Origin of the sequence: Acetobacterium sp. (assembly GCF_030652775.1) — a bacterium.
GTDB lineage: Bacteria > Bacillota > Clostridia > Eubacteriales > Eubacteriaceae > Acetobacterium.
This window is the reverse complement of the sequence record NZ_JAUSPS010000043.1, coordinates 1-48,633: the sequence shown is the minus strand read 5'-3', so window position 1 is coordinate 48,633 and position 48,633 is coordinate 1. Positions and strand designations below refer to the sequence as shown.

Genomic DNA, 48,633 nt, shown 5'->3' with positions numbered 1-48,633 from the left:
CCAACTCCGACCTTCGAAATAAAAGGTCAAACAAAATGTATTTAATGCGGACAGCGTGTAGGAATATTAGCTTATATCATGGATAAAGCTAGTAGATACGGGTGTTTTGTAAGGGAACGGAATAGGCCGTTCCACACAAATTACTTTTTGAAGCGATTCTGATGAATGGGCTGCTTAAAGAAGGTGAAACTTACCAGACAGATATCGCAGATGATGATCTGTTTTTTTTATGTAACGACTCAAAGCTGTTTCCTCGGGAAACAAAAATAAGGGGGATAACTGACATGAAAATGGTATATGTGTGTTCGCCACTCAAGGCGAATGAAGAAAGAAGCATGGAAGACAATATGAACAGAGCCAAAGAATGGTGCCGGCAGGCCAGTGAATTAAATGTGCTGCCACTGGCACCCCACACCATCTTTACTCAATACCTGGATGATACCATCCCAAGTCAGCGGGATAAGGGGCTTGAAATGGGGATCGAACTGCTTAAGCAATGCAAAGAGATCTGGGTGCATGGCAATACCTTATCTGAAGGCATGATCAGTGAGATTATTTTGGCCAAAGAAATGAATAAACCGATTATTGCAAAAGATATGGATCGGGAAACCTATATAAATTTCATGGCCTACCGCCTATCAGGGGGTATTCAAAGAAGCGTTTTCAAATGAACAGTGGGAACTAGTATGCGTCGGACTTGACGAGGGACTGGATGTATCAAGCTATGCCCGATCCAATGTGTCAGCCGATCAGATGATGGAACGGATTGCCCAGTTAAAACAGGGAATCGAAAATGAACCGGCGATCATTGATATTTCCGAAATAAACCGCTTTGAACCGGAATCGGATTATGAAGAAGGCTGGGCACAGGAAGCATAAGCTTGTTTCCCGAGGAAACAGGAACTAGAAAGGAGAAGGTGATGGGGCGTTTACCGGAGGAAGTTTTTGAAAAGGTCAAAGCGATCAGCATCGTTGATTATGCCATGGCCAATGGTTATGAACTGGTTGAAATTGGAAATCAAGTTAAAATCAGAAATGAAGGCGGGTTATTTATTGATCCCGATTTAAACCGGTGGAATTGTCTTTCCGATGATTCAAAAAAAGCGGGTGGTGGGATCATTCAGTTTGTGATGTATATGCAGGAAAAAAGCATGGGCGAAGCGATCCATGAACTGGCAGCCTTTATTAATCATCATCCCGAACCCAGTGAGGTGGCAAAAACCTATATCAAAAAAGCCAAGGAGTATAAAAAAACCAATGATGGAATCTTTATGCCACCAGAAAAATCCGCCAATTATCGGCGGATTTTTGCGTATCTGGTAAAAACCCGCTGCATCGATCCAGAGGTGGTCAACTACTATGTCAAACAACATAAAATTTATGAAGACAAAAATCATAATTGTGCCTTTTGTGGGTTTGATGAAAATGGAGTAGTTAAGAGCATTTCCCTTCGGGGTACCTATGATGTTCCCGAAAAGGAACCATTTAAAGGGATTGTAGAAAATTCAGACAAGCACTATCCCTTTATTCATGAAGGTAAAGGGAACCAGGTATTGGTATTTGAAGCACCGATTGATATGCTGTCCTTTCAAACCCTCAAACGTCAAATCGGAGATATTACTCAGAATAAGGATGATCACTACATTGCGTTAAATGGAGTAGCGCATATTGGATTGGTGCATTACCTGGAGACTCACCCGGAGATTGAAAATGTGGTCATGTGCATGGATAACGATAAACCCGGACATAAAAACACCCTGGAGCTGATCAATGCAGTCGAAGAAGTCAGCCCAGGCAAATACACCTATGATTTAAAATTACCGACAGAACCGCATAAAGATTGGAATCAATTGTTGCAACATATTTCAAAAGAGCGAGAAAACGCAGCCCTTCAGGACGTAGCAGAAGATGAGTGGGTGCAGGAAGCATGAAGGAAATCTGTTTCCTCGGGAAACAGGATGTAAAAAAAAGATAATTCGTGTTGATCGTGTTTCCTCGGGAAACAAGGAAATCAGAAAATGGAGGGTAGCGAATGTTATATTTGGACACCAGTTAGAATGAGCTTTGAAAATCAAGAAAAGGAGGTGTGAGTGAAAATAAAAAAGATAGTACTAATACGGGAGGAACTTATGAAAATGATAAACGGGAAATTGTCCTCCATTTGGATTACACAATCAAAGCCAATGAAACGAAGGAGGATTGGCTCATGCTGGAGAAGGAAAACAGTGCCTTTAATGATGCTCGGGGAACGGAATCGGCGGTGAAAATGTGAAATTAAAAATTGTTCGTGGAGTGATGGCCGGATTCGTCTTTGTGCTGCTGGCCATCGGAAGCCTGTTTTTGATCCGGATCATTGATGGATTTATGACGGGGCAGGGGATTTTACCCTATAAAGTTCCTTTAAAGGAAGTGTTTGACTATGTAGTTGTGAGTGAAAATACATTTCACATGTATCTTTTGTGTCTGGCCTTTGCCCTGTTTATGGCAGTGGCTTTTTTTATTGGCCAAAGCAAAACCTATAAGAGTGAGCTGATCAGTATTACCCCGGATATTCAAACACCCCAGCCAGCCGGCCAGAATCAGCATGGTTCAGCTCGGTGGTTGGATAAGAACAAAATGGATCGGGCCTTTGATTACGTGGTCATTCGAAAGAATAATCCATTTATCCAAGTTTTATTACGAAGTGGCAGGGAGGAAAGAAAACAGATTAAAAAGGACAATTACTGGGTTGATAAAAATATTACGAAAAATAAAAAACCATTCAAAATGGGCGGCCTAGTTTTGGGAAAAGATCAACAAGGAATTAATAGTGAGAAAATCTACTTCATCGGGGAGGATGTTCACGGTTTAATTATTGGAGCTACCCGCTGCGGTAAAGGGCGAACCGTGATCCTGCAAACCATCGGCCTGTTGGCAATGGCTAAAGAATCGATGATTGTTTCTGATCCCAAAGGTGAAAACTATGATTATACCGCTCATTTTCTAAAAAAATGTGGGATAGATGTGTTTACCCTGGATTTTAAAGACCCGCTAAAAAGTAATCACGTAAACTATCTTCAATCAATTATCGATGCGGTTGAAACCGGAAATATGTCTCAGGCCATTGATTATGTCTGGGATATTACCGGGATGCTGGTCGGGGAAACGAAGGGTGAGAAATTATGGAGTAACGGTGAAGCCAGTATTATTGCCAGCTGCATCATGATTGTGGTCTTTGAAAACATGAGCAATCCGGAGTATCAGAATCTGACCAATGTATTTTATTTCATAGCCGAGATGTGTAAGGCTCCCAAACAGGGGGACGAGATGATGTTGGCTAAATACATGAAGAAACTGAAAGTCGAGAATCCGACTCATCCGGCGTTGGGGCTGGTAGCTATTTCAGACATTGCCCCATCCAAGACCCGGGGCAGCTTTTACACCAGTGCGCTGACCACCTTGAGACTCTTTACCAATCCGCTGATCTATGAAATGACCCGTAAATCGGATTTTCGGCCCAAAGACATTGGCAGTCGACCGACGGCGGTGTTTATGATTTTGCCCGATGGCAAAACTACCTATTACTCCCTGGCAGCTCTGTTTTGTACTCAAGTCTACAGTGCACTGTCGGACTTTGCGGACAAACTGGGCGGACGGTTACCGATCCGGGTGAATTATGAATTAGATGAGTTTGGAAATTTTACCAAGATTCCAGAGTTCGCTACCCAGCTTTCAGTTGGTGGCGGTCGGGGGATCCGCTTTAACCTGTTTGTGCAATCTCTGGCTCAACTGGAAGAAAAATACGGTCGGGAGATTGCCCGGATCATCCGATCCAACTGTGAAACCTGGATTTATCTTCAAGCCGAGGATCTGGAAACTCAAAAGGAAGTTTCCGAACGACTGGGGAAATATACCACGACATCTTATTCCCTGTCATCTTCACAGCAGCATTACACCTCAAATTCAAGTCAATCGGTGAATCTGGTGGGACGGGAGCTACTGACCGCCAATGAAGTCAGTCGGATCAGACGGCCCTACAATCTGGTCACCAGTCGAAATGATCCGGTGATTATGACATCCCCGGACATCAGTAAATGGTCATTTAATGACTTCTATGGATTAGGCAGCAAAGAACATAATAACAAACTCCGGATGATCCGCAGTGATGCCAGAACGACTCACCAGGAGAATGGGATTCAGCTATGGGGGATCTGGAAGCGCTATCAGATTTAATCAAGAGTCGCAATTTCTAATGAAAGGAGGTGATGACGATGTTAACAGGATTTGTATGGGTAACCGGAACAGTTAAGCTTCTGACCGATGCGTCCCTGGCTCTGTATATTATCTTACCGCTTTTGGCTTTGATAGTCATTGGGTGGAATGTAATCAAACGGATGCAGGCAGACGATCACGAAAAGGTGAAATATAAAGAAAATATGAAAACAACCTTTATCTATTTGGTTATTGGGATGACGGTCAATGGTTTTATTACCTTGCTGCTAAGCTATTTTCCAAGCTCGTGAAGTTTGTTTCCCGAGGAAACACGGATATAGAAATGAAAAATAAAAATATAAAATTTAAAGGAGATAACGATGTTAAACAAATTTAGAGAAGCAGTATTGCAAGAAATGGTGTTAGTACATGCGCAAGTCGTGAATGTTGAAACTCAAGAGTTTAAAACAGATTCAGGATCGATTGTTGAAGGTGCGGGTATGTGGATTGTCGGGTTATTGGGTGTGGCACTTTTTCTATATGGATTTCGGGATATCATTTCAACGACAATTCTACCATCCATTACAACAAATATTAAGACGTTGTTTGATAATATTCCAAAACCTTAAATGGCTAGATTCAGAAAGAACGGTTTTTTAGAACCGTTCTTTTCTTTTTTAATCAAAGAGAGAAGGGAGAAACATGTATCCAATATTTAAAAACTTTATCTTTGATGCAATTAACAATAGCGGAGTGATCACCAGCAGCATCAAGAACCTGGCTGAGCAGGTGTTTTATATTGATAAATGGATTGGGGATGCTTCCGGTCTTGATTTATCAACGGGTTTAACTCAGATATTCTATCAATTGGCGTTGCTGTTATTGGTAATAAAATTTTCGAAAAGTGGTTTTGAAACCTATGTAACCTGGACTGGTGGCGATCCGGACAGTGATCCCATGGCGATGCTGCAACGAACCATCAAGGCGATTGTCATGATCGTGGCTTTTCCGATGCTCTATCAGATTTTTGCCCGGGTGTGTACCGGGGTATTGTATGAAATATTAAACAGCATGAATTCAAAATTTCTATATGAAGAAAATTTTGTTAAGAGCCTGATTGAAGCGGGGATGGGGCCATTTGCAGTGCTTTTTTTCTTTATTGGGGCAATGGTGCTCTATTTTCAGATGCTTGCTCGGGGGGTTCAGATGTGGATCATGCAGATTGGGTTTCCGCTGGCCTGTGTGGGACTCATTGAAAGTGATAATGGAGTGTTTGCACCTTTTATGATGACCTTTTTCAAGGCCGGGGTTACAACCATTATTCAGCTTTCACTGTTGTCCCTGTCCTATATTCTGATGGCTACTGGTGATTTTCTAATCGGTTTTAGTGCGTTGGCAGCGGGGATTACCACACCGGCGTTATTGCAACAATTTATGGTTCATGCCGGCAATGCGAATTTATCCGGGAAGGCGTTAACCATTGCTCGGGTCACGGAGGTGGCGGTGCGGTCGGTTAAGTAAGAACAGAAAATTGAGCAGAAAGGAGTCTCATGGGAGCCATTGATTATTTTGCGGATTTAAACAATATCTACGGTCTGCTGCTAACCTTAATTAATGTCGGAGTTATCTTTCGGGTGGTTTACTGTATCACTCACATGATTCATTCACCCGATGAAAAGGGCGTATATGTCCGGCGGATTCGACATATCATTATATTTTGTATCATTGCCAATACGCTGATCCCGTTTCGGGAGGTGATACTGGCGTATATCACTTAAAGCTGTTTCCTGGGGAAACAGGGAAAGGAGGAATTTATGGAGTATCATGAAGAATTGTATATCCCAATGGGGATTAAAGCCAACCGTCAGGTGGTTGAAGGGATGGAAGTCCGGGAAGTTTTTCTGATGGGGGTGATGGTATGTATCACCGTCATTCTATGTGCACTTTACTATGTCACCTTTGCTGATCCCATCGGAACATTTTTCGGCGGATTAGCAACGCTTTTATCGACCTATCTGGTGCTTAAAAAAAACGACAAGGATAATCAGTCCTTTCTGGACATGATTCAGCACATCGTCAGTTATTACCGTGGCCGTAAGCACTATGCCTACATCCATCTTAATGAGTGGGAATAGGAGAAGGGAATGGCAGCGTTAGGATTTAGTGGTGTTTTGAGTAGTTGGTTTTTGATGGGATTGGGATTAAAAAGGCAGTTTGGAAAGGCGTTTCTATCCACAACATTTATTGTGGTAACGCCTTTTTTATTTTTATTGTTGGTGATTGATGATCCGGTGATTATTTTACGCACCGGATTATTTAGTTGTCTGATGTTTTACATCGGATACTTTGATTCAAAAACTAAGACTATTCCCCGGTTTGTCCATCCCCTGATTCTTTTAGTAGGGTGTCTCGGGATGAGTTGGGAATGGTTAATAAAGCAGGCCATCCCGGGAGCACTAACGCTGGGTATCCTGATGGTTGTTTCCGGCTGGATAATTAAAATAATAACTAAACAGGATCAGGCCATTGGATTAGGGGATGTTAAGCTCGTCACCGTTTGTGGATTTTATCTGGGATGGGATGCCGGAGTAACGGGTCTAATGATCGGATTACTTCTAAGTATCCTATGCTCCCGGGCAAAGCATTTGAAGCATAACGAGGTGTTTGCCTTTGCGCCGTTTCTGTGCTCAGGTTTTATGATTGCATTAATGCTGTTAGAAAGGATGGTGTATCAGTGAAAAATGGAGGCAAGATGCTGATTGGTTTTTTTGTGGTCGTGTTTTCGTTGCTGTTGGCCTTTGTGATCGTGCCCATGGGCACGGGAATGATTGGCAACACCACAACGATTGTACGGGTCAAAGAAACCATCCGGGTGGGGGATCAACTCACCGAACGGAATGTTGAGGAAGTGGAGGTTAGCGGATACAATTTACCGGCTAACGTCATAAAAAATAAAAATGAGGTAATTGGCAAGTATTCGACGGCCAAGTTGGAATATGGGGACTATGTGCTTCAGAGTAAGCTGGTTAATGACATGATCACCAGTGGAAATTATATGAGTGCATTAGATGGGGGGAAACAGATCGTTTCGGTGACCATTAAGGACTTTGCCAACGGCATCTCCGGAAAGCTCATGCCCGGGGATGTCGTCATGATCTTAAATAATGCCGACGCAGGCAATAATTGGAGCACTGTCTATTCGGAACTGCAATATGTCAAAGTTCTGGCGGTGACCACCCAGACCGGGGTGGATATGGGGGGAGAAAAGCTGTCGGACGATACCGAACTTCCTGCAACAGTCACGCTACTGGCCAATAAAGCTCAGGCGCAGCTACTCACTGGACTTGAAAAGAATGGAAACATCGTCTTCGCTCTGATGTATCGGGGCGATGAGGATACGGCGAATCAGTTTTTACAAAAACAAGATGAAGTTTTTAAAGCCGGTGGAATTTAATCTGTTTCCTCGGGAAACAGGAAATAAAAGATTGGATTATTTAGCATCTTGTTTCCTCGGGAAACAAAATGATCAGGAAATGGAGGATTTAATGGAGCGAAGTCAGGAACCATCAAGTCGATTAGTGGGAATGAGTTGTGATTATCAAAGCTTGAGCGATTTTTTAAAAGACGAGAAAATAATTTTTATCGATCCGAAAAGCGAGTATAACACATTATTGGAACAGGAGGTGTCTCTATGGAAGTAATCACCGTATGGGGATCCCCGGGCGGGGGAAAAACAACCCTCAGTCTGGAGCTGGCCAAGAAAATCAGTGAGGAAACAAAGGAAAACGTGGTGCTGATCTTTGCTGAAGATCAGGCCAGCCCCTTATCTTATCTGTTTCCAAGTCTCAACAAGGAAGGTGGGTCGTTGGGAAAGATCATCACTATGGCCGGGTTTGACCAGGAAGAATTGCTTAAAACGTTAGTGAACCATCCCAAAAATAAATACCTGGCATTTTTGGGATACCGTAGTGAGGATTCAAAGCTGAGTTATCCGGAGGTGGTGGAAGCTCAGGTGATCGACCTGTTTGTCACCCTGGGTCAGAAGTTTAAATATGCCATTGTCGATGGTCAATCCAATTTTCATAACGATTGGATTACTCAGTATGGTTTGCGCTACGGAAAATGCATAATGGTCGGCGGTGGTGATTTAAAAAGCGTTGCTTTTTTTAACGGAACTATCGCCATGCTCCAGGATTTTTCCGGGTTTCGGGATACGGCCATTCGGGTGTTAAATAACCCCTGGGACTTTGATTCCTGGCTGCTGGTTGGTGATAAATATGGTGGGGTCAGTTATACCTTTCCCTACAGCATGGATATTCAGATGGCGTATCTGGAGGAAACCTCCATTAAATCCCTCAAACAGTCAAAACGGAATCGGGAGTTTGTGAATGGACTCAGCCAGTTAAGCCAGGAGCTGATCCAGGGAGAAGAAATAACGGTACAAAAGACTAAAAAAAGAAAAGTAGAACATCAAATGAAACGATCCCAAAAAGAATACGTCAAAAAAGAAAAAACGCAGAAACGTAAGCTTTTTAAAATTCCGTTTAGAAAAACCAAGGAGGAAACAGAATGAATTGTCAATATAAGCGCAATCAGGAACTGCTTGATCTGATTGGACGTGTACAACAGTATATCAGTCGAACCAATTCCAAGGCTCTAGGTGATGTGAAAAAAAATGAAGCGTTGATTAAAAAAGATCTTCGCAAGTATATTGAAGATCATCACATAGTGGTTGAAGGATACACCAGTATTGAACTGCTGAATCGCATCTTCGCAGAGATGGGTGAATATGGGATCTTGAATTCTTATTTAAAAAATGAGGATATGGAGCTGGAGGAAATCAACATCAATCGATATGACAATGTCGTGCTGCACTATAAAAATGGTGATGTGGTGCGTGCTCCGCAAACATTTTTATCGGCCGAATCAGCCAAAAATATCATGATTCGATTATTGTTTCAGCAATCAGAAAAAACGTTATCCGCTGCGACACCGAAAGTGACAGGATACTTAAAAAACAATATTCGAATCACAGCAACCTGCCCGCCACTCATTGATGAGGAATGCGGCGTTCAGGCATCGATCCGTTTCGTCAATCCCAGTAAATTGAGACGGGATGATCTAATCAGGAAGGAAACCCTGACAGATGAAATGTTTGATTTTATCAATCTATGCGTTTCCAGTGGCTTGAGTGGGGTTGTCGCCGGATCAACCAGCTCCGGAAAAACAACACTTTTAGATGGTCTTCTTGGAGATGTGGAAAAACGCAAACGGATCATCACCATTGAAGAAGAAGTGAGAGAACTGGATTTAATAACCCGGGATGAAAATGGGGTTATTGATAATAACGTGGTTCATTGGAAAACCCACGGGACAATTAATTCGAGAGAGTTGTTAAAAACAGCGCTAACTTGTGATCCGGATATTATTGTCCCCCAGGAAATGAAAGGAGAAGAAGCTTATGCAGCCCAGGAAGCTGCCCGAACCGGCCATGCGGTATTGACAACCACCCATGCTAATTCTTGCCGGGCAGCGTATACCCGAATGCTGACGCTCTGTATGATGGATTCGACGCTGGAAGATAAGGTACTTTACCGACTGGTAAGCGAAGCGTTTACCATTGCTATATTCAGTAAACGTCTGGAAGATTATTCCAGAAAAGTTATGGAGATTACCGAGTGTGTAGTTGATGAACATGGGAATTCAAACTTTCGGACACTGTATGACTATGAGATTGACAGTTCAGAAAAAATATCTGATTCTAAAGTTACTATCAAAGGTCATTTTGTAAAACGCAACAACATGTCGAAAAGTCTGCAACAATGGTTAATTACGAATGGGGTTCCGACGAGTACCCTGGATCGATTCATTGATAAACACTTGCAAAATGGAGAGCGTGATTTATGAACAGCATGAGTTTTTTTCTTTTTACGATACTGATTGTTGGTCTATGTTTATTATTTAACATCTCTCCCTTTGAGTTGACAGCTCAATTGATGGATCGGATTATTCATGATAAAAAAGATATCCAATCGGTGATTAAAAAAACGGTAAAAAAGGATCGTCGTTCGCCTTTTCAGGGTCTGACCACAACAATTCGTGAAGCTCAAATGATATTAAAAGCAACCAATCGGGAGAGCTTGTTTGCGATCCTGGTTATGGCATCAACAATTTTCTTTATTGTTGGTTTCATCATCGGATTGTTTATGGAAAATATTTTATTGTCATCGGTTTTAGGAGTGGGTCTGGCATTATTTCCGTTCTGGTACATCAAGCTGGCGGAAATAACGTATCGTAAGGAATTAAATGATGAACTGGAAAAAACACTCTCAGTGATTTCCACTTCCTATGGCCGCTCTAAAAATATTGTCAAAGCGGTGGAAGAAAATTTGCATCACATCAATCCGCCGGTTTTATCGGTATTTGAAGCCTTTGTTTTTGATGTTAGTTACATCACAGCGGATATCCCTGGAGCTATCAGAGAAATGAGCGAAAAAATTGATAATCTGATTTATAAGGAATGGTGTCGATCAGTGATTGCGTGTCAGGATAATCCTAACCTGATCGATACACTGCCCCAGATAGTCAGTAAATTTACGGACATTAAACAGGCGAATGATGATTTTGGAACTGAAATGTATAATCCACTAAGAATCGTTCTCACCATGGTTTTTTTGAATATTGGGATTCCAATCCTTTTTTATGTGATCAACAAAGACTGGTATCAATCCCTTACTGTTTCGCTAGGTGGGAAGCTGGTTCTGTCACTGGTGATAGTTGTTGTTTTTGTAGCCCTGAATGCGGCCATTAAAGATATTAAACCCATTGAGTATAATCGATAGCTGAAGGAGGGATAAGTAATGAATAATGTAGCCTATTTAATCAGTATTGCGATGCTCTTTGGCTATGGATTATTTCAGTTGGCTGGTGGAATTTTTGATGTGCCAACCCATCGGGAGATTAAAACACTGATGGTGGTGGGTAAAAAAAAGAAGGAGAAGGTGAACGTTCTCGATGCCTTTGTTTTTAAGGTGTCTCATCTGTGCCTTCCCTATGTCCGGATTAATGCCTATAAGCACAAAAAAATGACCAACGCATTAAAATCTTTGGGGTCAATGGACACACCTGAAATGGTCTATGCGCGAGCTTTTGTGGAATCCAGCCTGTATTGTGGAGTGGGTTTGATCCTGATATTTGTCCATCCGATTTTTACCTGTGTTCTGGTTTTCTATGCAGTTCAGCGGTTTGCTAATCAAATTGGGAAGATTGATCAACTGATGCGAAAACGACGTGACAAGATTGAATGGGAATTACCCCGATTTGTCAATACGGTTCAGCAGGAGATTAAGCAGCGCCAGGACGTTCTGGCCATTCTGGTGGACTACCGGAAAAACTCAGACGGTGAATTGGGTAAAGAACTGGAAGTGACGATTGCGGATATGAAAACGTCGGATTATGAAAATGCCATTTCACGGTTGGATGCCCGGGTTGGAAGTTCACTATTATCGGATGTGACTCGGGGTTTAATTACGGTCTTGAGGGGTGATGATAGTGTGGTTTATTTTGAACGATTGGGGATTCAATTTCGATCTTTTGAAAAGAATCGATTGAAAATGGAAATGATCAAACGTCTGGAAAAAATCAAGAAGTATCCGTTTTTTTTATTACTTACATTTTTACTCATGGTGGTTTACGCCATTGGTTATGACATCATGACAACACTGCCAAAAATATTTTAAAGGAGGTTTTGGGTGAAAGTTGATAAAGGTTCAGCCATATTGGAGTTTTCGGTATTCTTCTTGCTGGCGATGTTTGTTTTAACTCTTATTTTAGGTGTTTTGCCAGTCTTTACCCAGTATCAGAAGTTAGACTACATCGCACATGAAGTCCTGCGAGATGCGGAGCTGGTGGGAAATACCGGATCAGCGGTGCTCGATACCTATAAAGACATGCAGACGATCACCGGTCTTGAGCCGAAAGATATCAGTTTTGTCGGGACACATTATATTGGTGGAACGAAAAATGTTCAGATCAATGATCCCATTCAGATTACAGTGAAATCAGATTTTGTCTGGTTCAGTAATTTCATCGGAGATGGGTTTAACATTGAACTGGTGGCCACCGCCAGCGGTCGAAGCGGGGTGTACTATAAATGATGGGATGGGTAAAGCGTTTAAAAAAAACGGATGCCGGGTTGACTATTCCTGTTATTGCGGTGCTGTTGTTAATCCTGCTAATGCTGTTCTGTGCGATGTACGAGTATTTACGGGTTGTGACCATCGTCATGCAGCTGGATCAGGCGGTCGAGTTGTCAGTTCAGGGTGTTGCCAAGGAAAATTGGGAGGAAGTCTATCAGGGGATCCGGGAAGGCTATGCTGGAACGTACACCAAGGCCGAGTTGACGGATGACTGGGAAGAAGTAATGAACAGGGAACAGATCCTTGCTCAGATGAAAAAAATGATCGACTTTAAGGTGGATGGCAATACCTGGGTCAAGGAAGATGATGCTGGTGAAGTGCTGTTCTCCTTAAAGCCAAAGGATACAACGGTTAAGATTACCAACACCCAGCTGGCAGCTGCCGAAGGGGATGCCCTCACCGTGGAAACTACTAATACCATCTCGGTGCCCTGGCGGTTTTTGGGAACGATGTTTAATGCGCCACCGATTGTGGTGGAGCGAGTAACCGTATCCGGATACACACCGAAGTTTTAGAAGATATAGTGAGAAATAAAATTCAGAAACGTTGGGAGGGAAATAAATGTGATAAATAATATAACTGAATTAAAGACGATGGTTCAGATAGAGGTAAATGAGGAACATCCTTGTTTGCTGGCAAAAACGAAACCGCTGGTTGATATTTTAAATGAAATTCAACCCAATGATTACTGGCATACGGATTATTTTCATGCTCCATTTAATGAAAAAGACATGAAACCGATCCTGATTAAAGGTCTGCACTACCTGGAAAGATTTCAAAAACACTACATTCAACGCTGTTACGAGGAAAAAATAATAGCCCCTTACTACACACGGGAGATAATGGGACGCCAGTTTATGATGGCCTGTAAAGCTCTGATGGCCATTGAAACGGGCCACTATAAGGATGCATACCATCGTTTATGGTATTGCGTTTCGGGACACGGTATCTATCATATGGATTCATGCATCAATTTAAACGAGTATTTAATCTATCGTTCTTTAATCAGTTGTTTTATTCAATCACTACTAAAGCAGGAAATGGTGATTAAAAAAGAAAAATCTGATAGAAGGAGAAAAACCTTTGGATAGTATGCCGGTTGGAAACAGGGATTGAAAAAAGAAAACAGCCTGCTTGTTAAATGTTTCCGATGGGAAAGAAATTTGTCGGCAATAAAAATAAATTTAAAAATATTAAAATTAAACCTTGACAGGAAGTTGATTATGGTGTATTCTGATATAATTTTTAGATGATGAAAGAGAGAGGTAAAATGATGAAAACAAATGTAGCAGCTCTAACCACCTGGTTGGCAAAAACAACGTTGAAACAGCGGATTGTTCTTGGTATTGGCGGAGTCCTAATGACTGGCATGATTGGCCTTGGCATTTATACACTTTTACCCAACAATACAGATACCTGGCAGTCCACTGCCGATGAAAAAACGGTGAAGGTTCAGGATATTAATACCGAAAAGACAACAGCCGTAACCACCACCCCGGTGGAAAGCAAGGTCGTCGAAGCCCAAACCGTGACCAATGATAACAGCACTGTGGTAGAAAGCAATGTGACCACGGTTGATACCCCGGCAATCGCATCAGAGCCAGTCTACACCAATGAAGACACCGGTGGACGTTATGAAGCACCCCAGGACACCTATGTTGAACCAGCCTATGAAGCACCAGCTTACACCGAACCGGCAGCTGACAGCGGTGGGGGATGGAATGGAGACTTAGGAGCGACACCAATTGACAGTAGTGGTGGAGAGAATGGCGGAACATTTGTTGGTAACTAATTTAAGATAAGAGCATAAGGACAATTTTCGGATTGTTCTTTTTTTATGCAGAAAATAAGGAGGAATGAATGGACGTGCGTATAAATAGTCGCCTGAAGCCACTCTGGTTGCTGGCGCTGATTGCTTTATTGACAGGTTTTTTATGGGGAATAACTCCCATGGTGGCCCGGGCTGAAGATAATTCCAGTACGGTTCCCGGGAACCCCACCTATACCGAAGATGCTTTCTATTACTCAGATCAATACATGTGGAAGGCATCACTTTTCGTGGCCAAATCGGATACGGTCAATAAGGATTCATCCAACATGAATGATTTTTACCGAATTGGCAATCAGGCCGTTTATCTGACCCCGGTTTCCAATTGGAATGGTTGGGCTGGTGGTTCCCGACCGTCAAACATGTCAGGACTTTTCTTTTCAAAAGAAAACAAGGTCGATACCCTAATGGAACTTCAAAGCAAAGGCGGGGATGTTAATGCTTTGGATCCGATACAGCTTGCTTCAGGTAGTGGTGTGTATATTATGACAGATTCCGATGTTCCTTATGTACCACAACTCAGTGATGGCGATATTTATGACAATGGTGTTATTTATGGGGAATCGGTTGGAAATATTACCAAGGTAGCTCATTATTTTAGTGATCCATATAAAATATTTGGTTTGCTAAATTATTATGCCGGAAAACAAGGAACATCCAGAGAAGAATTAGTTAAAAATCTTGAGTTTACCATTGATGGTGAAACCAGAACAGGTTGGAATCCCGAAGGGATTCTACCAAATGTAATAAATGACAATCCTACTAATCAGGTCGAGTGGTTGATTGTTTATGAGCCGGTGAGTATCGTCTATGTGAAGAATACCGCCCATCCGGGATCCTATTATGGCTATGCGCTATCAGCTACTGATTTTGCAGTTTCTCAGATCAAACACCAGATGGACTGGCGTTACGATGAAACCCGCTGGACAGCCTGGGTCGGACAACAGCCGGATGCCTGGAAAGCGAATGAGAATCGGCAGCATGTGTCCCGGTTGGCTTTCCTGCTGATGGGGAATTCAGTTATTACCAATAGTACCTGGTATGGGTTGGCAGCTGGCTCCGGGGTGGATCAGAATGCTGCCATACCCTTTAATCGCTGGTTTAGCGATCAACAGGTTAAATATGGCGGTTGGGGGATGGCTCGGGCGCTTAAACCAGCCGAATACAATAAGCCCCGGGATAACGATTATCGGCCCAACACGGATGTTATTTTAAGTACCCCGGTCTATTCCAATATCAGCGCCACCCCGGGGAGTGAGCTGACGGTTACCTATAAGATCAACGGCGAAGTGATCGGCACGGATTCCCTGGTGGCGCCAGTAAAAACCGAGTCCTACAGCTATATCAAATGGCATACTCCGGACGTGAGTGCGGTGACCAGCTATGATCTGGAAATGTCGATCTCACCCTATCCGGAGGGCACCATTAACTCCGGTGGAAATGAGTATACCCATCGGACGCTGACAATCCGGCCACTGGAGGAAAGCACCCCACCGGATCCGAAAGTGGATGATACGCTGCCAACCGATCTGCCGGCCAACCTGGTACCGCCAATCAGTGTGCCCGGGGAAGATACGGCTGATGAAACAGTGGCACCGGTGATTAAATCGATCAAGGCCGTAACGGAAGCACCGTATTATAAGAATGAAACGGTCAAAATTGAGGTCGTGACCAATCGGGCCACGAAGAATCTGACCTTTACCAATACAGACAGTGGCGTCGGGAAACAATTTGGTTCCGATTCCCTGGGTGACGGGATGCTGATTAGCCGGTCGGTCAATGAACTGGCCAATGAGATTGTCTGGACGATTGAGTTTGTTCCGGTCAACCTGGGAACTAATCATTATGCGTTTAAATCTTTGAGTGCTGCGGCCGGAGAAAGCGAAGTCTTTTCCTATGATGTTGAGGTAGTCGTTGATCCGGATATCCCGGTTATCTATGATGTGCTCATCAATCCAGTACAGGCTTTATATACCTTATATGAGGAAGTTGTTAAAACACCCCTTACCTACGAGGTCTACTTTAATACAAACGGCGGTAATGAAATATCTACCCAAAGCGCTGAATATAATACGCTGCTGACGGAACCCGGACAGCCGGTAAAGGAAGGTTACTCTTTCAAAGGCTGGTTTAAAGATAGCGGTTATAGCGAACCATGGAATTTTGAATCGGATCGGATTATGGGGGTCACCACACTCTATACTAAATGGGAAATTAACACCTATACCGTCCATTTTGATTCCCAAGGAGGATCCGATGCCTTTAGTCCCATTACCGTGGAATATGGCTCAAATATTGAGGAACCGACACCAAGCCCAACCCGTAGCAATTACACTTTTCTGGGCTGGTTCAAGGAGATCGGATGCAATACGCCATGGAACTTTACCGAAGATACCATCACCGGCGACACTACCCTGTATGGTAAGTGGGATGCCACCGCCTTAACGGTCACATTTGATTCCCAGGGCGGGAGCTTGATTGGTTTAATACATACTGATTATGGCACAATGATTTCCAAGCCGAATGATCCGCATAAACCGGGATTTACCTTTAAAGGCTGGTATCAGGAGGCAGCGTGTAACACCGTTTGGACATTTGTCAGTGATCGGGTGAATTCAGATTTAACCCTGTTTGCTAAGTGGGACGTTAACCTTTATACGGTGACATTTGATTCCCAGGGCGGGAGTGCGGTGCTGGATCAGAAAGCACAGAATGAATCGGTCACTTCAAAACCAGCCGATCCGTTAAGAAGTGGATATTCCTTCGGCGGTTGGTTCAAGGAAGATTCCGGTACCACTCCCTGGGACTTTACGGTTGAAAAAGTCACCCGGGACATGACCTTATTTGCTTTATGGACAACGGATGAAGCAGCTATAGAATTTGTCACGAACAATGGTACCGACGTACCCAAAATGATTGGCGCCACCGATCGGGAGATCCTGGACACCAGTATGCCGATCACCGTTCGGGACGGTTATACTTTTTCGGGATGGTTTGCCCATAGTGATTTTAGTGGAGATGTGATCACAGCGCTGCCCGGGAAGTATCCTATCGGCACCACCATTTATTACGCCAAGTGGACAGCAAACCCGGCTTTTATTGAGTTTGTGACCAACGGTGGCAGCGACGTTGCGACGATGACCGGCGTGACGGATCAGGCGATAACACCGACGACGATGCCGGCAACGAGCCGAGCCGGATACACGTTTTCCGGGTGGTTTGCAGAAGCTGATTTTAGTGGGACAGAAGTGACTGCCTTACCAGGACAATATCCAATTGGTACGACGACCTATTATGCCAAATGGACAGCAAACCCGGCAGCGATAGAGTTTATCGTTAACGGTGGTAGCACAGTAAGTAATATGACCGGTGTAACGGATCAGGAGATTTCAGATACGACGATGCCGACAACGAGTCGAGCCGGCTATACATTTTCTGGTTGGCATCAGGAAGCGGATTTTAGTGGGGCGGAAGTAACGGCCTTACCAGGGCAATATCCGATCGGTACCACCACCTATTATGCCAAATGGACAGCGGATCCGGCTACCATTGAGTTTAATGTCAACGGTGGCAGTGAGGTAACCACGATGACTGGGGTGACAGATCAGGCGATAGCACCGACGACGATGCCGACAACGAACCGAGCCGGTTATACCTTCTCCGGGTGGTTTGCAGAAGCTGATTTTAGTGGGGTAGAAGTAACGGCTTTACCGGGGCAATATCCAATTGGCACCACAACTTATTATGCCAAGTGGACAGCAAATCCGGCAGCGATTGAATTTGTTGTTAATGGTGGCAGCACGGTAAGTACGATGAACGGTGTGACGGATCGGGCGATTACTGATACGACGATGCCAACGACCACAAGAACCGGGTATGTTTTTGAAAACTGGTATGAAAATGGTGATTGCAGCGGTGATCCGGTTACGATTTTACCAAATGCATTTCCGGTTGGCACAAAAACCTACTATGCCAAATGGACACCAATTAAATACGCAGTGAGTTTTGATTCTCAAAGTGGTAGCGCAGTGGATCCACAAATGGTTGATTATGATACCCTGGCGGTATCACCAGCATCACCGACACGAACCGAGTATACATTTTCGGGGTGGTACCAGGAGAATGGCTGCACAACACCGTGGAATTTCTCAACCGATAAGATCACAAATGATGTTACTTTATATGCGGGCTGGATACTGGGGATACCGGACGCCAGTGTTCCATTGGAATATTGGAGCTGGGCGCAGATTAACCGGATTGCAGAGTTGGGGTTGGGCGAATCCTATTTTGATGTTGGTGAGACTAAGACTGTAAGTATTGCAGGAACAACATATATGTTTGCCATATATGATTTCAATCACGATGAAAGAAATGAGAGTGGAAAAACCAATATTACGTTTGGAATGCAGGGTCTAATGGTGGATAAACACTATGTAAATCCAAGTAAAACAAATAACTATGGCTGGGACGGTTCTGATGTTAGGGCATATTTGAATGGAACAACAACAATCAATCAATATAAAAACTATACTTCAAGTTCTGTTATTTCAAAAATGCCTTCAGATCTCAGGTCAATAATTATACCAGTAAAAAAATATACATCAGGAGGGCATCTTGATCAAACTATAAAAACGTCTGTGGATAATATATTCCTATTTAGCAATGAAGAAATTTACGGCACAAATACTAATTCTCTAGCTGGTGAAGGTTATAAATATTCTATCTTTACAAATAATGCGTCGAGAGTTAAAAAATATCCCAACGCTAGTCTCGGCTGGTGGTGGACTAGATCACCAGTTTACGGATGGTCAACTAATTATTTAGCTGTAAATACAAATGGTGGGGTATATGATTGGTTGTTGAGCAATGCAGATATACACAGTGGAATCAACTTCGGCTTCGCTATCGGTAACGCCCCCACGAACACCTACCCCGTCACCTACAACACCAACGGCGGTAGTGCCATTTCATCAACGACAGCAACCCTCAACACACTCCTGACCAAGCCTGCTGTTCCGACAAAATCCGGATTTACGATTGTTGGCTGGTATAAGGACGCAGGGTTAACGCAACCATGGGATTTTGCGAACGATAAGATAACCGGGGCGACGACCCTTTATGCGAAGTGGGTATCACTCTATACGGTGACCTTTAACGCACAAGGCGGTAGTGCTGTAGGATCAAAAACAGCCGCTGCAAATACGACAATAACCTCGCCTGGGAGCCCGGTGCGAACGGGTTATAGCTTTGGTGGTTGGTTTAAGGAGTCGGGTTGTACGAACGCCTGGAACTTTGCTAGCGATGTGGTGACGTCCAATCGAACGCTTTATGCAAAATGGACAATTAACACATACACGGTTTTGTTTAATAGCAATGGAGGAAGTGCTGTAACGGGCACTTTGGCAACCCTCAACACCACGATCACCGCACCAACCGCACCAACCAAAGCGAATGCGATCTTTGATGGGTGGTATAAGGATGCTGGGCTGGTTTCTAACTGGAATTTTGTAACGGATAAAGTGGTAAGCAATATGACGCTTTATGCGAAGTGGAAGACATTGCCGCCAATGGGTAATCCGTTAAGTTCTTATACATGGGATGAAATCGGGATTATTGCGGATGAAGGGTTAGGCGATGTTTACTTTAATGTCGGTGATACAAAGGATATGGCAATAGAAAGGATAGTTGGATCGACTGAAGTAGTCACTGTGCAGATTTATGGATTTGATCACGATGAATTAAGTAGCGGTAGTGGTAAAGCCAATATTACATTTGGCTTAAAAAACGTCATGCGTTGGTCAAATTCTTATAACACATATCTATATCCAAATAATAACGGAGGTTGGAAAGATAGTTCTATTAGAGCAAATTTAAATGGTATTGTAACGACAAATCAAGAAACTGACTTCACGGGTAATCAATCGATATATTCTAAATTACCTTCAGACGTGAGATCAAATATTGATTCGATTAAAAAATACTCTTCAAATGGATCAGGAAGCTTATTTACAACCAACGACAAGTTATTTTTATTCAGCGAAAAAGAAGTTACTGGTGCAAATACTGGTAGTTTAAATGGTGAAGGTGAAAGATACGAGATATTCACGAACGCAAATTCAATGATTAAAGCGAATCCGGAAGTAAGTATTGGAAATTGTTCTTGGTTATTGAGATCGCCAACTGAAAATCTTACTAATCATCTTGGTATTATCACACAATATGGTGGTTATTCGAGTTTATCAAGTGGAAGCGCATATACGACCTTCGGCTTCTGCATGGGAACCGCCAAAGACCTACCACGACAGGGCACCGCACTAAAAGACTGTTCATGGCAACAGGTAGCGAATGTAGCAAATGCTGGAAAAGGCGATGATTATTGGAATGTTGGTGACACTAAAGATATGACCTTAAGTACCGGTGAAGTGGTCACGATGCAAGTGTACGACTTCAACCATGACGATAAATCAGATGGGGGTGGGAAAGCGAATATAACCTTTGGTATGGAGAATTTATTAAATGAAAAACATAGTATGATGAATGCCGTCGGAAATAACGGCGGTTGGAGCGAGTCTGAGATGAGAGGGTGGCTAAATGGTATAGACACAATTTATTCGGTACCTTTATATACTCCTGATCAAGATTACAGTATGATGCAGTCGAATTGTTTTCTCCCCAAAATACCAATTGTTGTAAGAAATAATATAGTGGAGGTACATAAATATACGTCAAATGGGGCCAATGATAAGGATACAATGATAACAACAACGGACAAATTATTTTTGTTTAGTCAAGAAGAGGTGTTTAATTCAAACAGATCGCAACCCGCAAATTCTACTCAGGTGACTTTAAATGGAGAAGGTTATCAGTATAAAATATTTGAATCAGGTTCGAATCACGTGAAACAAATCAATGGAACAAATGCTATATGGCGACTCAGATCACCATATTATGGTGAAACAACAGGGTTTATTGGAATAATTGAGGGTGGCGAAAACACATGGCTTAATGCTCTGGGAGCTTACGGCGTATCTTTTGGTTTTTGTCTTGGAACCGCCCCAAAATACACCGTCACCTTCAACTCACAAGGCGGCACCACAGTATCATCTAAAACAGCCGAAATAAACACAACCACATCCTCCCCGGCAACCCCCACAAAATCCGGTCAAACCTTCGCCGGCTGGTTCAAAGATGCTGCCGGCACGACCGAATGGAATTTCATAACTGATAAGGTAACAGGACCCACAACGCTTTATGCTAAATGGATCACCTTGCCGGCAATCGGAACGTCACTTGAAGCGTGCAGCTGGGATCAGATTGCTTATATTTCAAAAGCGGGGTTGGCAAATACTTATTTTGATGTGGGGAATACAAAAAACATCACCCTTTCTACCAATGAGGTATTGACCATGCAAATCTATGACTTTAATCACGATGATAAGAGTGATGGAAGCGGCAAGGTTGGGATTACGTTTGGAACGAAGAATTTGATGGCGACAAGCAGAGTCATGAATCCAAACGGAACTAATTATGTCGGCTGGAACGGCACGGATTTAAGGGGATGGATGAATGCCATCAACACTATTTACGCCAGCACGGACTATACGAGTGGAACGACTTCGCTTCATTCTCAGTTACCTGCCGATCTTCGGACTGCCATCAAACCCGTTAAGAAATTAACATCAGGTGGCGATAACAATCAAGTGCTCGTGACGTCCAATGACAAGATTTTTACATTCTCTGAAAAAGAATGTTTTGGCACAAATTACTATACTATTGCTGGAGAAGGGACTAAATATCCGATCTTTACGGATAACGCTAGCAGGATTAAAAAGTTAAGCAACGGAACAGGAAGTGCTATGTACTACTGGGGTCGTTCCCCGTATTCGAGCAACAACACTAGTTACTTTGGAGTCCACAACGATGGATCATACGTCAACTACGGTAACAATCCTGCCCACGCCAACTATGGCGTTGCATTCGGCTTCTGTGTCTAAAAATCAAATAATATTAACAAAAGAAGTGATCGAGACTAAAGTTCAAACTCGATCACTTCTTTATTGAGAAAGGAGAAATACATGAACAGAAAGCAAACTGTCTTTCTTGCATTGTTGGCTATCTTACTTTGCACACCGATTTTTTCACCATTCGTCTATGCTGAAGGAGCCAAGGCTTTTATCGGCACAGCCGGTACATCGGGAGATAATATTACCATTACCATCAGCTCCAATAAGGACGTTGATCAAATTCTGATCAACTCTGGTACTGGTGAGTTCCTACTAACCCCGCAAACTGAATACAGCGATGAGCAGATAAAAGGAAATAATCAGGTGATGGACATGAATGGGGATCTTCAGGTTAATTCTGAAGATTACGATATTCTAAAAGCTCATGTCGATGGTGGTTGTAAAGACTATACCGCTAGGGAGCGGTGTCCCCATTGTGGAGCAACTGATGTGAATGATGATGGGATCATCGATACGAAAGACCTGGAAATGCTGCAAAGCCATCTGGATGGCAAGTGTCAGCTGGAGGACTGTTATTTTCACGGTACCCGGATCAATCGTAAAAATGATCCCGATGATCCGAATCGATATATTTGGTCATTCTCCTACACCCCGACAATCCGGGGAACGGATCACATGACCTTTGAACCCCAGTCGATTACGTCAACCGGGATCCGCACCGGCGAAGAAAAAGACTTATCGGTCAAGGCCGAGGAATTTAAAAACCCGGAGATCATTCGTGCCGGCGTATTACCGAATCAGAATAAATACCTGATCAATACAGCGGTTAAGGTTTATGCCGTCACACCGCTTGAAACCGATCAGGTAATCTTTAAAACAAACAGTGCCACCTTTGTTGTCGACACTCCGGAATCCATTGATTATGTCAAAGCTGAAAAAACCTGGAGTAAAACCTACAATCCGGGGACTGCCGGCAATGAAACTATTAAAATTACCGGTCAGGGAGTGCAATCAGGAAGCGCCTTTCTGGATAGTGCAGTGCCGGTTGATTTTACCGAGCGGACCGTTGATCCCCAGGTATTGAGTACGTCCAATAGTGTACAAACCCACTCCTATTCCTGGACAACCTCCAGTACCGACGTCGAAGGGAAGGTGACAACCACCACCCATACCTATTACTGGTATACCATCACCGCCACCGCCATAGCCAACGCCGACACGGAGTATGTGGTATTTAACACCCCGGGGGGAGCGGTGACCGACAACAGTTATTCCATATCCGGCAGCAACCGGATTTTTTCAACCGCCTGGGACAGCACCAACAGCGGAGAGAGCGCTTCGGCAGCGGCCTATTGCTATATCAGCGAGAAACCAGTGATTAAAAACAAGTATCAGGTCAACTTCGATCCACAAAGTGGGAGTCAGATCACACCGATTACCGCCGAGTATGATACTCTGATTACCAAGCCGACCAATCCGGCCCGATACGGTTATTCGTTTTCCGGATGGTACAAGGAAGCCCGTTGTATCAATGCCTTTGATTTCAATAGTGACAGGATCCGGGGGGCAACGACCCTTTTTGCCAAATGGACGATCAATGATTATCAGATCAGTTTTGATACCCAGGGAGGCAGTGCATGCGCTTCAGTCACGACCAAATATGACTCGACGATCAACCCGCCAACTCAGCCGACACGAAATAATTACACGTTTGGGGGATGGTTCCGGGATGCCGGCTGCACAAGCCCCTGGAATTTCACCATCGACAAGGTACAGGGGGATATTACACTCAAAGCCAAATGGATACCGGTGGTCTATAAAGTCACCTTTAATACCAAAGGCGGAAATGAGATCCCGGCAATCGGGGTGAATTATGACAGCATCTTGCCAGCAATCACCCCGCCGGTACTCACCGGCTACTCATTTTCTGGTTGGTTTAAGGACAGCGGATGTACTCAGGCATGGAATCACGCCGGTGATCGGGTTACCGGGCCGGTGACACTTTACGCCAAATGGTCAATCAATCCGTACCAGATCAGTTTTGATGCGATGGGTGGCAGCACCGTGGATCCGATTGTTACCAACTATAAAACCCTGATAACACCTCCCGATCCACCAACACGGAACGGTTTTACGTTTGTGGGCTGGTACAAGGACTTCGGCTGTACCAATCCCTGGCGGTTTGATGCTTATCCGGTATATGAAGATACGAAGCTGTATGCCAAATGGAAAGCGAATTGATTTCTTTTTCAATCACCAAGGAGGAAAAAAATGAATAGAAAGAAGCGGTTTAGCAGGGTTTTTACCCTGCTTTATTTATTGGGATGGTTTATATTGCCAACCCCGGTTTTTGCCCATGATACCATTATCGCCAATCAGATCACGGCGATCCAGGACTCAGAAAAGACCTTTACCATCACGGTTGGCCATCTGAATGCTGCAAACGGCATTGCTAGTCTGACCTGTAAGGTCTGGAGTGCAGCCGGGAGTCAGGATGATGTGAAGACCGAAGCCATGACGCTAAACGGCGATGGTTCTTATACGTATACGGTCGATCTGGAAAAGGATCATAGTATTGAAGATGTGGCCAGGGTCAAACACTATGATAAAGGCATGTATTACATTGAAATTTACGGTGTGGATAACGGTGGAGTGACGGGATTGGTGGATACCACCTATCTTGTGATCCGATCCGATGCCAATGAATGGAAGCGCCACAGCTATGACGGCTCAAACTTTTATGAAGACACCTATCGGGCGATTCTGACGGTGACCCCGGAGATTAAAAACGGAACCCAGGAAGCCAACAGTGGCGCCAGTTTTAAATCCGGTTATGGCTATGTCCTGAATTTAACCACAACGGTTGCCGGCACCGGCGATGCCAAAGCGGATAAATGGTTAGCCGGAGCGCAGAATGCCAGTACCGTTTTTCCGGAGTTTAATTTTAAAACCGGGGTAACGGCAAAGGACAGCTTTAATCAGTTTAATCGCCTGTCTGACTGCACGGGGATTACAAATAACAGCAATCTGTCGAACTCGGTACTGGAATTAAAAACAAATCCCTTCTCGGCCAGCAGTGCCCGGGTGCATTTTACCCCATTGTGGTTTCCGGATAATACCGAATATACGGTTTATTCCGAGGTGTTCGATGCCTGGACACCTGGGGGGATGCTGGGGACAACGACTACCAACAGCGTCAATATCAACGGAACTGTATATGACGATTGGCAGGTCAATAATAAAAAGTAGGGGGATCCGGTGAGAAGCAAAGAAAAGGTGCTCCTGCCCATTAGACCGGAGTATGCACAGGGGATCATTGATGGCAAGAAGCACTATGAGTACCGGAAAAAGATCTTTAAAAAACCGGTTAATACCATTGTCATGTACGTGACCAAACCGGTGGGCTTGATTATTGGGGAGTTTACCATTAAGCGGATTATGGTGGACACGCCGGAGTCTATCTGGCTGGAAACAGAAGCCGAAGCAGGGATTAAAAAGAAGGACTTTGATGCCTATTTTAAGGGTCATGACAAAGCCTATGCGATTGAATTGCTCGACGTAATGGCTTATCACACCCCCATCAATCCATTTCTGGTATGGAACCATTTTGTACCACCACAGTCATTTCGGTATATCTGAAAGAGAATGAAGATTTGCTGTTTTTTAAAACTTTTGTTATGAGTAAGATTCAAGTTAAATATAGCTTACTCAATAATATTTAGTTAGAGTTTTATTATTTTTAAGGAGTTAATTAATGAAAAGCTTCAAAGAATTAAAAATTAAGAAAATAGGAAAACCCATATCCTATTTTTTAGTTGTATTGTTGAATATTGTTTTTTGTTTGATCGAAATGTTCATATTTTTGACTGGAATATATTATCTCACTCAAAATTACGACATTGGGTTTCCAATTTGTGTTGTTGTTTACTTGTTGTTAATTGGCATTCATAGCTATTTAGTTTTGAAAATAAACTAAAACAATAAAAACAAGTATTGGGGTAATTAAATATACCCCATTTTCTAACAAGGCATAGATAGGATCAATATATTTAAGTACATTATATCGTGAAGGAATCAGTAGTTTAATTAGTCGATTGCATAAAATGAATAGAAAGATAAAGTAAAAAATGATAAGCAATGAGCAGAAGCTCACTAATAAAGAAGTATCTGGTGTTCTTGTTAAAAATACCTCGAAAGGATAGATACTCCAATATTGTAAAGCAACCACCAAGCTAAAAGTCATAGATATGTAATAAAAAATAGTTCCGAAGTTTGATGTTGGGTTAGATGCATTACGAAATATCACGGAAAGTATGAGCAAAATGCTTGACAAAAAAATTGCAACCATACTAAAAATTACGCCTAAATCTCTAACTGTTGAATAGAAGGACATAAGAAAAACTGAGAGATTAAAGGTTCCATCAACCACTGGTGCTTCAAAATTTGATATGTAAAGTAAGATTACAGAGATTAAGAAAATAAATGATGTTGCATAATCAATTATTTTAGTGAGTGTATTCCTTTTAAATGGTTCTGTTTGTACAAAATTATTGATTTGCGTGTAAATTATAGGGCCATTATAATTTGTCAATGAGGAATAATCACTGGAATTTTGCCTTTTAAAAAATTCAATAAGCTGAAAAATAAAAGCAATAATCGGTATTGAAAAAGTCACGATGTTTCGAATGTTTTCTAATAAAGACATTAAAATCCTCCTGTAGAGATGTTTCTTTTAATTATATCAAACAATAAGATAAGCTACAAATTCTATTAATGAACAAAAAGAATAAATTATGAAACTTATTTCGAGATTATTCTAATGTCAAACAGGATTTTTTAAATTTATTGGAAATCATTAAAAATTTAAATTCAGGAGGGTGAGGATGAATATAAGTACGGCAAAAAACGGATGTGAGCGGTTATGCCCGCTCAACCAGGTCTTTGAGATCGGGCAGACTGTCAAAACAACAGGTACAGGATTGGAAGGGGATAAATTTGATAAAAACAAAAAAGTATCGAAGCCGGGAATTGTCCTGGACTGTTATGATTTCTTTGTCTTAGTGCAATTGCAGCATTCTAAAAAATGCTTCTTTTATAATCAGCTGGAGATCATTACGAAAAAAGAATACCAGGATATGATCATTAAAAAACAGAGAAATCCAATCAAGGTACTGCACCATGGGGCGCACTAATGAAGAATACCATCGTTTTATCGCATTGCCTTTTGTGAATGAGACATTAAAAATGGAAGTGTGGGATAAAAGTCGGTGGTTGTTTTATCTGGATCGTGATAACCAGAGTGTTCCCTATGTGGTGATTGAAAAAGAAAAGACGGATCAACGAGTGGTCCGGTCTACTCGGGATTTAATGGAAGTGGAAGCGCATTTATTTTCTAACGAAAAAGATGCGCTTATTTTTATGAATAATTTTAAAGGAGAATAGAAATGGCAAATGGACAAAATGCAAGTATGAGTGTTGGAATGGATCAGATTTTACAGCTGGGTGAGGTGACCGCCAGAATATTGTATGCCATCGTGGAATCGGAAAAAGCGAAAATGCAGAAGCAGCCTGTCGGGGTGCCGCAAGCAGCTGGAAAACCGGCTATGAATGATAATAAGGGTGACGTCAATGCAGTCAAATCTGAGAATCAGGCGGTGTTGGAAAGTGCTGACAAGCCCATTGATTCAGAGCTGCTTGACAAGCTGGATAGCGCATTTAAAGAGTTCCTACTGGTTAGTCGGGAAGTGATCCAGCAAACCCGGGAGCCAGTAATTGATTTAAAAAATATGGAACAGCTCATTGATCCCAACCCCATTACCCGGGAAGAAAAAACGTTGGTCAAAGAGATCAATGCGTTGGATCAGGCGGTGGAACGTACTAATAAAACCCTGGAGCAGTTTTCCGAAGCAGCCCAGGACAGTCGGATCCCCCGGCGCACGGTGATTCGTTCCCTGGGTGAGAAGATGATCCAGATCGATGACAAACGCATTGCGGTAGGTCAGGGCATCGAAAACTATTTTTCTAACGTGACCAATCGGGCACGGATCGGCTTTGCAACCTGGATGGTTAATCAGTTCGACGGCATTAATAGTCGGTTTGAACAGATCAAAAATGTGGCCAATCAACAGATTGATGAAATCAACCGGGCGGAAAAAAATAATCCGGATCGGGAAGCTGTAGCTGCCGAAGCCGTTGAAAACATTCAAACGAAAACCCTGTCGCTGGACTCCAACTCGCCAGAAATCGATAAAATCAGAGATCTGCTGCTCATCATGGAAAACACCATGTCGGATCTGATGCGGGCCATTCATGCGATTAATCAATCACCCTCAGAAACCCGAACCGTCAGCAATGACGCCAATCCAATAAACACTAGCGAAGCAGCTAAAACAAAGGATAATGATGCAGTAATGATGGATGATCAGGTGATGGCCAATGCAGCGATTACGGATCGGATCTATCACGTTGATGAATATGGACTGATGCTTTTAGATCTCCATGACGGGTTTGATTCCGATCCACAAAAACTGGCAGATTTCATTCAGTTTTCTACCCGCTTCCAGCAGTACACCACCAAGAATCAACAATTGATCTTTGCTCAAAATGCTAATGCCATCCAGGTAGCCAATGTTCATGACTTATTAGAGAACGGCATAAAGGTTTCGGAGGGTGAAAATCCGATCCAGGTCTTTGTTCCTAATGATGGAAAAGAAGGCCCCCGGTTTGTGATGGGGTCGATTTATGACATTGCTCAAACTGATTTGCCGGAAAGTGAGTATCCCGATATAAAAAATAGCCAGGAAATGGTCGATAATCCGATGCTGACTACGGGGATATTGGAATACTGCGCCAAGAATATTAAACCAAACAGTAATGGATTGGAAGGCCAGTATGAAAGGCAGGGGGTAGCGCTGATGCTTCTGGCCCGGAATAATCTCAAACCTTCGCAAGATTTAAAAGCAAAGCTGGAAAAAACATACCAGGCATATCGGGAAAACCTTCAAGGATCCCGGAGTGATCAGCAAAAGCGACGGGATGCGACCTTTAAATCAATGAATAAAACATACCAGGATCATGTGGAGGAGCTGGATCAGTACTTAAGCTATCAACCGGTTACGCCAGAAGAAATAGATCTTAAACGGGAACTGGAGGAAAGGCAGGAGGAAGTTTGGGAACAGGAAATGTAATCCTGTTTCCCGAGGAAACAAAAAACTAAATTGAAACTTGTTTCCCGAGGAAACAAAAGTCGCAAAAGCTAAAGCTGTTTCCTCGGGAAACAGAAAATAAAAGGAAATGGAGTCGAAATGGATAAAATCATCCCTATTATTATTTGTTGTGTGGGCGTTATCGCTCTGATTATCATGAATTTCTGGAATAAGAAAAATAAGACGGTTCAATTCAAAGGAAAAAAGAAGGAGCCGGAGCACAATAGCGTGCACGATTTTATTAATGTCAAAGATATTAAAGGAAATTTCCTTTATACCAAAGACAATAATATCTGTGCCTATTACCGGGTGGATGCCATCTCTCTGGATTTACTGTCTCAAAATGAAAAACGCTCACTGTGTAAGCAGCTTTGTACACAGATGGCACCGGAATCCTCCTGGCGCTTTCTTTCCGTGGAAAGGCCGGTAGATATCTTTCCTTTGGTAGAAGAATACTCCCGGATTTGGACCCAAACCACCGAGCCAGTGGTTAAGGACATTCTGGGAAAGGAAATGCTGGAGATGCATCACTTTGCCGAATCCGGCGAAATCGTTCAGCGTCAGTTTTATTTCGTCGTTTGGGAAGATTATGAAGTCGGCATTGAACGGGATTTTCTCAAACGGATTACCGATATTGAAAGCCGGTTGGCAAGTGGAACAATCACCGGTGAGATTTTAAAGCAGCAGGAAATTGTCAGACTTTGCAATTTAATCAATAATCCGGCCTATTGCCATCTAGAAGATATGGAATATGGCACCCAGATTACAACAATTATGGATTTATATAAGAATAGTCATGAAAGTCAGTTCATAGTAGAAGATCAAACACAGGAGGTCGCATATGCGTAAGCACGAGAAATCACGAGAAAGTCGAAAAGAACGGATGGCACAGGAAAAACCAGTGAAGGAAAGAACACCCTCAAAAGAACGGCGGTCATTTTTTGAAAAAAGTGAGGAAAGTCACCCGGAACAGCCAAAACGGGTGTCTAAATTTGGTCGGACAAAAAAAGATGAAATATTTGAAAACAAATCCCTGATGAATATCATCTCACCCATCAACATGGAGATTAAGCCGAATGAGTTGTGGATTGGTGAATACCTGGCTCGGGTATATGGGGTGATCCAATATCCGGCTCATCGGGATTATGGCTGGTTGGGTAAACTGTCCAATATTCCCGGTACAGTCTTCTCCATTGAGTTTGATAAAATTGAAAATGCCGATTTTATTAATAATCTTAACAAATCTGTTAATCAGCACCGAGAAAAGGCCCAGGAAGCCAGAGGGAAGGATGCTCTGGCTGAGATGAACGCAATAAAACGGGAGGATGACTCGGTTAGAATGCTTAAAAATATTGAGTTTGAACAGGAAGTGGTTGGCAGTGTCGGAATAACCGTTATGCCCATGGCCAATGACCGGGAAGTCTTTAATAAGATGTGTCGAAAGGTTCAAAGTACCTTTCTAATGGAAAAAACGAAGATTCGTTCCTTTCCCTATTTGCAAAAGGAAGCTTTCCGAAATCTCTTTCCAGCCTGCACTCAGGAAAAGAACGTTCAACAGATTATTAAAACAGTGATGCCCATTTCATCCGTTTTAGGGGGCTTTCCCTTTGCCAGTTGTGGTTATAACGATCAGGAAGGATTTCTATATGGCAAGGACTCCACGGGCGGTCGAGTTATTCTAAATCTTTGGAAGCGTGGCAAGGATCGAACGAATTCTAACGTGGTCGTTCTCGGTGATCAAGGTTCAGGGAAATCAACGATCATCAAGAACATTGCTTTGATGGAATACGCCATGGGAACCCGGATCATCTTCATTGATCCCGAACGAGAGTATCAGGATCTGTGCCGAAATCTTGGCGGTGACTGGATCAACGCCGGAGGGGATGGCAAAAATATGATCAACCCCCTTCAGATCTTGCCATTGGAAGAAGATATGTATATTGAAAAGGATGATGAGAAGGAAGCAGGAACGCAAAAAGAAAAGGATACTCGTAAATTTGGTGCAATGGCCCTACATTTGAAGACGCTGGACGTCTTTTTTTCGTTGTACTTTAAAGATCTTACCGATATTCAACGAGCGCTACTTAAGGATTCAGTCATCACTCTTTACAACCGTTTCAATATCTTCTGGGACACGGATGTGACGATCATGAAAAATACCGATTTTCCAACCTTCAAAGATCTGTACGATTTGCTGATCGAACGGGAAGAAGCCGAACAGGAACGGGGAATCAGTGAAAAATCTTATATGGACTACCGGGATCTGGCTATTATCTTTAAAGATCTGGCCATTGGGGGGGATTCTTTCTTATGGTCGGGCTATACCTCAATTAAATCCGCTGCCCGGTGTGTGTGCTTGGATACCTTTGATCTGAACAATTCATCGGATACCATCAAATCCACCCAGTATTTTAACCTGTTGTCCTGGGCATGGCAGGAAATGAGTCGAGATCGTCATGAGCGGATCCTTCTGGTTTGTGATGAAGCCTATCTGATGATTGATAATCGGGTGCCTCAAAGTATGGTATTCCTGCGAAATGCCATGAAACGTGACCGGAAGTACGAAGGTGGGATCTTGATTGCAACCCATGCCGTTGATGATTTTCTTAACCCTGCCATTAAAATATACGGCCAGGCGCTGTTGGATCAGCCTTGTTACAAGATCATGCTGGGGACATCTGGACAAAACCTTCAGGACTTGAAAAAACTCTATTTCTTAACTGAAGCCGAGCAGGAAGTCTTAACCGCCAAGCTCAGAGGAAAGGGACTCTTTATCATCGGTCGGGATCGGATCAGCATGTCCTTTGATGTGGCGGATTACAAGTTTAAGTATTTTGGGGATCGGGGTGGTCGGTAGTCATGGCGATTCCAGTCCTTGCCAAAGTAGCGACAGCGGTTGCATCGGACAAAAAGTTGCGAAATATTGTCCTGGGTATTATTGCTGGACTGCTGGGGTTGATCTTAGGTCTGGTCTTGACCCTGGTTTATATTTTATCTACACCGATAACCATGCTGACCAGCTTAATTACCAATCCGGATATACTGGAAGTCATTCTGGAATTTAAAACAGAATATCAAGCATTGATGCCAAACAATTCCGGAGGCTACGGTGCCGGCGGATCAGATATTGTCAAGGTCGCTTTAGCGGAAGATGGCAAAGCGAGTAATGTTGGTGGTCAAACCTACTGGAGTTGGTACGGCTTCTCATATCGGGATGAATGGTGTGCCATGTTTGTCTCCTGGTGTGCTGATCAATGTGGGTATATCGAATCCGGGGTGATTCCCAAATTTGCCTATGTCCCCACTGGCGTCGAATGGTTTCAGGAACGGGGACAGTATCAGTCAAGAAGTAGTGGTTATCTCCCCAAACCAGGTGATTTAATCTTTGTTTCCTGGGGCGGTAATGGCAGCTACTCACATGTGGGAATCGTCGAATCCTGTGATGGTACCTATGTCAATACCATTGAAGGAAATACCGGTGAAACTCCGGGTTATTATAAGATTCGTCGGAATGAATTCACCATCAATGACTTGCGGATTACCGGCTATGGTACACCAAAATATCCGGCAGCTTCGGTGGGAGATGAAGATCTCGACTGGTATTACCGGTGTATCGAAGCAGAAGCAGAAAACCAACCGTTTGATGGAAAAGTTGGGGTGGCGCAGTGCATTATCTATTCGTCGCAACGAAAAGGGGAAGGTTTTAAACAGGTAATCACGTCTCCCAATCAATATTCTTGTGTCAGTGACGGTCGGATATATGGGATCACGCCTTCAGCTGAAACACTTCAAGCAGGAAAAGAAGCACTGGAGGGTAAGCGGGTTTTTCCGGAAGGGACCGAGTACTTTATTAATTATGCAGCTGCCGAAGTATCATGGTGGCATCAGCAACAGGAATTCATGGGAAAAATTGGGGATCACAGCTTTTATCGGGCAGCCAATTATTCTGGAAATTAAAGGAGGATCAAGTCATTGAAGAAAAATAAGTGGCTAATTATTTTAGCATTAATAAGTGCGTCGTTAATACTGAGCGGGTGCGGATTACTCAGTGAATTAAAAAAAACCGTTGAGGAACCGAAAGATAAGGTTTACGGGGCTTGGTATGATCCGGACACCAAGACCTACCTGGTCATTAATCATGACCAGAGCTATACCATGGGATTTGGAATGAATGCGGTTAATTCTGGCGGGACATGCACAATTGATAACGAGCATGTTGTGCTCAGTATTGAGTACGCCATAGCGGATGGTAAACAGGAAGACGTGCCAGCGCTGAATAAAGAAGATATAGTTTGCACCTATTCGATAAATTTGGGTGATACGCTGGTGCTAAAAACAGGAGATGGCACGGTCTTACGCTTTCAGGCATCAACAACTGGGGAAAACACCCTCAATTCATCAAATCAGATGGTGTTAACGGGTCTATGGAAAAACATCAAAGTGGATGAATCCATCCGCTTTGATGATAAAGGGAAAGTGACCTGGCTTTCAGCTGAATCTAAAAAAGAAGGCCGTTATGAGGTCAATGAGGATCAGGTTATTTTAACCATTGCTGAGATTAAGACGATCTATACCGTTAAATATCAGACAGCGACACGGATTCAACTGACGAATACAGCTAAATCTGATGATATCCAAGAATATGAAAGAATGGGGGAATGATTTTGTTTCCCGGGGAAACAGATTTAAATAGATCTTCAGGCGTTTCTTATGGGCAGGAAATAGTTTCCGATTTATAGTATACAGGAGGATGACGCCACGAAAAAGCAAAAGATTGTTGATTTATGGCTATACTTTCAGATGAAAAATTAGATCAAAGAAAGAGGTAGAATGATGAAAAAAGTGGAAACCAACAAGACCAAGGAAGCGAAAAGCTTCAGAGATGACATTCTCAAATTTATGCAGACTCTCAATGGCGTGGATGATGAAAAGATGACGCCAGAAGAAGCGGAGATACTCAAGGAATCCGTTGAGGAATTTGCATCGCAGTTCATTTATTTCAGAGAGTCCTATACCCAGAAAAATTCACACATCCGGCATATTTCAGTGCTGATGGAAGATATCCGGGAGTTAGTTGGGGAGTCCGGGGAGAAATATGAGGAAGCCGAGGATCTGGAAGAATCCAATATGATTCTCTTTAATGCGGTTAATGAGGTCATTGGCAAGTTGAGTGAGGTGGAAAAAAACCTGGAAGACGCTGAAAAAGAAGAAAGTGAATTTAAACGGATCGAGAGCATTGAGCGGATGTTCATGCAGGCAAACATCAGTGTTCAGGGATCAGAAGAAACCATCAAAAAAATGGCAGATCAGATCAAAGATCAAATGGAAACCTTCCGGGATGGGGTCGAAAGCAATGATCTTCAGCTGGCCATCATCGAAAAGAACACCATCGACTTTAAACAGCAGTGCGATACCATTGTTAAAACCTTTGAGTCGTTCAGTCAGCATTTTGACGAATCAAAAGAAGTCTCCCAAAAGAAATTGAATGAGCTTTTTACAAATCTGGTTGAGCAGGTTAATCAGACTAAAACCGATATCGTGGGAGAGCGGGAAAAAGAACTGGATCAACTCACCGGCAAATACAGTGACGCACTGGATAAAATCGGAACTAAGAGTGATGAAGCCCTGGGAAAAATGGAAGGTTTAATGGAGCGGGTCAATACCCTGTTGTTTGCCGAAGGCTTCAAACAGCTCTTTATTATCATTGGTGGTGGATTTTCCATCATCAATTTTATTATCTTAATTGTACTAATATTCACGAAATAGGAGGAAACGAATCATGCTTTTATATGTAACCAGTAACCAGAACAATGGTATTTTTGATTTTCTAAAAAAAGAAAACGGAATGCCGATCAAGAAATTCATCGGGGATTATGAACTGGCAGCCTTTGTTGAAAATGACCTCAGTAAATTTGCATCCTACCGCTATCTGGCGGTGGATCTGGAGTGTCTGACGGACATACCAGAAGGGTTGTTTAAAGCCATTGAAGGTATTAAACAGTGGTTTTTACAGCGACTCATAATCTTTGCCAGGGAGATTACCCCGGAGCTGAAACAGGAGCTTTTGAACCGGGAAGTTTACAATATCATTTCCGGCGAGCCCAGGGAATTTGAAGACCTGATATTAAAAGCAGTCAGCCGAACCGGGATTACCTATCAGGATCAGCTGCTAAATGATGAGATCCATGAAGCGGTGGCCATTGAACAACCATCGATTGCAGAAATAATCAGGAAGCCAGTCAGCGAAGACCAACCGCTGACTGAAATACCATTTGTAGAGAAAGACATAGCCGATCCAATGAAACAGGAAGAACAGGAAGAACAGGAAGAACAAGTGGTAAATGAGGAACATGAGGAACAGTTTATTATCGTGGCCGGCTCTCAGCGCCGTACCGGTACCACCACAACGGCGATTCAGTTGGCCAACTATCTGGCCAACCAGGGAAAAATGGTGGCCTATATGGAAGCGAATGACCACAATCATCTCAAATCGATTATCGAAGCTTACCGCATGAAAAAAGAAGAAATCGAGGACGGCGAATGGCATCAGACAAAGGGCGTCGACTATTTCTTTCAGGATGGCCTGGTCATGAAAACATATGATTACATCATCTTTGATGTGGGTGTTTTAAATGAGGATGTGATTGAACCCTTTAGTCAGGGTCACACTAAAATTCTGTGCGGGGCCGGTAAGTGTTTCGAACGGGCAGCCTTAAATCAAGTCATGGCTCATTATCAGAAAGACGAACTGGAGGAAATCAACCTGTTATTAAATTTCATTGCCCCGGAAGAAGAAGCAACCCTTAAAACCTTCTTCCCGACGGCGCAGTTTAGCAAGTATGCCCCCAATATCATGGGATGGCAGGCCAATAAAGAACTGTTTAAACAGTTTTTGAAAAGAAATGAGCAGGGGGTTCAGTAATGACAGCAGCAGCCGTTAAAAAAGGGGACTTCATTCGAACCGATGGAGCGAATCAGACGGTGGTCTTGGATGTGCAGGGCAGTGATGCCCTGCTTTTTACCGGGAGCCAGTTTATTAAAGTCCATGGCATCCAGATGTTTGAAGGGAAATTGATCTGGGATTCCGGGAATTATTATCAGTCGATTGATCAGATACCAAAGAATTATGAGAACCTGGGTTTCCAGGATCTCAAACAGGATTTGGCCAGTATGAAACAGACCAATGAAGCGGAAATGATTAAGGCCCTGCTGGTTGTGGAAAATCGTTTTGAGGGAACGGAGCTGCTTTGTCACATCCATGAGCGGTTTGAAAATGAGGGTTTCAATCTGTTAAATGACGGTTTTGACCGGGTTCATGCGGAACTGACTCGGGAAGAAGATTATGAGCTTGACGATGACTGGGAGCCGGAAGAATAGAGGTAATCTGTTTCCCGAGGAAACAGAAAATCAGAGAGTCGATCATTTTAGCGTATTTGTTTCCCGAGGAAACAAGAAAAGCATGAGAAAAGGAGGAATGGCTAGGAATGGACACCGTTACAAAAGAAATGTTTGATCTTATTGGCGAATACCATGTTCCCCACAAAAAATCAGGTGTTGTAAGGAATGAAGCGGCTAAGCAAGCGTTAAGCATATTTCATGAAAGACTCAAAGATGTGAAACCAAAAGAATGGTATACTATTAATGGAAATCGCTTATTTTACATGCATTTTTTAATGGTTTTACGTCAGGCACTGATTGAAAATAACTATGAAGTGGCCTGCAATGAGTTGGGCAGTTTAATTTATCGTTATCCGATCAGTGAACAACGGATCAGAGCGATTGTTCTGCATACACTGGAAAGGTACTTATGAGATGGGGTAAAAGCAAACAAAAAAGAATAACACTGGAAGAATGGATTCAAATCAGCAAAAAGTCGCAGTTTGATGAGACTTTTAGTTTTCTTCAATACTGCCTTCATTACGCAGCGACGATTGATGAAAAAATTGATGTATTGAATTACGTTTTAACGGTTCTAAGAGAAGACTTAAAGTATTCTTTGATTGCTGAAGTCATTTATAAAGAAGAAGCGATTGATTTAGACACACGGTTTTTTCCCGATTATAAAACGCTTGATGGAACTTGGGAAAATATCAAAGAATATCAATCAGAAACGACTAAAGAGATCGTACTTTCAGAGGATTGTGTGATTGGCATTCCATGGAAACCTGACCGGATCTGGGAAAAGGTTACGTTTATGCTTAAAGAACCATTTATTCGAGATTCAAATCATCAGGCGATTTATTTTCCGGAACTTAAAGTTTGTTTTGTGTTAAGCGGTAATCATTCGATTGCTGTCGGTGTTATATACAAAAAAGGCGTGATAAAAGCTAATGAGTGTTCAATCATTCCAGCTTTTGCTCACTTGAAATCGGATGGCGATAATTGGATTAACAGTCATACAAATGAAATTTTAGAGCCGGTTAAGGATTTCAGAATTGCTGCCATGTACGAAATTGCAAGATTAATTCATCAATATGAAGAAAAAGTAAATGCAGATATAACGTAAGAGATTCGAAAGAGTCTCTTTTTATTTTAAGAAAAGCTGATCCTGTTTCCCGAGGAAACAAGATATTCGAAAAGGAGAAAAAATGCAGAAAATAAAAAACGGATCATTTGCAAAGTATTTAGTTACGTTAGAAGCGCATGAAAATGACTTGCTGTTATTTAATGGGGATCAATTTATCTGGGCATTCGATGCGGAGATTGATGACGATACCCAGAAACTCATGTGGGCAGCTGCCCGTTACTTTGATGATTATCGGATAGTTCCGCCATTGGCAGAAATAAAGAAGTATTACAACAATCCATTTTGTATCATAGAAGGTTTATGTTTTGCCATTGATCAAGAAAATAACCAGGCAGTGTTGCAGGGTTCAAACTTCCACGATGATGAACGGCCTATTAATATTCCGATTTCACCGGTTGAGCTGGTCGAGTACCAGGGAATTTCTTACCCGGTTACGGCGGTAGCGGATTGGGGATTTTACAATAATACCAGTGTAACCGATCTGATTCTGCCGGATTCAATTACGCAAATCGGGAATTATGCCTTTGCCAATTCGATCATCCGTGACGTGAAAATGCCGGCGAATATCAGTATGGGAAATAATATTTTTTATGGCTGCAACCATTTAAGTGAAAAGATGAAAAATTATCAGGACGGAATAAAAATCGATCAGCATCCGCAATGCAGTGTAATCAGAAAAGGCGATGTTTTTCAAACCAATACTTCCGATCAGATGGTGGTATTGGATGTAAACGGGAATGATGCCCTGTTATTTGCCGGCAAGCATTTCATTCAAGCCACCAATATTCGCCAGGATGGGCAAGGAGTGCAGTGGGACGAAAGCCAGGTTTATGAGCAGTTTAGTAGTATTTCAAGACAGCAACAGGAACAATTGCTTGAGGATGAATGGGAGCAGGAAATGTAAATTTGTTTCCCGAGGAAACAAGAACAGGAAATAAGAACGTGTTTCCCGAGGAAACAGGAAATGGTTGGAGATCAAAAGAAGGTCTCTTTTTTTATTGAAAAGATTCAATGATCCGATTAAAAAATTTGAATTTTCAGGAGGTAAGAAATGGAGCGGAATGATAATGTAACGCAGTCGTTATGCATTGTGTATGATGGAGCCGTCGTAGAAGTGGACAGCTTGAAGGAGGGGTTGACGCTGGCAGACGAAATGGTGTGTGAAAATGGTTCAGACATTACCATTGTGCAGAATGAGGAAGTCATCGCCAGACGGGAATGGATTGCGGAATCAGAAATAGAGGATCCCTTCGGGGATCCGATGGATGCAGAGCGTGATCCGATTGTTTTTGAAGGGGTTGGGTTTTATTCAGATTGGTTGATTGATCAAAATTACAAGGAAATTGAAATTACAAATAAGACTTTTAGTGAGTTGCTAGACAGTGGTCGAATTAGAGATATTCAAGGCAATCAGTATAAAACCTTTGGGGAATTACTTAACAGCAATCAAGCCTTTGACTGTGAGTTGATTATTGGGGATGTGGATATGCCGGCATCTTTTGTCTGGAATGAAGAAAGTCGCATTACCCCCTATGGTTGTGATTACTTTAAACCTTTGATGGCGTGCAGTTACGAGCTGCTGGAAAATGGCAATATTTCTATTGATGATTGTGATGAGGTAATGGGCGAAAAATTCGCCCTGGCCTGTGCCGGTTATATTACAGAATCGGAATCAAAGAAGATGTTTGTTGAAATTGAGTTGAATGAACAAGAGCATGTCTGCTCAGAAGATCAAAGTGATCAGGATCTTGAAGATGAATGGGAGCCGGAAATGTAATCCTGTTTCCCGAGGAAACACAATCTAAAAACGAACGTCTTGTTTCCTGAGGAAACAGGCAGAAAGGAATAAAAATGCAAGCTCAAGCAATTGAAAATGAAGCGATCGGTTATATGAATGGTAAAGCTATTGTTAAAAATGAGAATGGTGAATGGTTTTATGTCGAAGTTCCGGAGGAATTTATTTTTGCCGGCGAACAGATTGCTGATGAAGATTTAGCACCACTGGAACTTTTGCCAAAACCGGTTCAGATGGGTATTTTAAGAGAAATGGGAGATCGGTAAATGGCCAAGTATGATAAGCGAAGTCCAGAAGAAGTTAAAAAGGAAATGGATCTTTATAACCAGAAAATAATTGATCTGGGTGAGTCGTTCAAGCGTGATCCGGCGGTCATCGCTGAATATTTGGAGTTTTCTTCAAAGTTTTATCGTTACAGCGCCCGAAATCAGCAGCTTATTTTTTCACAGAATGATCGGGCATCCTTTGTGGGTAGTTATCAGTTTTATAAGGAAAAAGGTTATCAGGTACAGAAGGGTCAAAAAAGCATGAAGATTCTGGTGCCGGTTAAAGCGTCTTATTTTTATCGGGACTGTGAAAATACGTCCACTCCTTTAATTAATGCGACCAAAAGTGAACGAGAGCGGATCAAGCGGGGAGAGATCGAGGTAAAATCGGTCATGCGGTTTAAATTGGGATCAGTTTTTGATATTTCCCAAACCGATTGCCCGGTAGCCGAATACCCCCGGTTAGTGAGTTTTGGGGAAGTATCGCAGGATCATGCCACCTTATATGAGCAGTTGCGGAGTTATTGCGAAGATCAGGGTTTCCCGGTTGAGGAAACGGCCTTACGCTCGATTAAATTACGGGGATCTTATACGCCATCTACCAATGAAATCAGACTGAATGAAAAACTCCAGGACACTCAAAAGCTCGGGACGTTTCTGCATGAAATGTCCCATGCTTTTTTAGATCATACAGTCGAAGCATTTCGTTCCGAAATAAGTGAACACCAGCATGAATTTGAAGCAGACGGTTTGACCATTATGTTTTTAAGTCGCTTTGACCTGGAAGTCACTGAAGGTACCAAAGATCATCTGGCATCCCACTACCAGAGTTTTCTGGAACAGATCGAAGCGCTGCCGGCAGAAGAACAGAAAAAACATAGCTTGGATCTATCCCTGGTCAAGATAAACAATACTTATAAAGAACATATCGGAGCGATGGAAGAACATTTGAATCAATTGAATGCAGGAACACAGTCTGAAGATTATGAAGAAGAATGGGAGCAGGAAATGTGATTCTGTTTCCCGAGGAAACAGGATTTTAGTCTATTTAATTACTTTATCCGAGAGCAAACGCCTTAAAGCATGGTTTGAACAATGAGGGGTGGTGAATTTTTATAAAAAATTTCATGATAAGTATGTCATTAATTATGCTGACATTAGTTATCAGTTTTTGGGTAATTGGTGGAAGTTATCGTGATGCCGGTTCGTTAGGAATAGTTTTTGCTCTAATCGGCGTTTTTGGAGCATTATGTACTGGAATTTTTACGTTGTTTAAAGATTTTAAAAAAAGTGAAGATGTCAGACAAGATACTGGAGATATGAAACCAAGAGTGCAACGGATCGAAGAAGACAGCAAAAAGACAGTATCGGTTTTAGTTGAAAATATAAATCCAAGCATTAAAAAGATCTCAGAGATATCTGGTGGGAATGCTGACGATTTAAGTATTTTAGTTGAAGAACTTAATTATCAAAAACGCCTGAAAAACGAGTCTTCAGGAGATAAAGGCTATCAGAAAGACCGAACAATCAATCATATTAATCAACTATTTGAAGAAAATGTGATGCTAACGAATAAACTCAAAGAAAAAGAAATTGAACTTAGCCGAAGCAGAGAAGTTACATTAATGCTGAAGGAAAAATGCGAGTTGCTTAAAAATGAGAATTTAAAATTAAAAGAAATAATTAAAGAAGAAGAAAATAGTCAGAGCAATAATTGGGAACCGGAACAGTAACGCTGTTTCCCGAGGAAACAAAATACAGGAAACACATCAAAAGGAGATCCAATCGGATCTCTTTTTTCTTTTCAATCACAAAGACAAAATCTTATTGACGAAAGGTGAATCGAATGAACTCAAGAGAAATACAAGATTTCCCCCAAATAGCGCAAGAAAATTTTCAGACCCCTGAAAACTGGATGACCTTTCTGGAACGGTCGGCCTGGCATTATAAGCATACCTTTTATAATCAGATGCTGATCGTCTTCCAGCGACCGGATGCAACCGCTGTAACCGGAATAGCGGCATGGAATAAAAAACTCAATCGCACCGTCAACGTTGGTGCGAAGCGAATTCTGGTGATGGATGATCATCTGAAGTATGAATTTAAAAATGTCTTTGATGTGAGTGATACCCACAAGCGCAATCCTAACGGCCCGGATTTTAAATTGTGGAGCCGGGAAAATGTGGAGGAAGCAGTTATTATTGACCGGGCCACCGAGAACTTTCCGGAATTCAAAATCAAATACGGTCTGCCAGAATATATCATTACCGAAATTAAAGAGCGAAATAAAGATCTATTTGAATACTTTCAGTCCGAAATCCAGAATTCAAACAGACTTTATCTCAGGAATCTCGATGTGAGTGGCTTTGCCACCCTGTATGATAACAGTGTGATCTATCAGATTTTATCCCGATGTGGCTATAATCCCCGGGATTATTTTAATCCGGAAGATTTTGCACAAATAAAAAACATCAAAAACTTTAGATCACTGATATTTTTGGGTAATAATGTAACGAGTATCACCAAACCCTTTCTCATTGAAATGGGAAAACTGGTGCAAACCATTGAAATGGAACAATTGAAAAATCAAATAGAAGGAGAATCAAAAAATGAGCAAGAACCAGGAAACATTCAAACCTATGGAATTGACCTATCATCAGGAAGGGGAGTTTCTGACCCCGGATATCAAACCCCTGACTCCGCCCAGTCGGGAAATCGGGAAATACGGGAACTTAAGGAACCAGTATCTGAAGGAATTCAAGCCGGATCTGTTGATGGAACTGATCTTCGACGACAAGATCAACGAACATCTGGAGGAAGTGGATCAGGCAGCCCAGCGCCGACTGGAGCTGATCATGGAGGGGATGATGAAAAATCATCCGGCGCCGGACAAGAAAACCAGACCGATGGAATGGGCTGGACATATGAGCAACCTTCAGCACCTGGCCAACGAGATCGTTCTTTCGGAACTCATTTACAACTAAGCCTGTTTAAGCCTGGACAGGAGCAAAACCCCGAACCCAACCCAAAAGCGGAGAGCCTTAAGCCCTCCGCTTTTTCTATGTCCCAACATGAGATTGATGTGATCCTTCGCAGCGCCGGCAATGACAAAAACAGTCAGTTACGCATTGTCGCCCAATATAAGAAACAGCTGCCGACCGAAGACAACGTGGCCTTTCTAAGATCAGAATATCGCACCGGTGGCAAAGGCTTTTACATCGATGAAAAAGAAGTGGCGGTCTGGTTTGATAAAGACGGTATGCGGGTCGCCCAGGGAAGCTCAGTTCAGAGCAATTTTATGAAAACTACCCTGTCCTGGGAACAGGTTGAAAATCGGCTCGGGGAGCTGCTGGAAAGTGGTCTTTATATTGGTCAGGAACACCTGGATAAAGTCGATAGCTTTGAACGCAAAGAACTGGCAAATAAACTCTGGTATTTACATCAGGATCGCTCCGGGGAATTTTTCATGGAGGATGAGATTTTCCAGGGAGGATTTCCGGATAGCACGAAACGAATTGCTGAACTTTATACTGATCCGGATAAATTGGATGAAATCATTACTGGACTGGACGGGTTTACCCAAAAATACAAAGTTGACCGTTCCATTTTGCGGTTTCACTTTCACAAGCTAGATGAACTATTAAGCCGACTTAGTGATTTAAAGCGGGAGCGCCGGGACTATCAGGCGGATGGGTTTGACTTCCAGGAACCGGCGATGTTTATCACCCAGGACGAAGTGGATGCGGTTTTATTCAAAGGTAGTGGTATGTCCGATGGAAAACAACGGATCATCAACTATTTTAGCGAAAACCACTCACCACAGGAAAAAGCGAATTTTCTTAAAAATGAATATGCAACAGGTGGCAAAGGGATTTTGTTACGCCGGGATGAAACAGAAAAGAGCATCCTTTTATCCTGGCCAAAGGTGGCAAAGCGCATCGATGAACTGATGGCCCAGGGACGTTATGTGATTGATGAAGCAAAACGGATAGAAGCCCCTGAATTAAAACCGGAAAAACCGGCAATTCCGCTGGCCGACATTCATGATCTACTAATAAACGTGACCCCGGACGACTACACCCGGCCAGTAATTTATGATTTATTGCCCGAAACCAATAATAATGATGAGTTTGGCGAAGTGATTAAAAATACCTATTTATTCAGCGAAGTCCCGGTGCTCAGTAATCTTACGGATACCTACCGGCAGCATCTTGATCAGAATGGGATTCGCTTTGAAAAAACTAGCGATCCGTCGATTGATCGTTTTTTATCCTGGACGGATATTGCCGGGGAAGTCAGAGAACTCATCGAAGCCGGTCAATACGTCGTGCCGGGAGCATATCAGGAAATGGATCCGGAACCCTATGTCGAAAGCTTTGGAGAAACCAGGTCATTTATAACCTTTGATCGGGATCCGGAAGATTCTAAAGATCGGGAATTGATCGATGTATCCGCAGCGGATCAGGATGAAGGGGATCACAGTGACCAGAAAAAAACTGATAGCAATACTCCTAAACCAGAAAACTATAAAATTACTGCTGATGTCCTGGGGGAAGGTTCACCACGAAATAAGTTTAAGGCCAATGTGTCAGCAATCCAAACCCTACAAGTGATTGAAAAAGAAAAGCGAATGGCCACGCCGGAAGAACAGAAGATTTTATCCCGATATGTGGGCTGGGGTGGACTGCCACAGGCATTTGATCCGGATAACATCCATTGGCAGCTGGAAGCCAAGGAATTAAAAGGCTTACTTACCGAGGAAGAATACAGTTCGGCCAAGGGTTCAACACTAAATGCCCATTATACAGCGCCGGTTATTATCAAAGCCATGTACGGCGCACTGGAGCAGATGGGTTATTATAAAGGGAATATTCTGGAACCAGGGATGGGCGTGGGCCATTTCTTTGGCTTAATGCCAGATGCCATGAAGGATTCGAAGCTTTATGGCGTGGAGCTGGATGAGATTACCGGTCGGATCGCCAAAGCCCTTTATCCGGAAGCGAATATATCCGTGTGCGGGTTTGAAAAAACCCAGTTTTCCAATAACTTTTTTGATGTGGCCATCGGGAATGTCCCCTTTGGCGATTATCAGGTTTATGATAAAGCTTATGACAAACACAGTTTTATGATCCATGATTATTTCTTTGCCAAGTCTCTGGATAAGGTGCGGGATGGGGGTGTGTTAGCCTTTATCACCAGCAAGGGAACGTTGGATAAGAAGTCTCCCATGGTCCGGAAGTATCTGGCTGAACGGGCGGAATTAATCGGCGCCGTTCGCCTGCCTAACAATGCTTTTAAAGAGAATGCCGGTACCGAAGTGACGTCTGATATTATCTTTCTGAAAAAGCGGGATCGGAAGGTTTTAGCAGCAGATGAAGCCTGGGTTCACCTGGGGTATGATGAGAACGGGATTCCCATGAATCAGTATTTTATCGATCATCCGGAAATGATCCTGGGCGATATGCAAATGGTATCTGGACGATACGGCGATGAATCGGCTTGCCTGCCGATCCTTGGGAACGACCTGCAGCATGAACTGGTAAAAGCCCTGGGCAATTTGGACTATCAATTCCCCCAAGTGGAAATTGGAGATGAAAGCCTTATTGAAGATGACCGGGTCTCCATCCCCGCCGATCCGGATGTGGCCAATTATAGTTATACCATCGTTGATGATGAACTTTACTACCGGGAAAATTCTGTGATGAACCGGATGGATAAACCCGCAGCCACGACGAGCCGGATTATGGGGCTGATTAGCCTACGGGATTGCACCCGGGAACTGATTGCTCTGCAACTGGAAAACGGCAGTAATTGGGAGATTGAAAAGAAACAGGACGAACTGCATACCCGATACGATGCCTTTGCCAAGAAACATGGCCTGATTAACGCCACCGGGAATCGCCGGGCCTTTGATGAGGATGGATCCTACTGGCTCTTATGCGCTCTGGAAGTTTTAAATGAAGATGGTACCTTTAAAGCGAAATCGGATATCTTCTATAAGCGCACCATTCGCACCAATGAGGTGGTTATGGCGGTCGATACCTCCAATGAAGCCCTGTTGGTATCCATCAACGAAAAAGCCAAGGTTGATCTGGACTATATGAGCAGTTTGACCGGAAAATCCCGGGAGGTTATCATTAACGATCTAGAAGGACTGATCTTCCGTGATTTTGGCAGTCTAGATCCGGATCAGCTCCCCCAAAACCTTTTCGATGCCCCGGATATTCCCTTTGTCACCGCTGATGAATACCTGTCCGGAAATGTCCGCAAGAAACTGGAACATGTCCGTCAGCTGTTTGAAAACCTAACCAACGATCAGGTCGAGACTCTTTTGCCAAATATCAATGCGCTGGAAGCTGCCCAGCCCCGGGATCTGGAAGCATCGGAAATCGAAGTACGGTTGGGAGCAACCTGGATTGATCCTCGCTATATCCAGGACTTCATGGTTGACACCTTTAAGCCGGCGACCTATCTGATTAACAGCGAATCCATCAAGATTCATTATTCCCCTTATACCGGGGTCTGGAACGTTCAGGGCAAGAATGCCGATACCTATGATAATGTCCTGGCAAATGTGACTTATGGCACCAAACGGGCCAATGCTTACCGCATTTTGGAGGATTCCCTAAATCTGAAGGATATTCGAATTTATGACACGACCCAAAATGCTGATGGGAACGATGTGCGGGTTCTTAATAAAAACGAAACAATTCTGGCCAATCAGAAACAGGAGCTGATTAAAGAAGCGTTCCGGGACTGGGTCTTTCAGGAGCCAGAGCGCCGGGAGGTTTTAACCAGGAAATATAATATCTTGTTTAATAGCATCAGGCCCCGGGAATACAAAGGAAGCCATGTCGTCCTTCATGGTATTTCGCCGGAGATCCGTTTGCGGGATTATCAGCTTAATGCCATTGCTCGGGGGCTGTACGGCGGGAATACCCTGCTTGGCCACTGTGTTGGGGCCGGCAAGACCTTTGAGATGACCGCTATCGCCATGGAAAGCAAGTACCTGGGTTTGTCCAACAAATCCCTGTTTGTGGTTCCTAATCACTTAATCGGACAATGGGGAGCTGAGTTTCTGGCACTCTATCCCGGAGCCAATGTCCTGGTGGCCCGGAAGAAAGATTTTGAACCGGATAACCGCAAGAAGTTCTGTTCCCGGATTGCCACCGGCGATTATGATGCCATTATTATAGGCCACTCTCAATTTGAAAAGATCCCCTTATCGAAAGAATTTCAGGAACAGGCCCTGGACAGCCAGATTGACGATGTGCTAATGGCCATCGATGATGCTAAACGCAATAATGAGGAACAGTTCACCATCAAACAACTGGAAAGAACCCGGAAGTCATTGGAACTACGTTTAAATCGGCTTAATGATGACTCCCGAAAAGATGGCGTCATTACCTTTGAGGAATTGGGGATTGACCGGCTGTTTGTGGATGAAGCCCATAACTACAAAAATTTGTTTCTCTATACCAAAATGCGAAACGTGGCCGGGATCGGACAAAGTGAAGCGCAAAAAGCCACGGATATGTTTAATAAATGCCAGTATTTGGATCAGCTAACCCAGAACAAAGGGGTGGTCTTTGCCACCGGCACACCGATTTCAAATAGCATTACCGAACTATATACGATGATGCGTTATCTCCAGTATGATACCTTGATGGACATGAATTTAGGTCACTTCGATGCCTGGGCGTCGACCTATGCCGAAGCCATTACCGCCATCGAATTATCCCCGGAAGGAACCGGATATCGATCCAAAACCCGTCTAGCCCGGTTTTATAATCTGCCGGAGCTGATGGCCGTCTTTAAGGAGGTGGCTGATATTCAGACCCCGGATATGCTGAAACTCCCAGTACCAAAAGCTATCTATGAAGATGTGGTGATTAAACCGTCCGATCATCAGAAGGATATGCTCATGGAGCTGGTCACCCGGGCCGAGCGGGTCCGCAATAAATTGGTGGAACCCTATGAGGATAACATGCTGAAGATCACCAATGACGGACGCAAGCTGGCGCTGCATCAGCGCCTGATTAATCCACTGCTGCCCGATCCGGAAGAATCAAAGGTAAATAAAAGTGTCGAAAATATTGTCAAGGTTTGGCAGGATAGTGGGGATCAGCGTTCGGCCCAACTGGTATTTTGTGATTTATCCACGCCCAATAAAGATGGTCGGTTCAATGTTTATCAGGAGATTAAAAATAAAGCCATCGCTAAAGGGATCCCGGAAGATGAGATTGCCTTTATCCACGATGCCGACACCGATGTGAAGAAAATGGCACTTTTTTCAAAGGTAAGAAGCGGATCCGTGCGGGTACTGATTGGATCAACGCCTAAAATGGGCGCTGGAACCAACGTCCAGGATAAACTGATCGCCCTCCACCATTTGGATGTACCGTGGCGTCCGGCGGATATTGAGCAGCAGGAGGGTCGCATCTTAAGACAGGGAAATGAAAATCCGGAAGTAAAGATTTTTCGTTATATAACCGAGCAAACTTTTGATTCGTACAGCTGGGTGCGACATGAAGTCGCTTAATTAATTGTTTGGCATTTTACTACATGACCAAACCAATCATTCCGTTGGTTGAGCCTAGTATCACCTGCATTGTCAGTAATGACATTGTTGGGAAGCTGATATGAAAAAGTAACCCTA

At 43.0% G+C, this 48,633-nt stretch carries 45 protein-coding genes; 44 read left to right on the top strand and 1 reads right to left on the bottom strand.

The features are described from left to right. The first annotated feature begins 284 nt into the window (after positions 1–284). The 25 genes from Q7J41_RS07300 to Q7J41_RS07180 all read left to right on the top strand — a co-directional run bounded on the left by Q7J41_RS07300 (position 285) and on the right by Q7J41_RS07180 (position 25,820). Positions 285–671, top strand: coding sequence for a DUF4406 domain-containing protein (locus Q7J41_RS07300; RefSeq protein ID WP_304886657.1), 387 nt, complete (start codon positions 285–287; stop codon positions 669–671). Positions 672–753: 82 nt separating this feature from the next. Continuing rightward, positions 754–879: a hypothetical protein gene (locus Q7J41_RS07295; RefSeq protein ID WP_304886654.1), complete on the top strand. Its 126-nt coding sequence runs from the start codon at positions 754–756 to the stop codon at positions 877–879. 41 nt (positions 880–920) lie between these two features. After that, on the top strand, positions 921–1,931 hold the full coding sequence (locus tag Q7J41_RS07290; RefSeq protein ID WP_304886652.1) for a DUF3991 and TOPRIM domain-containing protein: 1,011 nt from the start codon (positions 921–923) through the stop codon (positions 1,929–1,931). A gap of 155 nt (positions 1,932–2,086) precedes the next feature. Next, entirely contained in the window at positions 2,087–2,272 is a 186-nt protein-coding gene (locus tag Q7J41_RS07285; RefSeq protein WP_304886650.1) for a hypothetical protein, read from the top strand. Continuing rightward, complete coding sequence (locus Q7J41_RS07280; RefSeq protein WP_304886648.1) at positions 2,269–4,212, top strand: VirD4-like conjugal transfer protein, CD1115 family; 1,944 nt, start codon at positions 2,269–2,271, stop codon at positions 4,210–4,212. The genes Q7J41_RS07285 and Q7J41_RS07280 overlap by 4 nt, the downstream gene beginning before the upstream one ends. Positions 4,213–4,250: 38 nt before the next feature. Then, a complete protein-coding gene (locus tag Q7J41_RS07275; RefSeq protein ID WP_304886646.1) occupies positions 4,251–4,502 on the top strand; it encodes a hypothetical protein in 252 nt (83 codons plus the stop codon). 69 nt (positions 4,503–4,571) lie between these two features. Then, positions 4,572–4,820 carry a hypothetical protein gene (locus tag Q7J41_RS07270; RefSeq protein ID WP_304886644.1) on the top strand — a complete coding sequence of 83 codons (249 nt, stop codon included), beginning with the start codon at positions 4,572–4,574 and terminating at the stop codon, positions 4,818–4,820. Positions 4,821–4,893: 73 nt separating this feature from the next. Further along, the gene (locus Q7J41_RS07265) at positions 4,894–5,712 is read left to right on the top strand and encodes a conjugal transfer protein TrbL family protein (protein WP_304886642.1); all 819 of its coding nucleotides are present in this window, start codon (positions 4,894–4,896) and stop codon (positions 5,710–5,712) included. Positions 5,713–5,741: 29 nt separating this feature from the next. Continuing rightward, entirely contained in the window at positions 5,742–5,969 is a 228-nt protein-coding gene (locus Q7J41_RS07260; RefSeq protein ID WP_304886640.1) for a hypothetical protein, read from the top strand. Positions 5,970–6,005: 36 nt separating this feature from the next. Continuing rightward, a complete protein-coding gene (locus Q7J41_RS07255) occupies positions 6,006–6,326 on the top strand; it encodes a hypothetical protein (RefSeq protein WP_304886638.1) in 321 nt (106 codons plus the stop codon). A 9-nt stretch (positions 6,327–6,335) separates the two neighbouring features. Continuing rightward, entirely contained in the window at positions 6,336–6,929 is a 594-nt protein-coding gene (locus Q7J41_RS07250; protein ID WP_304886636.1) for a prepilin peptidase, read from the top strand. Then, positions 6,926–7,645, top strand: a complete 720-nt coding sequence (locus Q7J41_RS07245) for a Flp pilus assembly protein CpaB (RefSeq protein WP_304886633.1) — start codon at positions 6,926–6,928, stop codon at positions 7,643–7,645. Before Q7J41_RS07250 ends, Q7J41_RS07245 begins: the two co-directional genes overlap by 4 nt. Positions 7,646–7,676: 31 nt before the next feature. Next, complete coding sequence (locus Q7J41_RS07240; protein WP_304886630.1) at positions 7,677–7,892, top strand: hypothetical protein; 216 nt, start codon at positions 7,677–7,679, stop codon at positions 7,890–7,892. Beyond that, the gene (locus tag Q7J41_RS07235) at positions 7,883–8,764 is read left to right on the top strand and encodes a hypothetical protein (protein WP_304886628.1); all 882 of its coding nucleotides are present in this window, start codon (positions 7,883–7,885) and stop codon (positions 8,762–8,764) included. Before Q7J41_RS07240 ends, Q7J41_RS07235 begins: the two co-directional genes overlap by 10 nt. Beyond that, on the top strand, positions 8,761–10,098 hold the full coding sequence (locus tag Q7J41_RS07230) for an ATPase, T2SS/T4P/T4SS family (protein ID WP_304886626.1): 1,338 nt from the start codon (positions 8,761–8,763) through the stop codon (positions 10,096–10,098). The genes Q7J41_RS07235 and Q7J41_RS07230 overlap by 4 nt, the downstream gene beginning before the upstream one ends. After that, positions 10,095–11,033, top strand: coding sequence for a hypothetical protein (locus Q7J41_RS07225; RefSeq protein WP_304886624.1), 939 nt, complete (start codon positions 10,095–10,097; stop codon positions 11,031–11,033). The genes Q7J41_RS07230 and Q7J41_RS07225 overlap by 4 nt, the downstream gene beginning before the upstream one ends. An 18-nt stretch (positions 11,034–11,051) precedes the next feature. After that, on the top strand, positions 11,052–11,930 hold the full coding sequence (locus tag Q7J41_RS07220) for a secretion protein F (RefSeq protein ID WP_304886622.1): 879 nt from the start codon (positions 11,052–11,054) through the stop codon (positions 11,928–11,930). A gap of 12 nt (positions 11,931–11,942) precedes the next feature. Next, positions 11,943–12,347: a DUF4320 family protein gene (locus Q7J41_RS07215; protein WP_304886620.1), complete on the top strand. Its 405-nt coding sequence runs from the start codon at positions 11,943–11,945 to the stop codon at positions 12,345–12,347. Further along, a complete protein-coding gene (locus Q7J41_RS07210; RefSeq protein ID WP_304886618.1) occupies positions 12,344–12,904 on the top strand; it encodes a hypothetical protein in 561 nt (186 codons plus the stop codon). The genes Q7J41_RS07215 and Q7J41_RS07210 overlap by 4 nt, the downstream gene beginning before the upstream one ends. Positions 12,905–12,952: 48 nt before the next feature. After that, positions 12,953–13,480, top strand: coding sequence for a hypothetical protein (locus tag Q7J41_RS07205; RefSeq protein WP_304886616.1), 528 nt, complete (start codon positions 12,953–12,955; stop codon positions 13,478–13,480). A gap of 179 nt (positions 13,481–13,659) precedes the next feature. Beyond that, on the top strand, positions 13,660–14,181 hold the full coding sequence (locus Q7J41_RS07200) for a hypothetical protein (RefSeq protein ID WP_304886615.1): 522 nt from the start codon (positions 13,660–13,662) through the stop codon (positions 14,179–14,181). Between the two features lie 68 nt (positions 14,182–14,249). Further along, complete coding sequence (locus Q7J41_RS07195; protein ID WP_304886614.1) at positions 14,250–22,211, top strand: InlB B-repeat-containing protein; 7,962 nt, start codon at positions 14,250–14,252, stop codon at positions 22,209–22,211. An 81-nt stretch (positions 22,212–22,292) separates the two neighbouring features. Beyond that, positions 22,293–24,422 carry an InlB B-repeat-containing protein gene (locus Q7J41_RS07190; RefSeq protein WP_304886611.1) on the top strand — a complete coding sequence of 710 codons (2,130 nt, stop codon included), beginning with the start codon at positions 22,293–22,295 and terminating at the stop codon, positions 24,420–24,422. A gap of 30 nt (positions 24,423–24,452) precedes the next feature. Next, positions 24,453–25,430, top strand: a complete 978-nt coding sequence (locus Q7J41_RS07185; RefSeq protein WP_304886609.1) for a GBS Bsp-like repeat-containing protein — start codon at positions 24,453–24,455, stop codon at positions 25,428–25,430. Between the two features lie 9 nt (positions 25,431–25,439). Continuing rightward, on the top strand, positions 25,440–25,820 hold the full coding sequence (locus Q7J41_RS07180; RefSeq protein WP_304886607.1) for an ASCH domain-containing protein: 381 nt from the start codon (positions 25,440–25,442) through the stop codon (positions 25,818–25,820). A 316-nt stretch (positions 25,821–26,136) separates the two neighbouring features. Here Q7J41_RS07180 and Q7J41_RS07175 read toward each other — a convergent pair whose 3' ends face one another. After that, positions 26,137–26,886, bottom strand: coding sequence for a hypothetical protein (locus tag Q7J41_RS07175; protein WP_304886606.1), 750 nt, complete (start codon positions 26,884–26,886; stop codon positions 26,137–26,139). Between the two features lie 178 nt (positions 26,887–27,064). Between Q7J41_RS07175 and Q7J41_RS07170 the strand changes: the two genes are divergently transcribed. From Q7J41_RS07170 to Q7J41_RS07080, 19 genes are all read left to right on the top strand, one after another. After that, positions 27,065–27,373 carry a hypothetical protein gene (locus tag Q7J41_RS07170; protein WP_304886604.1) on the top strand — a complete coding sequence of 103 codons (309 nt, stop codon included), beginning with the start codon at positions 27,065–27,067 and terminating at the stop codon, positions 27,371–27,373. Next, positions 27,360–27,623 carry a hypothetical protein gene (locus Q7J41_RS07165; protein ID WP_304886602.1) on the top strand — a complete coding sequence of 88 codons (264 nt, stop codon included), beginning with the start codon at positions 27,360–27,362 and terminating at the stop codon, positions 27,621–27,623. The genes Q7J41_RS07170 and Q7J41_RS07165 overlap by 14 nt, the downstream gene beginning before the upstream one ends. A 2-nt stretch (positions 27,624–27,625) precedes the next feature. Continuing rightward, positions 27,626–29,368 (top strand): hypothetical protein, encoded by a 1,743-nt coding sequence (locus tag Q7J41_RS07160; protein ID WP_304886600.1) that lies wholly within the window; start codon positions 27,626–27,628, stop codon positions 29,366–29,368. 117 nt (positions 29,369–29,485) lie between these two features. Further along, positions 29,486–30,235, top strand: coding sequence for a hypothetical protein (locus Q7J41_RS07155; protein WP_304886598.1), 750 nt, complete (start codon positions 29,486–29,488; stop codon positions 30,233–30,235). Continuing rightward, positions 30,228–32,243 (top strand): VirB4 family type IV secretion system protein, encoded by a 2,016-nt coding sequence (locus Q7J41_RS07150; protein ID WP_304886596.1) that lies wholly within the window; start codon positions 30,228–30,230, stop codon positions 32,241–32,243. The genes Q7J41_RS07155 and Q7J41_RS07150 overlap by 8 nt, the downstream gene beginning before the upstream one ends. Positions 32,244–32,245: 2 nt before the next feature. Further along, positions 32,246–33,343, top strand: a complete 1,098-nt coding sequence (locus tag Q7J41_RS17790; protein ID WP_370650996.1) for a CHAP domain-containing protein — start codon at positions 32,246–32,248, stop codon at positions 33,341–33,343. A gap of 15 nt (positions 33,344–33,358) precedes the next feature. Continuing rightward, on the top strand, positions 33,359–34,048 hold the full coding sequence (locus Q7J41_RS07135) for a hypothetical protein (RefSeq protein ID WP_304886594.1): 690 nt from the start codon (positions 33,359–33,361) through the stop codon (positions 34,046–34,048). 168 nt (positions 34,049–34,216) lie between these two features. Further along, entirely contained in the window at positions 34,217–35,152 is a 936-nt protein-coding gene (locus Q7J41_RS07130) for a hypothetical protein (RefSeq protein WP_304886592.1), read from the top strand. A 13-nt stretch (positions 35,153–35,165) separates the two neighbouring features. Continuing rightward, entirely contained in the window at positions 35,166–36,308 is a 1,143-nt protein-coding gene (locus Q7J41_RS07125; RefSeq protein WP_304886590.1) for a hypothetical protein, read from the top strand. Then, positions 36,308–36,763 carry a hypothetical protein gene (locus tag Q7J41_RS07120; protein ID WP_304886588.1) on the top strand — a complete coding sequence of 152 codons (456 nt, stop codon included), beginning with the start codon at positions 36,308–36,310 and terminating at the stop codon, positions 36,761–36,763. The genes Q7J41_RS07125 and Q7J41_RS07120 overlap by 1 nt, the downstream gene beginning before the upstream one ends. 107 nt (positions 36,764–36,870) lie before the next feature. Continuing rightward, positions 36,871–37,197 carry a hypothetical protein gene (locus Q7J41_RS07115; protein WP_304886586.1) on the top strand — a complete coding sequence of 109 codons (327 nt, stop codon included), beginning with the start codon at positions 36,871–36,873 and terminating at the stop codon, positions 37,195–37,197. Beyond that, positions 37,194–37,892 (top strand): DUF6710 family protein, encoded by a 699-nt coding sequence (locus Q7J41_RS07110; RefSeq protein WP_304886585.1) that lies wholly within the window; start codon positions 37,194–37,196, stop codon positions 37,890–37,892. The genes Q7J41_RS07115 and Q7J41_RS07110 overlap by 4 nt, the downstream gene beginning before the upstream one ends. Positions 37,893–37,974: 82 nt before the next feature. Continuing rightward, entirely contained in the window at positions 37,975–38,817 is an 843-nt protein-coding gene (locus tag Q7J41_RS07105; protein ID WP_304886583.1) for a leucine-rich repeat domain-containing protein, read from the top strand. Positions 38,818–38,964: 147 nt separating this feature from the next. Beyond that, entirely contained in the window at positions 38,965–39,690 is a 726-nt protein-coding gene (locus tag Q7J41_RS07100; RefSeq protein ID WP_304886581.1) for a hypothetical protein, read from the top strand. 74 nt (positions 39,691–39,764) lie between these two features. Further along, positions 39,765–39,974, top strand: a complete 210-nt coding sequence (locus Q7J41_RS07095; protein ID WP_304886580.1) for a hypothetical protein — start codon at positions 39,765–39,767, stop codon at positions 39,972–39,974. Continuing rightward, complete coding sequence (locus Q7J41_RS07090; RefSeq protein WP_304886578.1) at positions 39,975–40,988, top strand: ImmA/IrrE family metallo-endopeptidase; 1,014 nt, start codon at positions 39,975–39,977, stop codon at positions 40,986–40,988. It abuts the gene before it with no gap. A 122-nt stretch (positions 40,989–41,110) separates the two neighbouring features. After that, positions 41,111–41,707 (top strand): hypothetical protein, encoded by a 597-nt coding sequence (locus Q7J41_RS07085; protein WP_304886576.1) that lies wholly within the window; start codon positions 41,111–41,113, stop codon positions 41,705–41,707. A gap of 876 nt (positions 41,708–42,583) precedes the next feature. Next, entirely contained in the window at positions 42,584–42,958 is a 375-nt protein-coding gene (locus Q7J41_RS17785; RefSeq protein ID WP_370650995.1) for a TnpV protein, read from the top strand. Then, positions 42,886–48,516 carry a DEAD/DEAH box helicase family protein gene (locus Q7J41_RS07080; protein WP_370650994.1) on the top strand — a complete coding sequence of 1,877 codons (5,631 nt, stop codon included), beginning with the start codon at positions 42,886–42,888 and terminating at the stop codon, positions 48,514–48,516. The genes Q7J41_RS17785 and Q7J41_RS07080 overlap by 73 nt, the downstream gene beginning before the upstream one ends. Positions 48,517–48,633 lie beyond the last annotated feature (117 nt).

Bases quoted from the DNA above. Each gene is read 5' to 3' on its own strand.
- Q7J41_RS07175 (WP_304886606.1), bottom strand. From the start codon at position 26,886: ATGTCTTTATTAGAAAACATTCGAAACATCGTGACTTTTTCAATACCG.
- Q7J41_RS07105 (WP_304886583.1), top strand. From the start codon at position 37,975: ATGCAGAAAATAAAAAACGGATCATTTGCAAAGTATTTAGTTACGTTA.
- Q7J41_RS07220 (WP_304886622.1), top strand. From the start codon at position 11,052: ATGAATAATGTAGCCTATTTAATCAGTATTGCGATGCTCTTTGGCTAT.
- Q7J41_RS17785 (WP_370650995.1), top strand. From the start codon at position 42,584: ATGAGCAAGAACCAGGAAACATTCAAACCTATGGAATTGACCTATCAT.
- Q7J41_RS07130 (WP_304886592.1), top strand. From the start codon at position 34,217: ATGATGAAAAAAGTGGAAACCAACAAGACCAAGGAAGCGAAAAGCTTC.
- Q7J41_RS07170 (WP_304886604.1), top strand. From the start codon at position 27,065: ATGAATATAAGTACGGCAAAAAACGGATGTGAGCGGTTATGCCCGCTC.
- Q7J41_RS07290 (WP_304886652.1), top strand. From the start codon at position 921: ATGGGGCGTTTACCGGAGGAAGTTTTTGAAAAGGTCAAAGCGATCAGC.
- Q7J41_RS07125 (WP_304886590.1), top strand. From the start codon at position 35,166: ATGCTTTTATATGTAACCAGTAACCAGAACAATGGTATTTTTGATTTT.
- Q7J41_RS07210 (WP_304886618.1), top strand. From the start codon at position 12,344: ATGATGGGATGGGTAAAGCGTTTAAAAAAAACGGATGCCGGGTTGACT.
- Q7J41_RS07120 (WP_304886588.1), top strand. From the start codon at position 36,308: ATGACAGCAGCAGCCGTTAAAAAAGGGGACTTCATTCGAACCGATGGA.
- Q7J41_RS07260 (WP_304886640.1), top strand. From the start codon at position 5,742: ATGGGAGCCATTGATTATTTTGCGGATTTAAACAATATCTACGGTCTG.
- Q7J41_RS07115 (WP_304886586.1), top strand. From the start codon at position 36,871: ATGGACACCGTTACAAAAGAAATGTTTGATCTTATTGGCGAATACCAT.
- Q7J41_RS07110 (WP_304886585.1), top strand. From the start codon at position 37,194: ATGAGATGGGGTAAAAGCAAACAAAAAAGAATAACACTGGAAGAATGG.
- Q7J41_RS07190 (WP_304886611.1), top strand. From the start codon at position 22,293: ATGAACAGAAAGCAAACTGTCTTTCTTGCATTGTTGGCTATCTTACTT.
- Q7J41_RS07250 (WP_304886636.1), top strand. From the start codon at position 6,336: ATGGCAGCGTTAGGATTTAGTGGTGTTTTGAGTAGTTGGTTTTTGATG.
- Q7J41_RS07265 (WP_304886642.1), top strand. From the start codon at position 4,894: ATGTATCCAATATTTAAAAACTTTATCTTTGATGCAATTAACAATAGC.
- Q7J41_RS07235 (WP_304886628.1), top strand. From the start codon at position 7,883: ATGGAAGTAATCACCGTATGGGGATCCCCGGGCGGGGGAAAAACAACC.
- Q7J41_RS17790 (WP_370650996.1), top strand. From the start codon at position 32,246: ATGGCGATTCCAGTCCTTGCCAAAGTAGCGACAGCGGTTGCATCGGAC.
- Q7J41_RS07275 (WP_304886646.1), top strand. From the start codon at position 4,251: ATGTTAACAGGATTTGTATGGGTAACCGGAACAGTTAAGCTTCTGACC.
- Q7J41_RS07085 (WP_304886576.1), top strand. From the start codon at position 41,111: ATGTCATTAATTATGCTGACATTAGTTATCAGTTTTTGGGTAATTGGT.
- Q7J41_RS07090 (WP_304886578.1), top strand. From the start codon at position 39,975: ATGGCCAAGTATGATAAGCGAAGTCCAGAAGAAGTTAAAAAGGAAATG.
- Q7J41_RS07195 (WP_304886614.1), top strand. From the start codon at position 14,250: ATGGACGTGCGTATAAATAGTCGCCTGAAGCCACTCTGGTTGCTGGCG.
- Q7J41_RS07165 (WP_304886602.1), top strand. From the start codon at position 27,360: ATGGGGCGCACTAATGAAGAATACCATCGTTTTATCGCATTGCCTTTT.
- Q7J41_RS07185 (WP_304886609.1), top strand. From the start codon at position 24,453: ATGAATAGAAAGAAGCGGTTTAGCAGGGTTTTTACCCTGCTTTATTTA.
- Q7J41_RS07255 (WP_304886638.1), top strand. From the start codon at position 6,006: ATGGAGTATCATGAAGAATTGTATATCCCAATGGGGATTAAAGCCAAC.
- Q7J41_RS07095 (WP_304886580.1), top strand. From the start codon at position 39,765: ATGCAAGCTCAAGCAATTGAAAATGAAGCGATCGGTTATATGAATGGT.
- Q7J41_RS07300 (WP_304886657.1), top strand. From the start codon at position 285: ATGAAAATGGTATATGTGTGTTCGCCACTCAAGGCGAATGAAGAAAGA.
- Q7J41_RS07100 (WP_304886581.1), top strand. From the start codon at position 38,965: ATGGAGCGGAATGATAATGTAACGCAGTCGTTATGCATTGTGTATGAT.
- Q7J41_RS07160 (WP_304886600.1), top strand. From the start codon at position 27,626: ATGGCAAATGGACAAAATGCAAGTATGAGTGTTGGAATGGATCAGATT.
- Q7J41_RS07230 (WP_304886626.1), top strand. From the start codon at position 8,761: ATGAATTGTCAATATAAGCGCAATCAGGAACTGCTTGATCTGATTGGA.
- Q7J41_RS07150 (WP_304886596.1), top strand. From the start codon at position 30,228: ATGCGTAAGCACGAGAAATCACGAGAAAGTCGAAAAGAACGGATGGCA.
- Q7J41_RS07270 (WP_304886644.1), top strand. From the start codon at position 4,572: ATGTTAAACAAATTTAGAGAAGCAGTATTGCAAGAAATGGTGTTAGTA.
- Q7J41_RS07155 (WP_304886598.1), top strand. From the start codon at position 29,486: ATGGATAAAATCATCCCTATTATTATTTGTTGTGTGGGCGTTATCGCT.
- Q7J41_RS07080 (WP_370650994.1), top strand. From the start codon at position 42,886: ATGGGCTGGACATATGAGCAACCTTCAGCACCTGGCCAACGAGATCGT.
- Q7J41_RS07200 (WP_304886615.1), top strand. From the start codon at position 13,660: ATGATGAAAACAAATGTAGCAGCTCTAACCACCTGGTTGGCAAAAACA.
- Q7J41_RS07225 (WP_304886624.1), top strand. From the start codon at position 10,095: ATGAACAGCATGAGTTTTTTTCTTTTTACGATACTGATTGTTGGTCTA.
- Q7J41_RS07295 (WP_304886654.1), top strand. From the start codon at position 754: ATGATGGAACGGATTGCCCAGTTAAAACAGGGAATCGAAAATGAACCG.